Source organism: Amycolatopsis sp. WGS_07 (assembly GCF_045278895.1).
Taxonomy (GTDB): domain Bacteria; phylum Actinomycetota; class Actinomycetes; order Mycobacteriales; family Pseudonocardiaceae; genus Amycolatopsis.
In genome coordinates, this window is sequence record NZ_CP136053.1 from 6,477,345 (window position 1) to 6,534,394 (window position 57,050).

Consider the following 57,050-nt stretch of genomic DNA (forward strand, 5'->3'; position numbering starts at 1 on the left):
CATCCGGATATACGCATCAAGCGTTCCCAAATACGCACGCAACGGCGCGCGCAGGCTGGCTTCCGCTCGCCCGTGCCCCAGTTCCGGAGAGCAGGACCATGCCCAGTGTGGTGAACGACAGCGTTGGCACGACCCGGAAAGCCCCGCGCGGAGTCGGGGTGGCGGTGGTCGTCGGCTCCGCGCTCGAGTGGTTCGACTTCTACCTCTACGCCTCGATGGCCGCGCTGGTGTTCGGCCACGTCTTCTTCCCGCCGGGCAACGACGCGACCGCGACGATGGCCTCGGTCGCGACCTTCGCCGTCGGGTTCCTGGCCCGGCCGATCGGCGGCATCGTGTTCGGTGCTCTCGGCGACCGGATCGGCCGGAAGAAGGTGCTGTCCTGGACGTTCGTGCTGATGGGCGTTTCCTCGGCGGGGATCGGGCTGCTGCCCAGCTACGCGAGCGCCGGGCTGCTCGCGCCGGTGCTGCTCGTGGTGCTGCGGCTGCTGCAAGGACTTGGCGCGGGCGCGGAATTCGGCGGCGCGATCGCGGTCGCCTACGAGCACGCCGATCCGGGCAAACGCGGGCGGCAGGGTTCCTGGCCGGCGCTGGGCGTGAACGTGGGGCTGCTCGTCTCGTCGCTCGCCGTCGCCGGACTGACCACTTTGGACAAGGAATTCCTGCACGGTTTCGGCTGGCGGATCCCATTCCTCGCCAGTTTCCTGCTCGTCGGCGTCGGGCTGTGGGTGCGCCGCCGGGTGCCGGAGACGCCGGAGTTCGAGAAGATGGTGCAGCGCAAGGAAAACCGGCCGCGCGGCTGGGCGAACCGGCCGCTGGTGAAATTGTTCCGCAGCGATTGGCGCGCGCTGGCCGTGGTCATGGTGATCACCATCGGCTACAACGGCGTCAGCTATGTGTTCAAGACTTTCTCGCTCGCTTATCTGACGAATTTCCGCGGCGTTCCAGCGAATATCGGCGCGCTGGGGATCAGCATCGCGAGCGGCATGGCGATCGTGACGGTGCCGGTCGCCGGGTGGATCAGCGACCGCGTCGGGGCGAAAAAGGTCGTGGTCGCCGGAGCGGTGGCGACCGGTCTGCTGGCCTTCCCGTTCTTCTGGCTGCTCGACACCGGCACCAGCTGGTTCATCTGGCTCGGCCTGGTGATCGCGACCGGCATCGTGGTGCCGGCGATGCTGTCGGCGCAGGGCGCGTTCCTGGCCAAGCAGTTCCCGGCCGAGGTCCGTTCGACCGGCCTCGGCACCGGGCGCGAGGTCGGGGGAGCGGTGTCCGGCGGACTCGCGCCGCTGGCCGCGCTGGCGATCGTGGAAGCGTCCGCGACGCACGCGACCTGGGGCGTTTCCCTGCTGTTCGTCGCGGGTGCGCTGTGCATCGGGCTCGGCGCGCTCGCCGATCAGAGCCGCGGCGCACTCAACTGAGCCGGGGCCACCGACGCGTCTTCGGCGTGTCCGGACCGTAGACGGCCTCGGCGACCGAGCGTTTCAGGTTCGCGCAGTGATGCAGGACGTGCGCCGGAAACCCAGTGCCGGAAGGACGTTCCGGCGGTTTCTCGGCCCCGGCGGCCACGAGTGTCCACCCGGAACCGAGTTCGATGAGGCTTCGGTGTTTCGTGGTGTAGTACTCCGGCGACACGTCGAAAGCCACGCCGGTCGCGCCCGCCGCCGCGGCGACCAGGTGCAGGTGGAAGCGGCTGGAGAGCCACGTCTGCCCCGGCGCGAGCGGCAGGCCGCGGTGCCACACGTCGCGGAACGGGTGGAACTCCGCGCCCGGAAGTTCGTGTTCCAGCAACGCGAAAACCTCGCGGTCGACGCGCGGAATCCCTTCCACCACAGCGAGTTCTCCCGGTGGCAGCCGCCACGCGCGCACCAGGTCGAGCACCTGCGCGGCAAGCGTGGACGTCGGCTCGGCGCCGATGTCGGACTGTACACAAAGGACGAACTCCCGCGTCGTCGGCGTTGTCGGCGGGTGCGGGTCGAGGAAGACGTCGTCGCAGGTCCGTTCGACAGCCGCGACGCCGTGAAGGAGTTCTGCGGACGGATCGTCGCGGACGTCGACGACGTCGAACCGCTCGGCGAGCGCGCGCAGCAGCCCGGCCGCGCCCGGCGGGAACGGGACGAAACCCTGTCCGGTCATCGCCGAGCGCGCGCCGGAACGCTGTGCGGCCGCGGCGGCCCCGGCGACCAAGCCGAGGTGCCGCGGCCACAACGCGTTGACGTACCCGCCGCCGATCAGATGCACGACGTCGAGCTGGCCGAGCAGTTCGATCCCCGCGTCCCAGCGCGGTGCGCGACCGGGGTCGTGCACCGCGCCTTGCACCCAGGACGCGACTTCCCACGGATCGTCTGACGGCGCTTCGCCGCACAGCCGCCACAAGGTGTCGGTGCAGCGCAGCCGCGGGTGCAGATCGCCGAACAAATGCTGGGCCGGTCCCGGCGAATGCGTGTCGAGCCAGACCTCGGCATCCGGTTCGGTGCGGGCCAAGCGGCGGATCCAGGCCGCGGCGATCAGCTCGTCGCCGAAGTTCGGATAGCCGCTCGGCCCGACCAGATAGTGCCGGCGGGGAACAGGGGCACGGGTCACGAAGCGACGCTGAGCTGCGTGTCCAACGCCTGCTCGCCCTGCGCCTTTTCGCTTCCGCTCGGCTCGGCCTGCACGCGGTCCTTGGCTACGCCGTCGCCTTCGAGCGCGGTGGTGATCGCCTGCGCGCGCTCTTCGGAAAGCTTTTTCGCCTTTTCCGCGTCCGGGTACCCGGCGTGCGTTTCGACCTTCAGCTTCACATCGTTGCCCTGCATGGCTTTCGCGATCGCGGCGAGGCCTTCCTTGGCCTTGGCGGTGAGTTCGGCCTTCTCCGGCTCGAACTTGATCGGCGAGGCCTGCGCTGCCTGCTGGATCGCGGCGGTGACCTGCTGTGCGGCCGGGCTGTTCTGCCCGTTCGCTCCGTCCGCCCCGTTCTGGCCGGACGCACCGTTCTGGCCCGACGCGCCGTTCTGCCCGGCGTCCCCGGACTGGGCGGCTCCGGACTGCGCGGTGTTCTGCCCGGACGCGCCGGACCCGGACGAGTCCTTCGAGCCGTCCGAACCGCACGCGCTGACCAGCGCGATGACAGCTGCGGCCCCGACGACCGCTTTGACGAGTGCCCTCTGCATGAGAATTGCGCTCCTTCGGCTGGGTTCGCCGGGATCTGAACACGGGGTCAGTGCGGCGGCAACCGCGGCTCACCCGGCGGCGCGTCCCGGCGGTCCCGCGGTTTCGCGCCGTCAGCAGGGCGGGCGGCGGCTCGCGGTGCCGCCCGCCGGAACCGACATCCACCCGGGTGAGGGACCCGATCAGTCCACAATGGACAGTCGGTCGGCTGGTGTATAACGTCCTATTCAGCCCGGCTTGGGCGGTTCGCCGAGCGGTGAACCGGAGGCGCGCGTCCGGTCCGGTCGGAGGCAAACCCGCCGCGGATTCCAGGGGTGCATCTCAGGGTGTTCCCCGATGTCGACCGCTCACGGCCGCCAGCATGCTGAGCGATGTGACCCTCATGACGCGGAAGGCCATGGCGACCGCACCGATGCTCGCCGGCTTCGCTTTGGCCTTTTCGCTGGTGCCGATCCTCCTGTTGCACGTGGTGGCGGGCGAGATCGACCCGGTCCGCGACGTGATCAGCGATTACGTCTTCCCGCCGGGCGGGGCGGTGCTGCTCGCGGCCGCTTCGCTCGGGCTGGCGGCGGCGTCGCTGGCGGTGCGGCACGCCCTGCTCAAACAGGGGTTGCCGAAGGGCAGCCCGGAGTCGGTGCTGATCGCGTTGTGGGCGGCCGGATTGGTCGTCGCGACGTTCTTCCCCACCGATCCGACCGGGGTCGAGACGTCGTTTTCCGGTGCGGTGCACCGATACGCGGGTGCGGCGATGTTCGTGTGCCTGCCGCTGGCCGGCTGGTTGCTGGCGCGCCGGCGGCCGGAGGCGACGGCGGTGCGCTGGCTGTCCTTGGCGTCGGGTGCCGCTTCGCTCGCGTTTCTGCTGGCGCACCTGCCGTTGCTGGAGCAGTCCGTGCCCGAGTTCCTGGGGTTGTTCGAACGCGTGTTGTACGCCCTGCTCTACGCACAGCTTTTCGCCATCACCGCGACGGCGCGAACCGAGGTGCCCGCATGACGGTCTTCGCCATTCTGCTCGCCGCGCTCGGGGCGGTTTTCTTTTCCGTGGGCGCACTTCTGCAGCACCGGGTGGTCACCGGGCTGCCCGGCCGGCCGCGGATCGGGGAGCTGATCCGGGCGCCGCGCTGGCTCGGCGGGCTCGCCCTGCTCGGTTCGGGGGCGGGCGTGCACGCGATCGCGCTGGGCATGGCTCCGCTGACCGTCGTGCAGCCGGTCGGAGTCATCGCCGTCGCGATCACCGCGATTCTCGACCGGCGGCGGCGGGATCTGCCCGCGGTCGCGGTCACCATGCTCGGCGTCGGGACGTTCGTGACCGTCGCCGCGGGCAGCACCACGAGCACCGAGGTCAGTGCCGACGCCCAGGTGCGGGCGGCATTGCTGGTGCTGGGGGCCGTGGCGCTGCTGACCTTGATCGGCGCGATTTCCTCTCGCCCGCCGATCCGCGGGCTGTGTTTCGGCGCGGCCGGCGGCGCTGCCTACGGCTTCGTGTCGGTACTGATGCGCGCGGTCGCCCTCGAAGTGCGCGAGGGCACTCTCGGCTTCGGCACCGCGGTGTCGGTCGCCGCGATGGCGGCGGCGCTGCTGGCCGGCGGCTGGCTCGTGCAGCTGTCCTACCGGTGCGGTCCGCCGCATCTCGCCGTCGCCTGCCTGACGGTCGTGGATCCGCTGGTCGCGGTGGGTCTCGGGGCCGGCGTGCTCGGCGAAGCCACCCACCTCGACGCGACGGCGACCGCGGTCGCGCTGACCGCCGCGGTGCTGGCGGTCGGCGGCGTCGCGGTGCTGAGCCGCGGCACTTCTTCTGTCCACTCCACCAGATCGGAGCACCCTGTGAACGACGACCGGGCTTTGCGCATCGTGGTCGCCGCCGAAACCTATCCGCCGGACGTCAACGGCGCGGCGCAGTTCGCGTACCGGCTGTCCACCGGCCTCGCCGGCCGGGGGCACGAGGTGCACGTGATCACCGTCGACCCGGAGGGCCCGGCCCGCACCGAAAGAGACGGCGGCGTCACGGTGCACCGCGTGCGGTCGCATCGCACCCCGTTCCACCGGACCTTCCGGATCGGCCTGCCGTGGGAGGTGAGCAAGGACGTCGCCGCGCTGCTGGACGAGCTGCGCCCGGATCTCGTGCACGTCCAAGCGCATTTCGTGGTCGGCCGGTACGTCTTGAAGCACGCCGCCGCGACGGGCGTGCCGGGGGTGGCGACGAACCACTTCATGCCGGAGAACCTGTTCGGCCACGTGCGCGTGCCGACCTGGCTGCGCGGCGCGGCTTCGCGGTGGGCGTGGCGCGACCTCACGCGAGTGTTCTCGTCGGCCCGGGTGGTCACCGCGCCGACCCCGCGTGCGGTGGAACTGTTGCACGACAACGGTTTCCCGCATCGGGCGATCGCGGTCTCCTGTGGCATCGACATCGATCGCTACCGGTCGCGGGCGGTTTCGCGGTCGTCGGACGATCCGACGGTGTTGTTCGTCGGGCGGCTTGACGAGGAGAAGCGCGTCGACGAGCTGTTGCGCGCAGTCGCTCTCCTGCCTGGGCTGAGGGCGGAGATCGTCGGCGACGGTTCTTGCCGGGCGGAATGGGAAAAGCTGGCGGCCGATCTCGGTATCGCCGACCGGGTGCGGTTCCGCGGGTTTGTGTCCGAAGAGGACTTGCTGGACGCCTACGCGGCCACGGATCTCTTCTGCATGCCAGGCATCGCCGAACTGCAGAGCCTCGCGACGATGGAAGCGATGGCGGCCGGGAAGCCGGTGGTGGTCGCGGACGCGATGGCGTTGCCGCACTTGTGCCGTCCGGGATACAACGGCTGGCTCTTCGAGCCGGGCAACGTGGGGGAGCTGGCCGAGCGGCTGCGCGCGGTGCTCGCCGACCCTGCGACACTGGCGCGGATGGGGGCGGCGAGCGGCAAGATGATCGCCGGGCACGCGCTGGAGTCCACTTTGGATGCTTTCGAGGCTTGCTACGCCGAGGCGATGGGCCGGGTCGCGGCGGTGCCCGCGGGCCAGGCTGCCTGAGACTTTTTGAGGACTGGGGCTGGGGTTTTGGGGGAGCGGGGGCTGGGGGTGGCCGGGTTCGCCGGACGAGGGGAGGGATCCGGCGAACCCGGCCAGGCTTTACGCGAGAGTGATCGCGTAAAGCTGGACTCGCGGGTCGTTCGGCAGGCTGACCGACTGGACGGTCTTGCCGCTGTCCACTGTGGAATTCAGGCCGAACAGCCGCACCGGCGGTCCGTCGACACCGCTGCCTGCCTTGATGCGATGCGCCAGGTCGAGCACGACGGCCGTCCCGGACGGGGTCGATCCGGCCCAGTCGCCGAACGTCATCGGGAGATCCGCGCTGGATCCGTCACTGTAGTGCAAGGTCAACGCGGTAGCCACCGGGCCGTTGTGCGACGAGCCGATCACCTGGACCGACTGGTGCTTCCCGGCGGGCAGCAGCAGCGATTGCCCGCGTGCTTCCACGAAATTCGGCGCTGTCCCGTTAGGATCGGGCGCGGCGTAGGTAATTCCATTGTGGACGAAGGTTCCGGCTGGCGGCAGCAGCGCGGCGTCGTAGCTCCAGCCGCTGCCGTCGAAGTTGCCTTCCGTGGACGCGGCGACGGTGGCGGTGCCGTCGTGGTTGCGGTCGTGGGCGAGGTCGACGGCGCACTGCGTCCCGGACGTCGCCGCGCACACCGTCGGTTCGCGGACCTCGATGCTCGCGGTGCGGGTGACGGTGTTCGCTCCCGGACCAGATGCCTTGACCTGAACCGAATACGTGCCGACGGGAGTGTTTCCGGGAACGGTCACCGTGATCGGCGCGGTCTTCTGCGTCGGCAGCTGGAAGGACCACAACAGCTGCAGTGGTTCGGTCTGCACTCGCCAGCCGGACGGTGCCGACGAGGTCACGAAGACCGGCTGGGTGCCGGGATTCTGCCCAAGCACGTCGAGGTTCAAGTGGACAGTCTGCGCCGCGGATTGCTGTGGCAGCACTACGGAACTCGACCGGAGCGTCGCGTCCACATGCCGCCGGAGATCGCCCGCGGCCTTGTTCACCGACGGCGGTTCCGTGCCCGGCTGCGTACCCCAGCGTGACGGCTGCGCGCCGACTTGGTAAGCGAGCGTCCCGCCGTGCGCGACCGCGGACCAGTCGAGCCAGCTCTGCCGGACATCCCGGCCGTTGAGCGAAACGCTTTGCACGTAACGGTTCGTGTCGCTCGCGCCGGGCGCGGTGATCGTGAGCGTGCCGCCCTGCTTGCCCTCGTACTGTCCGATCCGGACAGTCGCCGACTCGAACTGCGGGCTCGACACGGCGAGGAAGTTCGCGCCGCTCATCGTCGGGTACAGGCCGAGCGACGAGAAGACGTACCAGGCGGACATCGTGCCGAGGTCGTCATTGCCGGTCATGCCGTCCGGGCCGGTGGTGAACAAGGTCATCGCCGCGCGGACGACGGTCGCGGTTTTCGCCGGCGCGCCGACCCAGTTGTACATGTAGGGGGAGAGGAGGTCGGGTTCGTTGTTGGGGTTGTAGGTGGCCTTGGCGTAATAGTCGTACGGGCTGGCGATCCAGTCCTTGCGCGCGGTTCCGGCCGGGTCCTTGAGCAGGTTGTCGTAGGCGAAGAAGGAATCGAGCCGTTTTTCGGTGGCTCGCTTGCCGCCCATCAGCTCGGTGAGCCCGGCCGGATCCTGCGGGACGAGCCACTGGTACTGGTACGCGCCGCCCTCGTGGAACTGGTGATCGGCGTCGACCGGGTCGTACGGCGTGAGCCAGGTGCCGTCCGTGGTGCGCGGCCGGAACTGCTTGTCGGCGGCGTTCCACACATTGCGGTACCACTGCCCGCGATCGGCGAACATCCGCGCGTCGGCCCGATGTCCCAGGCCCTCGGCCATCAACGCGAGCGCGGCGTCGGCGGCGGAGTACTCCATCGTCGCGGAGGTCGGATGCTCGCAGTCGTTGTCGCCGCCCTTGTCCGCGCAATTCTTGCCGAGAGTGAGCCCGCTCGGGATATAGCCACGGTCGTTGTAGTAGTTCACGCCCGAGCGTCCGTTGTACGGCGAGTCCGCGGGCGGCGTGCTGGTCGCGTTCTTCTTTAACAGCCCGTACGCCTCGTCCTCGTGACCGGTTAACAACCCCTTCGACCAGGCCTCGACGAGGAACGGCGTCACCGGGTCGCCAGTCATGATGTTCGTCTCGGAGCCCGCCAGCGCCCATCTCGGCAACCAGCCGCCGTCGCGGCCGATCGCGAGCACCGACAGCGCGACGTCCCTCGCCACCTGGGGTTCCAGCATCTCGAGCAGCTGGTTCTGCGGACGGTAAGTGTCCCAGAGCGAGAAGTTCTGATACGGCGTGTAACCGCTGGCCCGATGCACCTTGCCGTCGAACCCGGCGTAGTCGCCGCTGACGTCTCCGGCGAGGTTCGGATGCAGCTGCGCGTGATAGAGCGAGGTGTAAAACGCGGTCTGCCGTTCGGTAGTACCGCCGCTGATCTTGATCGCTCCGAGCCGATCCGCCCACTGCTTCCGCAACGCAGCGCGGGTGGCGTCGAAGTCGTAACTGTCGCCGGTTTCCGCTGTGAGATTTTCACGCGCGCCGGCGAGACCGGTGTAAGACAGTCCCACTTTGAGGACGACGTCATGATCAGCGGCAGCATCGAAGCTGACCCACGCACCATTGCCGCCGGCCCCCGAAGCGTCCCGGCTCCCGGCGGTGCGGGTGGTGCCGCGCCAGGTGCCGTAGGAGGCGAAGGGACGGTCGAAAGTGGCGGTGAAGTAGACGGTGTGCTCGTCGTGCCCGGCACAGAACCCACCGGCGCGCACGCGACCCTCGAGGGTCCGGTCGCCGACGACGTGGATTTCGGAATCCTTCACCGACTGGTTCGCCTGGCCGGTGTTGAACAGAACATTGGCCTGCCCGGCGGATGAAAATGAATAACGCTGCCATCCGGTGCGCGGGGTAGCGGTCACCTCAGCGTCGACGCCGTACTTCTTCAACCCGACGCGGTAGTAGCCGGGCTCGGCCTTCTCGTCGTCGTGGCGGTACTCGGATTTGTAGACGTTCTTGTCCACCGACTCGACCGCGCCGGTGGTCGGCATGACCGGCAGTTCGCCCATGACGCCGCAGCCGACGCCGGAGAGGTGGGTCTGGCTGAAGCCGTAGATGGAGTTCTGCTGGTAGTCGTAGCCGCCCTGGCCGCCGGTGTCCGGGCTGACCTGGACCATGCCGAAGGGCGCGCTGGCTCCGGGAAAGGTGTTGCCGAAGTTCTGCGTGCCGACGAACGGATTGACCAGCGAAACCGGATCAGGCGGGGACGCCGGGGCCGCGCTCGCGGCGGCAGCATTCGCGGCGGTGGCGTGAACGACCCCCGACACCAGCCCGGCCGCGACGAACACCGCGGCCATCCGTCTCTTCTGCGACCCCATGGACGCGTACCTCCAGGCTGACAACGTTGTCATCACGCGGACCGGCACGAAGATGTCCGGCTGGTGAGCAGCTTGTCATCCCGCCGGGGGTTTGAGAAGCCCGACAACGGGACAGGTTCGGGCCCGCTCGCCGGGGATCCGGACGGTGATCGGGGCCCCGGCGAACGGCTACGGCGGCGGTGCGTCTGATGTACCCGAATATCGCTGACGGACGCCGCGTTGAGGCTTCTCGGTAGTGCCAGGTGCGGCGGGTTCCCTGTCGCGACCCCAGAGCGCCGGTGCCGACCGAGGCTGGCGGAGGCGACTCTCCGCCCCCTCGGACGTCCGTGAAGGACTCCTTGAGGGAATCTGATTCCCTCAAGGAGTCCTTCACGGACCGTCGGCCCGCGTCCCGGCCGCAGCCAACCCTGCATCGCCAATCCTGTCCGGGCGGCGGCTATTTCCGCCCGCCCTCAGGCAGACGTCCGGTCCCAGCCCGCCTACGGGGCGCCAGTTCCTGACTAGCCCGCGAGGCCCGGCTTCCGGCGGTGCCCTGCGCCGGCCGCGGGACTGCAGCCCAGCCCCGTCACCCCAAGTCCGCCTCACCCGCGTCCGGCAACCGCACCACCGCCCGCGCCCCGCCTCCCTCCCGGTTCCCGAACTCCACCTCCGCCCCCAACACCCGCGCCTGCGCCACCGCGATCGTCAGCCCCAGTCCATGCCCGCCGCCCCGTGAATCCGCCCCGGTCCGGAACCGCGCCGGTCCCTCCCTCAGCAGCACCTCCGGATACCCCGGCCCCCGGTCGCTCACCACCACGCACCGGCCATCCACCTCCACCGTCACCGGCGGGGCCCCGTGTTTCGCCGCGTTCGACAGCAGGTTCGCCAGGATCCGTTCCAGCCGCCGGGGATCCGTCCGGACCCGTACCGACGTCGGGGCGACCGCGTCCGGCACCCGGCGGCGGACGAACTCGGCCAGGTCGATCTCCGTCAGATCCGCCCGTTCGGCGGCCGTGTCCAGCCGGGCCACCTCCAGGACGTCCTCCACCAGCGAGCGCAGCGCGGCCACCCGGTCGCGGACCAGTTCGGCCGGGCGGCCCGGCGGCAGCAAACCGGCGGCGGTCACCAAGCCGGTCACGGGCGTGCGCAGTTCGTGCGCGATGTCCGCGGTGACCCGTTGTTCCGCGGCCAAACGAGCCTGCAGCGCGTCCGCCATCGCGTCGACGGCTTGGGCGAGGTCGGCGGCTTCGTCCCGCGGACGGGGGCCGATCGCGTCGCGCACGCGGGCGGGAGCGCCGTTCGCGACGTCTCGGGCGGCGTCGGCGGCTCGCCGGAGTCGGCGTGCCATTCCGGCGCCGAGCACGACGCCCAGCAAAGCCCCGGCGACAGTGACGACAGCGGAACCCACCAGCAGTTCACGGTCCAAAGTGGCCAGTGCTTGCGTTTGCGCCGCGTAACTGGCCCGCACCGAGACGACGTGCCCTCCGGTTTCCGCGGCTGCCCAGAGGACTGGACCGTCCAAATAGGTCGCTCGATTGCCGCCTCGGACGGCGTCGCGCAGGGGAGCGGGGAGCGTCGGATCGTCGAGCTGGCCGTCGACGCCGGGGTTGCGCAGCAGCAACTGCACCCATTCGTCCTGTGCGTGGCGCGCTTGGTCGGCTTGGGTGCGTGCGAATTGCTGGTGCACCAGCAAACTCAACGTCACCGCGACGGCGGCGGACACGAGCGTCACCGCCGCGGTCAGCCGCCAGCGCAGGGTGGCCGGGAAGAGTTTCATGGCTCGGCGCGGAGCTTGTATCCGAAGCCCCGCACGGTTTGCAGCCGCTCTTGGCCGATTTTCACCCGCAGCCGTTGCACGTGGACGTCGACCACTCGCGTGTCGCCGCCCCACGCGTAGTCCCACACGCTGGCCAGCAGGGTGTCCCGGCTGAGCACGGTGCCGGGCGATTCGGCGAAGCGCAGCAGCAGGCGCAGTTCGGTCGGGGTCAGGTCGACGGGACGGCCGGCTCGGCGCACCTCCAAACCGCTGCGGTCGATCTCGACGTCGCCGAACCGGACGACCGCGTCTTCCTCGGGGCCGGACCAGCCGCTGCGCCGCAGCACCGCCTGGATCCGCGCGATCAGCACCGAGGTGTCGAACGGCTTGGTGACGTAATCGTCGGCGCCCGCTTCGAGCCCGAGCACGACGTCGACCGCGTCGTCGCGGGCGGAGACCATCAGCACCGGCATCCGGCTTTCCTCGCGGATCCGGCGGCACAGGCTGACGCCGTTGAGCCCGGGCAGCATCACGTCGAGCAGGGCCACGTCCGGCGGCTGCGCGCGGAACCGGTCGAGCCCGGCCAGCCCGTCCGCGGCGGTCGAGACCTCGAATCCGGCGCGTTCGAGCGCGAGCTGCGTCGCCTCCCGGATCACGTCGTCGTCCTCGACGAACAGCACCCGCGTCATGGTCCCTCCGGCGAGAAACCGGTGCCGGTCCAGCGATACCGGGCCACCCCGTTGTGCGGGCCGGTCGCCGACATCGTGGCCAGCTGCCCGTCGAGCACGGTCAGCAGGGCGCCGGAGTTCTCCAGTTTGAACAGCTGCTTGCCGCCGACGGTGTAGACGTAGCCGCCGAGATACGCGCTGACCGGCACGCCCGTCGCGCCGCTGCTGCCGGTTCCCGGGGCTCCGGCCGCGCCGCACGGGTACACGTTCACGACCACGTCGGTCTCGCCGGTCAGCTCGTGGTAGGCGGTGTTGACCGGATACTCCCCGGCGATCGCGCCGTCCGGACACGGTCGCAGCGCCGCTTTCGTCCGCGCGCTGACCGTCGGGTCCGCGCGCAGCAGGGCGACCGCGTCCACGGTCGGGCCGCGCGGGCTGGTCGCCGGCGGCGAGGTGGCGGCTGCCGGTTGAGCAGGTCCGGAAACGCGCACACCGTCCACAGTGGAGCAAGAGGCGAGCGACAGCAAGGCGGCCGCCGCCAGCACAGTCCTCCGCATGCTTTGCACAGTACGCATTTTGCCGTCCGCGCGCCGCTCGGGGAGCGCTGTTACACAACCGATGGGTTTCCTCCGGCCGGCCGCAACGCGGTCCGGGGCCTGCGGTGATCCGCCTTTCCTAGCTTGGCGGGGAACCGACGAGGGAGAGGAGTCCGATGAGGACGGAAACGGTGCCGGACCCGGTGGAAACGCGGGTGCCGAGGGGACGGCTGCTGGGCGTCGACGCGGTCCGCGCGCTGGCGATCATCGGGGTGTTCATCGAGCACTTCTTCGCGAGCGGCTGGCTGCACGGCGGCCCGCCCGACCAGGCTCCGGGCTTCCTGACCTGGCTGGACGTGCAGACCTCGTCCCGGGCGATGAGCCTGTTCGTGCTGCTGTTCGGGCTGTCCGCGGCGCTGATGACCGGCGGTACGAGCCCGGCCGCCGGGAACGAACGGTGGCGCGCCCGCGGCCGCCTCGCCGTCCGGGCGGTGGTGCTGTTCCTGCTCAGCCTGGCGATCGACGAGTACGGCGCGTCGGTGATCTCGTACTACGCGGTCATCCTGATCCTCCTGTTGCCGCTGGCCCGGCTGCGCGCGCGAATGTTATTCATTCTCGCGGGCATCGCCGTCCCGGTGATGACGCTTTACGCGTTCTGGGTGTTCAACGCCCATTCCGACTGGCTGCGGTCCGAAACCGCGAACGGGCTCGCGATCTTCGGGCATCCCGAGCAGTGGGGCGAGTTCCTCAAGGGGATGGTGCTGACCGGCGGCGGTTTCCAGGTCGCGTACGGCCTGCCGCTGGCCCTGGCCGGGATGGCGATCGGCCGCCTCGACCTTCGTGCGCATCAGGTCCGGATCCGCTTGCTGTACACCGGGTTCGTGCTCGCCAGCGCCGCGATCCTCGGGTCGTGGATCGCCACCTACCCGCTCGGCGGAGCCGACGCGATCGCGACGACCCCGCCGCCGGCCATGCCGTGGCAGGTGCTCCTGGCGATGCCCCCGGACGGGTCGCTGTACGCCACCAGCCCGCTCGGCATCGTGCTCATGATCGGCGTCGCGATGGTGCTGCTCGGCGGACTGCTGATCGTGCTGGACCGGCCGCTCGGCCGTCGCGCGCTGTGGCCGCTCGCCGCCGCCGGCGGGATGGCTTTCACCTGGTACGCGGCGCATTTCGCGGTGTTGAAGCTGGTGCCGAAGCCGTATTCCTTCGTGTTCCTGGTGACGGTCGTCGCGGTGATGCTGGCCGCGTCGGTGGCGTGGCGGCACTGGCGGCGGCGCGGGCCGCTGGAATGGCTGGTGCATCGGGCGACCCTGCTCGTGCCCTGACCTTCAGCGGGCGCGGGGTCCGGCGGTTTCCCGGATCCCGCGCAGCACCGTGACGAGCGTGATCACGGCGGCCAGCATGATGTAGAACGCGGGGGACAGCTTGTAGCCGGTGGCGGCGACGAGCCAGGTCGCGATGTACGGCGCGGTGCCGCCGAAGAGCGAAACCGCGATGTTGTACGGAATCGCGATCGCGCCGGAGCGGATGCGCGGCGGGAACAGTTCGGCCATCGCCGCGCCCGCGGCCCCGTCGTAAGCGGCGATCAGCAGGCCGAGCAGCACCATCCCGGCGACCGCGAGGACCGGATTGCCCAGTGACATCAGCAGCAGCGACGGCCAGGTCAGCACCACGAACCCGACGGTGCTCGCGATGAGCAGCGGTTTGCGTCCCACCCGGTCGGACAGCGCGCCGGCGACCGGGACGGCCGCGGCCACGACGGCGAGGCACACAGTGGCCGCGACGAACGATTCGGTTTTCGTGAAGTGCAGCGTTTTCTGCAGGTAGCTCGGCATGAACGTCTGCAGCGACCAGTGCGCCACCCCCTTCACCACGACCAGTCCGGCCAGCACCAGCATCGCCCGGCTGCCGGTGCGGAAGGAGTCCCGCAGCGGGCTTTCGGCGACCTGACCGGTGCGTTCGAGGTCGCGGAACTCGGGCGTGTCGGTGAGCCGCGTCCGCAGGTACAGCCCGGCCAGCCCGAGCGGAAGCGCCAGCAGGAACGGCAGCCGCCAGCCCCACGCGGACATCGTCGCGTCGCCGAGCGTCGCGGTGAGCAGCAGCGCAAGCCCGGAGCCGACGACGAAGGCGGCGAAGCCGAAAGTGTTGGAGAAGCTGGTGTAGTAGCCGCGACGGTTCGGCGGCGCGAACTCGTAGAGAACGGTGACCGCGCTGGACGTTTCGCCGCCCGCCGCGAAGCCTTGCACCAGGCGGGCGAGCACGAGCAGCAGCGGGGCGAGCGTGCCGACCGCCTGGTGCGTCGGCAGCACGCCGATGGCGAACGTCGACAGCGACGTGGCCAGCACGACGATCGCGAGCACCCGCTGCCTGCCGATGCGGTCGGCGAGCGGGCCGAAGAACAGCCCGCCCAGCGGCCGGATCACGAACCCGGCGGCGAATACCGCGAACGTCGACAGCAGTGCCGCGGTGGCGTCGCCTTCGGCGAAGAAGTTGTCCGCGATGGAGGCCGACAGCGTGCCGTAGAGGCCGACGTCGAACCACTCCACGAAGTGGCCGGCCCCGGCGGCGAACACCACCTTGCGCGGCGAAACCCTTGCCGGAGCGCCTGTTCCCAATGCAGTCATGGACGGACCTCGTTGTCTGTCGGCGAGGTCCGTGAGGGGAACCCTGAGGGAATCAGGGTTCCCCTCACGGACGGGCGGGGAGGGAGTGTGGGCGGGGCCGAGGTAGCCGAGCCCGATGCTGACCGTGTCGGCCGCCTCGACGACGAGCGCGCCGAGTTCGGCCTCGCGTTCGTCCAGCGCGATGGCGGAAAGCGCGCCGGACAGCGAAATCGCGGCGGCGATCTCGCCGGTGTGGTCGCGCACCGGGGCCGCGATGCAGGCCCGGCCCAGCGCGAGTTCTTCGATCTCGGTCGTGTAGCCGCGTCCGGCGGCCGCCGCCAGGTCGGCGCCGAGCGCGTCGAGGGTGGTGTGGGTGTGCGAGGTGAACCCGGGAAGCGGTTCGGCGCCCAGCAGTTCGGCGCGCTGCTCCGCGGTGGTGTCGAGCAGCAGGCTCTTGCCCATGCCGGTGGCGTGCAGCGGATTGAGCTGTCCCATCAGCGAAAACGACTTCTGGGCCAGCTGGCCCTCGACGTTCAGCAGGTAGAACAGCGACGCCCCGCGCCGCACCGCGACGTTCGCGCCCAGCCCGAGTTCCCACGCCAGCCGCTGGGCGACCGGCCGGGCCTGCCGGTAGATCGGATCGTTGTTGAGCGCGATGCCCGCCATGGTCAGCACCGCCGGGCCCAGCTCGTACAGCTGGCTCACCGGATCGCGCTGCACCAGTTCGGCCGCTTCGAGCGTCGCGAGCAGCCGCGAGGTGGTTGACACGCCCAGCCCGACCTCCGCCGCCACGTCGGACACGCGCAGCGCGGGACGGCCGGGCGTGAAGGCGCGAAGCACCGCCGAAGCCCGCTCGACGCTCTGATTGCCGCCAGTCTCGGAAACCATGGTCCTGAGTATGGGTAGCAGTTGCATATTTCGCAAGTGGCGTGCAAAAGTTGGAGCCGACTTCCTGAATTCTGGTGTTGGAGGGCTGCATGCGCATTGCCGACGTCACGACCTACGTGCTCAAACCCGCCGGCCGGCAGGCCTACCTCGGCGCGCTCGAGGACGGCAGCGAACTGGGCGCGGACCAGGGCTACGTCGTGCGCGAGCCGTGGCGCAGCCTGTACTCCGGCCGGTTCGAGACGATGCTGGTGAAGATCACCGCGGACGACGGCACCACCGGCTGGGGCGAGGCGCTCGCGCCGGTCGGCCCGGAGGTGGCGGCGACGATCGTCGACCGGCTGCTGGCCGGCTGGCTGCGCGGCCGCGAACTGACCGGGCCCCGTCCGCTCTGGCACGGGCTGCGCGACCTGATGCGGGAGCGCGGCCACCTCGTCGGGCACCAGGCCGACGCGCTCGCCGCGGTCGACATCGCGCTGTGGGACCTGTTCGGCAAGCTGACCGGGCAGTCGGTCGCGCGATTGCTCGGCGGCGCGCACCGCGACCACGTCGACATCTACATCTCCGGCCTCGCCCGTTCGACCGACGAGGAACGCGCCGCGCTCGCCGCGGACTGGGCCCGCCAGGGTGCGAGGCGGGTGAAACTGGCCGCGGGCAAGGGAATCGAAGCCGATCTGGCGACGTTCGACGCGGTCGCCGCGGCTGCACCGGAGATGAAGATCGCGCTCGACGCGCACTGGGCGTACCGGATCGGCGAGGCCGTCGAGCTGGGCCGAGAACTGGACCGCCGGGGCGCGTTGTTCTTCGAGGCGCCATTGGTTCCCGAGGACGTCGACGGGCACTGTGAATTATCCTCAAGGATCACCACGCCGGTCGCGGTCGGCGAGGCGATGCGCAACCGCTACGAGTTCGCCGACTGGCTCGGCCGTCGCGCGCTGCGGCTGGCGCAACCGGACGTCGCGCGCACCGGCATCACCGAGGCGATGTCCATTGTGGAACTCACCTCGGCGTATCACGTTCCGGTGGTCTGCCACCATTCCGTCGGCCTCGGCGTCTCGCTCGCGGCCGGGATCCACGTGACGGCGGCGAGCGCGGACTCGCCGTATTTCGAGTACCAGCCCGACACGATTCCGGTGGCGCAGAGCATTCTGCGCACTCCGCTGACCGCGGGCCCGACCGGCTTCGCGGTGCCGGACGGGCCAGGGCTGGGCATTGACGTCGATGCGGACTTGGTCGCCGCGCTCGCGAAGGAGAGCTGACACTGTGTCGAACCCGCCGATCGGGCTCATTCCCATCCTGGCCACCCCGTTTTCCCCGGACGGCGCGCTCGACCTGGCGTCGTTGCGCTCGCTGGTCGAGTTCGAGCTGTCTGCGGGCGCGGACGGGGTCGCCGTGTTCGGCATGGCGAGTGAAGGTTTCACACTGACCGCCGCAGAGCGTGAGATTATTTTGCGCGAGGTGCGCGCCGCCGCGGGTCCGGACGTGCCGGTGGTCGCCGGGGTCAACGCGACCGGCATCGCCCCGGCGCTCGAACAGGCGCGGCTCGCGGCGGACGGCGGCGCGGACCAGATCATGGTGCTGCCGCCGTTCCTGGTGAAGCCCGGGCCGGGTCAGGTCGTGGAGTTCTTCGCCGAAGTCGCCGCGAGGGCGGACGTGCCGGTGATGATCCAGGACGCCCCCGGCGTCACCGGGGTGCCGATCGATCCGGCGGCGGTCGCGGCGCTGGCCGGGGTCGAGGGCATCACGTCGATCAAGGTCGAATCGCCGCCGACCCCGGTCAAGGTCGCCGCCGTGCGCGATTTCGGGCTCGCGGTGCTGGGCGGGCAGAACGCGCAGGCGTTGATCGAGGAGTACGACAACGGCGCGGTCGGCACGATGCCTGCCTGCGAGTTCACAGATGTGCTGCGGGGCGTGTTAACCGATCTCACGGCGGGCCGCCGGGTTGAGGCGCGCGCCGGATTCGCGCGGCTGCTGCCGTTGATCCACCTCGGGGTGCGGCCGGGGCAGGCGTGGGCCGTGCACAAGGAGATCCTGGTGCGGCGGGGGATTATCGCGTCGGCGACCGTCCGGCTGCCCGCCCGGCCGCTCGACGCGGTCACGGGCAAGGCGTTGAACGAGATCCTCGAAGAGCTGGCGTGGTAGCGCGGTCGGTCGTCATTGTCGGTGGTGGGTCGGAGATCGGGATCGCCATTGCCGAGGCATTCCCTGGCGACCGGGTGATCGGCACCGGTTTGCAAGCGACGGATCACCTGGCGTACGCGGACTTCGTGGTCGCCGATGCGTCCACTTCGGACGGTGCGGACTCGATTATCCAGCAAGCCGGTTCGGTGGACGTGCTGGTTCTGGCCGCTGCTGCCCAGCCGGTCGCGGCGGCCGTCGACACCACGGACGCCCAGTGGCATTCGGCGATCGCAAACACTCTGGACGCGGCGTTCTACCCGGCACGCGCGGCGTTGCGGGTGCTGCCGCGCGGCGGGTCGATCGTCGCGGTGACGTCGGTGAACGGGTTCCTCGCCGCACCCGGGCTGCCCGGATACGCGGCGGCCAAGTCCGGAGTGGACGGTCTGGTGCGGCAGCTGGCGCTCGAGTACGGGCCGCGCGGGATCCGGGTCAACGCGGTCGCGCCGGGGATGATCGGCGCGACCGGGCTGGAGCGCGTGACGGAGGGATATCCGCTGGGGCGCACGGGAACTCCTCGGGAGGTGGCGGACGCGGTGGAGTTTCTGGCTTCGGAGCGGGCGTCGTTCGTGACCGGGGTGGTGCTGCCGGTCGACGGCGGGTTGTCGATCGCTTCTCCGGCGGCATTTCTGCGGCCGGATTTGCGGGCGAGGTTCCTGCCGGGTGGTGGGGCTGGGTGACCGGGTGTTTCGCTGTCTGCCGTTTGTGTGGCCAGGCAAGGCAGTACGAGGTTCCTGCCGGGCGGTGAGGCTGGGTGACGGGCGTTTCGCTGGCTGCCTTCTGCGCGGCCAGACAAGACAGCGCGAGGTTCCTGCCGGCTTAGCGAGCGGCCATTTCCCGTCGGCGCGTCGCCAGCAAGGTGCAGCCGACCGCCGCGGCGTAACCGAGGGCGACGATCGTCATCGGGACGGTCAGCGACATCGCCGAGCCGGCGGTGAGCAGCGTGCCGAGCACCGCCGTGCCGAGCGCGCCGCCGGTTTGCCGGGCGGTGTTCAGCACTCCGGCGGCCAGTCCGGTGTGCTCTTCGGGAGGCGTCGACATCGCGACCGACGTCATCGCGGGCATCGCGATCGAGCAGCAGCACAGCACCACGCCGCCCGCCACCACCAGCGGCGGGGAACCGGCCGCCGCGAGCAGGAGGGCGCCGAGCCCGGCGAGGCTGAAGCCGATCAGCATCGGGACCCGGGGGCCGAAGCGCGCGGTGAGCCGTCCGCTGGCGGTGGCTCCGATGCCGATCGCGACGGTGAGCGGGAGCGTCAGCATGCCGGTCGCGAACGCGGACTGGTGCAGCGGGCCCTGGAGGTACAGCGACAGGCAGAGCAGGGTGCCGTAGAGGCAGAAGTTGAAGATCAGCCCGGCGGTGCTCGCGGCCGAGAACGGCCGGGACGAGAAGATTTCCAGCGGCAGCATCGGATCGCGCCGTCGTCGCTCGACCAGGACGAACGCGAGTCCGGTCAGCAGGCCCGCGGCGATCAGCGGGAGGGCCCAGCCGGACTGGCCGACCTGGATCAGCCCGCCGGCGAGCGCCGACAGCGAGACGGTGCCTAGGACGAGTCCGGATGGGTCGAGGCGGCGGTTCCGCTGAGCAGGCGATTCGACGACGTAACGGCTGGTCAGCACCACGGCGAGAACGGCGAACGGCACGTTGACCCAGAAGATCGCGCGCCAGTCGACGAGCGCGATGAGCACGCCGCCCGCGACCGGACCGGTCGCCAGGCCGATCGCCGCGATACCGCCCCACAGGCCGAGCGCGTGCGCGCGTTCCCGGGGCTCGGGAAACTGCCGGACGATCAGCGCGAGGGAACACGGCAGCAGCGCCGCCGCGCCGATGCCCTGCACGGTCCGCGCGACGATCAGCACCGGGATGCTCGGGGCCAGCGAACACAGTGCTGATCCGACGCCGAATACGACCGTGCCCAGCACGCAAACCCGCCGCGAACCGTAACGGTCGCCGAGCGAGCCCGCGGTGAGCATCCCGGCGGCGAGGGCGATGGTGTAGCTCGCGATCACCCACTGCTCGCCGCCCAGCCCGCCGCCGAGATCGTGCCGGATGGCTTCGACGGCGACGTTCACGACGGTCGCGTCCAGTTGGACGATGAAAAAGGCCAGGCACAGCGCGATCAGGGCGAGCCGTTGCCTGCGTGCGGAGGTTGCTGTGGTCACCAGGCGATGGTGGCGCGGAAACGGTTCGGCATGGGCCGAAGTGTCAGAGGTAAGGCCGCTGCTTCCGCTTCTCGTCCGCGTAAGTTTCGTAAGCCGTGCGAGTCGAGTCCAAATCGGACACTTCGCTCACCGGCACGTCCCACCACGCCGACCCGGGCGGATTCGGCGCGAGCGGGTCGGTCTCCACGTGTACGACTGTGGTCACCGGATTTGCCTTGGCCTGCTTCAGTGCCGCCTTGAATTCCTCCACAGTGGACGCTCGCAGCATCGTCGCGCCGAGGCTGGCCGCGTTGGCGGCGAGATCGACCGGCAGCACGTCGCCGTCCAGCAGGCCACTGTCCGATCGATACCGATAGGACGTGCCGAACCGTTGCGAGCCAAGGGATTCCGACAGCGAGCCGATCGACGCGAACCCGTGGTTCTGCACCAGCACGATGATCACCTTGAGCCGTTCCGCGACCAGCGTGACGATTTCCTGCGCCATCATCAGGTACGAGCCGTCGCCGACGAGCACGACCACCTCGCGGTCCGGCGCGGCCAGCTTCGCCCCGACCCCGGCGGCGACCTCGTAGCCCATGCAGGAGTAGGCGTATTCCACGTGGTAGGACTTCGGATCCCTTGCCCGCCACAGCATTTGCAGGTCGCCGGGCATCGAACCGGCGGCGTTGATCACCACGTCGCGGTCGTCCAGCGAGCGGTTCAGCGCGCCGAGGATCTCGGTTTGCGCGGGCAGGGGGCCGTGGCCGAGGTCGAAGCAGGAGTCGGCGGTGCGGTTCCATTCGTCGGCGAGTTGCCGGGTCCGCGCGCGGTAGGCAGGGGAGACCTGCCAGCCGGACAACGCGGCCGACAACGCTTCCACGCCGCGCCGGGCGTCGGCGACCACCATTTCGGCGGAGTGTTTCGCGGCGTCGAACCGGGCGACGTTGAGGTTCACGAACCGCACGTCCGGGTTGCCGAACACGGTGTGCGACGCGGTGGTGAAGTCGCTGTAGCGGGTGCCGATGCCCAGCACGACGTCGGCTTCCGCAGCCAGTGCGTTCGCTGCGGAAGTGCCGGTGGAGCCGAGGCCGCCGACCGCGCACGGGTGGTCCCACGGCACCGCGCCCTTGCCCGCGTGGGTGTCCGCGACCGGGATTCCGGTCTCGGTGGCGAAAGCGCGCAGTTCCGCCCAAGCTTCCGAGTACACGACACCGCCACCGGCGACGATCAGCGGTTTCGCCGCGGACCGCAGGAGTTCGGCGGCGCGGGCCACGGCTTCCGGAGCCGGTGCCGGACGGTCGACATGCCAGACCCGGCGGCGGAAGAAGTCCTCCGGCCAGTCGTACGCTTCGGCCTGCACGTCCTGCGGCAGCGCGAGCGTGACGGCTCCGGTCTCGACCGGATCGGTCAGCACGCGCATCGCGGCGAGCGCGGCCGGGATCAGCTGTTCGGGCCGGGTGATCCGGTCGAAGTACTTCGACACCGGGCGGAACGCGTCGTTCACCGAGACGTCGCCGTGGCGCGGGTCTTCCAGCTGCTGCAGCACCGGATCCGGGCCGCGGCCGGCGAAGACGTCGCTGGGCAGCAGCAGGACCGGGAGCCGGTTCGTGGTCGCCAGCGCGGCACCGGTGATCATGTTCGTGGACCCGGGGCCGGTGGAGGCGGTGCAGGCGAAGGTCTGCAGCCGGTTGCGCATTTTCGCGAACGCGGTCGCGGCGTGGACCTGGCCCTGTTCATTGCGGGCGAGGTAGTAGGGGAGCGTGCCGGTGTGCGCGGTCTGCAGCAGCGCCTGACCGAGCCCGGCGACGTTGCCGTGGCCGAAAATCCCCCACACGCCGGGGATCAGCCGGTGTTCGACGCCATCGCGTTCCGAGTATTGGCTGGCGAGAAACCGCACCAGTGCTTGGGCGGTGGTGAGCCTCATCGCGGGCCTCCGAAGGGCAGCCGGGGATCGACGTCCTGGGTTTCCCAAGCCTGGCGCACCCAGGCGTGCGCGGGGTCGTCGCAGATCAGCCACGCCCGTTCCGGGCCGGGGCCGGCCATCACGTTCAGGTAGTACAGGTCGTAGCCGGGCGCGGCCATGGACGGCCCGTGCCAGCCGTGCGGGATCAGCACGACGTCGCCGTTGCGCACCTCCTCCAGCACGTCGATCGGCCGCTCCTCGGTGCCGTAGACCCGCTGGTAGCCCATCCCGCCGCCGGCGACCTCGAAGTAGTAGATCTCCTCCAGTTCGCTCTCGCCCTCGCGCGCCTCGTCGTGCTTGTGCGGCGGATAGGACGACCAGTTCCCGCCCGGTGTGAGAACTTCACAGACGAGCAGCTGGTCGGCGTGAAAGGTGTGCGGCAGGCAGTAGTTGTTGACCTGACGGCTGCAGTTCCCCGCGCCGCGCAGCTCGGTCGGCACGCCGGACGCGGGTCCGTAGCGCGCGGGCAGCCGCTTCGACGTCTTCGCCGACGGCAGCGCGAACCTTCCTCGGCCGGTCACCGTAGCTTCGGCATCCCTTGGCAGGTAAGCGAAATCGGTGACCGCGTCGAACACGCCGGCCCGGCCGGCCAGCTCGAACGTCACTCCGTCGACCGACACCGAGCAGCTGCCGGACAGCGGGAGTACGAGCGTTTCGGCGTCGCCTGTGGAGAACGTCTCGGTGCCGTCGAGTTCGAGAATGCGCAGGCCGGAGAACCCCCACCCGGCGGATTCGGGAGTGATGATCAGGCTGAACGGGCCTTCCTGAGAACGGTTCACAGCAGCCCCACCGCCGTGTCGACTGCTTTCGCGACGTCGCCGTCGTGCGGATAGAGCAGCGAGCGGCCGACCACCAGGCCTTGCACCGTCGGCAGTGCCAGCGCGTCCTGCCAGGACGCGAACGCCGCGTCCGGGTCTGTCACCTCGCCGCCGAGCAGCACGGCGGGCAGAGTCGAGGCGGCCAGCACCCGCTCCATGTCGGCGACCACCGGCAGCTTCAGCCAGGTGTACGCCGACGACCGGCCGAGTCCGGCGGCGATGGTGATCGAGCGGATCACCGCGTCGGGGGACAGGTCGTTCGTGATTTTCCCGTCGGTCCAGTCCGCGAGGAACGGTTCGACCATCGCGATCAGCTTCCGCTCGGCCAGTTCGTTGACTGCTTTCGCGGTGTTCTCCAGCACGCTCGGCGTCGCGGGATCGGACAGGCAGATCCGCGTGAGCATCTTTCCGCCGTCGAACCGCATGCGAGCGATGGTTTCCGCGTCGTAGCAGGCGAACCGGTCGTCGATTTCGAAACTCGACCCGGCCAGTCCGGTGCGGTTCATCGACCCGAGCACGGTCTTGCCGTCGAGCACGCCGAGCAGCAGCAGATCGTCGATCACGTCCGGGGTGGCCAGCACGCCGGTGACGCCGGGGCGTTCCAGCGCGAGGCACAGCCGCTCCAGCAGTTCGCCGCGATCGGCCATCGCCAGCGGATCGGCCCCGACGGCATTCGCGCCGCGCGCGGGGTGATCGGCCGCGATGATCATCGCCGCGCCCTTGTCGTTGAACGGCGATTTCGCCCGCACCCGCGCGGCGGCGGCCTCGGCGATCGCCTCCGGATCGCGCACCCGTTTGGCGACGATCCGCTCGACCGTATTCATTCCGTCCCTCCGAGCCTGCGCAGTACCTGGTCTTCCGTCGGCATCGCGTCCGAACAGGCGAGTTCTCCGGCGACGTGCGCGCCCGCGGCGTTCGCGAACCGCATGATCCGCTCGACGCCCCATCCGGACAGCAGCCCGTGCACCAGCGCGCCGCCGAACGCGTCGCCCGCGCCGAGGCCGTTGACCACCTCGACCGGCACCGGCGGCACCTCCACCTCGCTGGTGTCGTCCACCGCGAGCACGCCTTTCGGCCCCTGTTTCACCACCGCGAGCGAGATCCCCCGGTCCCGTAACGCTTTCGCGGCTTCCCGAGGTTCGCGAACGGCCACCGCGGTGTCGCATTCGTCGAGGTTGCCGACCGCGACCGTCGCGTGCTCCAGCGCCTTGCCGACCCATTCGCGCGCCTGCTCGCGGGAGTCCCAGAACATCGGCCGGTAGTCGAGGTCGAGCACGGTGATTCCGTTGCGGCCGCGGGCTTCCAGCGCGGCGAGCGTGGCCGAGCGGCTCGGTTCCTGCGACAGCCCGGTCACCGTCGCCCAGAAGACTCGCGCGGCGCGGATCGCGTCGAAATCCAGGTCGCCGGCCGCGAGGTCGAGGTCCGGCGCCTTCGGGAAACGGTAGAAGTAGAGCGGGAAATCGTCCGGTGGGAATACTTCACAGAACGTCACCGGTGTCGGCAGTCGCGGTGACGTGCCGACGAACCGGTCGTCCACGCCGAACCCGGCGAGCGCGCGGTGCAGGTACCGGCCGAACGGATCGTCGCCGGTTTTGGTGATCACCGCGCTGCGCCGGCCGTACCGGGCGGCGGCGACCGCGACGTTGGTCGCGCTGCCGCCGAGGTATTTGCCGAACGAGGTGACGTCTTCCAGTCCGACACCGGTCTGCAGCGGGTAGAGGTCCACCCCGATCCGGCCCATCGTGACGAGGTCGAACCCCGTGGTCATCGCGTCCTCCTCGCAGGCTGTGCCCCGACCGTGCCCCTCGGCCGAGGACTTTGTCAAGACATACGGACAAGGTAGGCTCCCGAGGATGAGCACCAGTCCGGCCTGGGATCCGGTCCGCGGGATCGCGGTGGACCCGGCGAGCCCCGAGCCGCTGTACTTCCAGGTCGCGCGCCAGCTGCACGCCGCGATCGACGACGGCCGTCTCCCCGCGGGCTCGCGGCTGGCGAACGAACTGGACCTAGCGGCGGGCCTGCGGCTGTCCCGGCCGACGGTGCGCCAGGCGATCCAGTCCCTGGTGAATCAGGGGCTGCTGGTGCGCAAACGCGGCGTCGGCACCCAGGTGGTCCGCACGAAGGTCGCCCGGCCGCTGCGGCTGAGCAGCCTGTTCGACGATCTCGCCGGGTTGGGCGAGAAGCCGTCGTCCGAGGTGCTGGTCAACCGGCTGGAACCGGCCGGCACCGAGACCTCGGCGCTGCTGGAAGCTCCCGAGCTGAAGCAGGTCCGGCGGCTGAAACGGATTCGCCGCACCGGCGGCGAACCGCTGGCGATCATGAACAACTGCCTCCCGGACGGCATCATCGACCCGGACGACGACGAACTGCGTTCGCAAGGGCTGTACGAACTGCTGCGACGGGCGGGAATCCGGCTGCATTCGGCGCAGCAGAGCATCGGCGCGCGGCTGGCGACCGAGGAAGACGCGGCGCTGCTGGACGAATCGCCCGGCGCGGCGCTGTTGACCATGCAGCGCACCACTTACGACGAAACCGGCCGCGTGGTCGAGTACGGCTGGCACGTTTACCGGGCGTCGCGGTACTCGTTCAATCTCCCGCTGACGCACGGTCCGCAGTAGGGATCTCCGCGGTTTCGGCGGCGCAGGACAGTTCTTCCAAATGCGTCAGCAATTCGACGGGCGACTTGAGCAGGTGCTGATTCTGCTCCAGCGCCCGGACCTGTGCGACGGAAAGCGTCTGCGTGTACGCGTGGACGCGGCCGGTTTCGTCGGTGTGCTTCACCAGCAAGAGCGAACCGACGAGGGCGACGAAATTGTCGCAGGCCCCGGCGGCGGAAAGCAGTTTGTTCGCCGCGTCCGCGTGCTGGGCGTTCACCTCGCTCATCGGTTTCTGCAGGGCCACGACTTCGACCGCGTGCTCGACCTTTCGGAGGCGGTCCTTGACCTCCGAACGGCTCAGCGCGCGTTTGGCCCGGAGCTTGAACCGCTGCGCCCAGGAGGAGATCACCGGCGGCCCGTCCGGGACGGCTTCGATGCCCTGCAGCGCGAACATTTCCGTGATGGCGTCGGCGAGCCGTTCGGCCGCCGCGTGGTCGTCTCCGGCGACGTACACGAAACAGAACTGGTCCAGCACGGTGCGAGGGTCTTGGCGGTCACCGCGACCGCCATACGGGAGGACAGCTCGGCGGGGGCGGGGTCGGCCTTGTCCAGCACGCCGTCCAGCCGGCCGCGCAACTCGTCGTCGTCGCGCCCGTCGTCCTCGGCGAGGAGTTCGCGCAGCATCTTGAGGCAGCGGCCCCGGGTTGGCCCGACGCTGCCCCGCGGCATGTGCATGGCCTCGGCGACCAGCTTGTAGTCGGAGCGACCGGCGAGCACGGTCAGCCGCAGCAGTTCCTGGCAGCGGTCGGGAAGCCGGCGGAAGGCTTGCCAGAGCTGGCGGTCCTGGTCCGCGCGGAGGGCTTCCTCCTCGGGGGTCGGCAGGTCGCTTTCCAGCGTTTCGGCGATCTCGTCGCTGAGCGGCACCGGACGGGAGAGCCGCCGCGCCGCCTCGCGCCGGGTGGTGGTGATCAGCCAGGCGGCCAGCGCACGGGGGTTCTTCAGCCGGTCGGAGTGCCGGAACAGGGCGAGCCACGTCGTCTGCACCACGTCCTCGGTGTCCTGCGGGTTCAGCCCCTGCGCCCGCGCGACGTGCCATGCGATCGGCGTCATGCCCTCGACCAGCGCTTGCGCCGCCGACTGGTCCCCGGCCTTCGCCTCGCGCAGGGTGGCCTCCAGCCGCTCCCCGTCCGCCGAACGGTCGACACTGTCCGCTTTCGATCCGGTCATGAGCCCCCACCGATCCGCCTGCCGTCGACTGCCGATCCTAGTGCAGCGGTGCTCCCGACCGTCCTTTTAGGACTCCCGGGTGAAGTCGGGCTTGCGGCGTTCGCGGTGCGAGGCGAGCCCTTCCCGGACCTCGGGGCCGGCGAAGCCGTAGAACTCCAGCGCCAGCGAGGTGTCGAAGATGGCGCCGGCGAGCTGGCGGTACCAGAGGTTGAGGCTCTGTTTGGTCCAGCGGATCGCGTTCGGCGCGCCGCCTGCCAGCTCGTGCGCGATCTCCCGCGCGGTGGGGAGCAGGCCGTCCTCCTCCTCGACGCACAGCGACACCAGCCCGATCCGCTCGGCCTCGGCTCCGGTCATCGGACGGCAGGTCATCAGGTAGTACTTGGCTTTGGCCATGCCGCACAGCAGCGGCCAGCAGATCGCCGCGTGGTCGCCCGCCGCGACGCCGAGCCGGGTGTGCCCGTCGATGATCTTGGCGTTGGCGGCGGCCACGGAGATGTCCGACAGCAGCCCGGCGACCAGGCCCGCGCCGACGGCCGGGCCGTGAATCGCGGACACGGTCGGCTTCGAGCAGTCGATGACGTTGTAGACCAGGTCCCGAGCCTCGCGCATGGTGCGGGAACGGGCCTCGAAGTCGTTCGCCAGCTGCTCTACCAGGTCGAACGAGCCGCCTGCGGAGAACCCCTTGCCCTCGCCGCGCAGCAGGACGGCCTTCACCTCGGGATCGCGGTCGAACTCGCGCCAGATGTCGGCGAGTTCGCCGTGCGCGGCTTCGCTGACCGCGTTGAGGTGCGGCGCGTCGAGGACCAGCTCGATGACGCCGTCCTCGTCCGGGCCGTCGACCCGCAGGTTCTCGAACTGTGCGTAGCGGCTCATCCAGCAGTCCTTTCGGTGTGATCGGTTCTCACTCGGCGAGTTCGACGGCGAGACTGGTGCTCGGACCGGACGGGCCGAGCAGTTCGAGCGCGACCGAGCGGGCACCCGGGCTGGTGCGCAGCTGTGCGGGCTGCCCGCAGAACAGCGGGGCCTGGTTGCGGTGGCTGATCCGGCGCACCCGCGCGGCGGGGGAGTCGAGGCGCAGCACCTCGGCCAGCGCCAGCGACATCAGCGGCCCGTGCACGACCAGACCGGGATAGCCCTCGACGCGCGTCGCGTACGGCCAGTCGTAGTGGATGCGGTGCGCGTTCGCGGTGGCCGCGGAAAACCGCATCAGCAGCGTCGGATCGGTGGCGAATTCCCAGGTCTGCCCGTCGGTCCGGCGGAACGGCGACCCCACCGGCTCCAGCGCGGCGGCGGCTTCCGGCACCGCGGCCGCGCGCGACGGCGAACCGGCCTCGCGGTACAGCAGGTCCTGGCGCTCCTCGACGTACGGCGTTCCGTCCATTCCGGACAGTTCGGTGCGCACCTGGACGAGCACGAGTTTTCCGGAGCGGCCGGACTTGTCGGTTACCGAGTCCACAATGGAGCGTCGGTGAACGGTCTCGCCGACCTTCGGCGCGCGGTGGAGCACGACCTCGCCGCCGGCGAACATCCGCCGCGGCAGCTCCACCGGGGGAAGGAAATCGCCGCGCACCGGATGGCCGTCGAGGTCGAGCCCGGACGACGCCGGCCAGTGCGGGAGCGCGACCCAATGCCACAGCGGCGGCAGGTCGTCGCCCTCGCGCGGGGCGGGGATCCCGTCGTCGAACAGCGCGGCCAGCGCGGCCACCGGCCCGGCCTCGACGACGTCTTCGCCCGCGACGGCGCGCGGTTCCCAGGCTTCCGGTCCGGACATGGGGGTTCCTCGGATCTGGTGTCGGGGCGGCGAGGGCGGTGCGGGGAGTTCGCCGGAGGTCGTCCTTCACTATGGACCACGAGGCGCGGTCGGCTGAATACTTTATCAGGAATGATCCGCTGGCCGGCACGGCCGAACGGCGGCCGCCCGCGGGGAACCGCGTGCGATACTTCCCCCGGACGAAGTCCGCCGGACCGGGGAGAGGCTGTGGCGATGCCCGAGACCACGGGCGCGGGACCGCGCCGCGGCGGTCCGGCGAACCTGAAAGCGCTGGCCGCGCACGAGATCCGCAAACGGGTCTTTTCCGGCCGGCTGCGCGCGGGGGCGAAGATCGACCAGGAGGCGCTGGCAGCCGAACTCGGCATCAGCAAGCTGCCGATCCGGGAAGCGCTGATCACGCTGGACCACGAGGGCGTGGTGGAACACATCGCGCGGCGCGGCGCGTTCGTGGCCCGGATGACGCGTGACGACATCCGGGACCATTACCGGGTGTTCGGCCTGGTGTCGGGGCTGGCGGCGGAACGGGCGGCGAAGAATCTCTCGCTGGAAAGCCTGCAGGCGCTGCACGATCTCGCGGACCGGATGGAGTCCGAAGTGGACCGGGCGGAACAGGAACGGCTCAACTTCGAGTTCCATCGCCGGATCAACTACGCCGCCGATTCCCGCCGGTTGACCTCGATTCTCGGCATCCTGGTGAAAACGGTGACGCACGGGTTCTACGAGGCGCACGAGGACTGGCCGGAGAAAGCGCACGGCGACCACCGGAAGATCCTGAACGCGCTCAGCGCCCGGTCGGCTTCGCGGGCACGAGCGGTCGTGGAGAAACACTTCTCCGACGGCGGCGAACGGGCGGTCGCTTTGCTGGAGCGGCAAGGGTTCTGGGACCACTGACGTCAGCGCCGCTTCAGCAACTGTGCCAAGTGGACACCGCGTACTCCGGCGAGGTGATCGGCCTGGGTGCGGCAGGAGAAACCGTCGGCGAGGAACACCGCGTCCGGGTTTTCCCGGAGCGCCGGAAGGAGCGCGTTCTCCGCTACCGCGACGGAAACGTCGTAGTGACCGCGTTCCATGCCGAAGTTTCCGGCCAGGCCGCAACATCCGGCGAGGGTCCGCAGTTCCGCACCGGATGCTTCGAGCAGCTTGCGGTCGGTCTCGAAGCCCATCACCGAGTGGTGGTGGCAATGCGGCTGCGCGACCACCGTGACGCCGGACAGATCGGGTGCTTGCCAGCCTTCTGTCTTGGCGAGGAGTTCGGCGAGTGTCGTGACCGCGCCGGAAACCGCCTTGGCGTCCGGGTCGTCGGGGAACAGGTCGAGCAGATCGGACCTCAGGACGGCGGTGCACGACGGTTCGACGCCGACGATCGGGAGCCCGGCCCGCGCGTAGGGCCGCAGTGTGTGCACGAGATCGCGGAGTTTCCGGCGGGCGGTGTCGAGCTGGCCGGTGGTGATCCAGGTGAGCCCGCAGCACGGCCGGTGCGGCGGGACGAGCACGCGGTACCCGGCGTCGGCGAGCACGGCCGCGACCGCCTCGGCGACCTCGGTGTCCATTCCGTCCGAAAAGGAATCCGCCCACAGCACCACTTCCGGTCCCTGGTCGCGGATCCTGCGCCGGGACCGGGTGAAGGGGCGGCGGGCGAACTTCGGCGCTCGGCGTCGGGTGTCCACTCCGGACAGTGCTAAAAGGAATTTCTCGATCGGCCGGATAGACATCAGTGCGTTGACGACGGCTGGGCCGAGCACTGGGATCCGGTGCAGCAGGCGGATCCAATCCGGCAACCGGCCGAGTGTGTAATGCGACACGGGACGGATCCGGTGCCGGTACTTTCGGTGCAGGGCTTCGGATTTGTACTGCGCCAGGTCCACTCCGGCTGGACAGTCGCTGCTGCATGCCTTGCAGGACAAGCAAAGATCAAGCGATTCGTGCACCGCGTCGTCGGCCCAACCGGACACTAGCGATCCGTTCGCGACCTCCTGGAGCACCCGGGCGCGGCCGCGTGTGCTGTCCTTCTCGTCGCGAGTGGCGAGATAGGACGGACACATGAAACCGCCGGCGGAACGGTTGTCCGCACGGCATTTCCCGACTCCGACGCAACGGTGCACGGCGCGGGTGAAATCGCCGCCGTCGTGGGCGAAGGAGAAACCGCCTGCGACGACCGGAAGCGGATGTGCTTGCGGGCGCCGGAGATCGGCGTCGAGCGGCTGCGGCCGGACGACGACGCCCGGGTTGAGCAGGTCGTCGGGATCGAAGAGATTCTTGACCGCGCCGAACAGTTCGATCGTTTCGGCCGAGTACATCTGCGGCAGCAGTTCGCCGCGCGCCCGGCCGTCGCCGTGCTCGCCGGAAAACGAGCCGCCGTAACCGACGACCAGCTTCGCCGCGGCGGTCATGAACGCGCGGAACACCGACGCGTCGCGTTCCAGCGGCAGGCCGAGCCGGACGTGCACGCAGCCGTCGCCGAAGTGGCCGTACGGGAGTCCTTCGAGGCCGAATTCGTCGAGGAGAGCGTCGAAATCCCGCAGATACGCGCCGAGCCGTTCGGGCGGGACCGCGGCATCCTCCCAGCCCGGCCACGCCTGCTCGCCGGACGGGGTGCGGCCGGCCAGCCCGGCGCCGTCCTCGCGGATCCGCCACATCGCGGTGGCCTCGGGGCCTTGCGATAACACGACGTGGTCGAGCGCGTGGGAATCTTTCACAAGGCGTTCGGCGTTGTGCCGTGCCTCGGCTTCCGTCTCGCCGCCGACCTCGATCATCAGCCAGCCGCCGCCGTCCGGGAGCGCGGGCACGGCGCCGCGATGGTTGCGGACCAGATCGACCAGCCGGGCGTCGAGCCCTTCGACCGCCAGCGGCCGGTGCGGCAGCAGCCCGGGCACCACGTCGCCGGCGGTCGCCATGTCCGGATAGCCGAGCACGACGAGCAGCCGCGCGGGAGAGATGTCGACCAGATCGACGGTCGCCTCCAGCGTGACGGCCAGCGTCCCCTCGGCACCGACCAGCGCGCGGGCGAGCGACCGGCCGTTCTCCGGCAGCAGATGTTCCAGCGAATAGCCGGACACCTGACGGCTGAACCGGCCGAATTCCGTGCGCAGCAGACTGAGCCGGGTCTCGATCAGCTCGGCGAGGCCGGGCACGGCGTCGGAGGGACCCGCGGTGAACCGGCGTCCGGTGCCGTCGACCGCGCGCAGTTCGCGGACGTTGTCGGCGGTCCGGCCGTAGGCGATCGCGTGCGGACCACAGGCGTTGTTGCCGATCATGCCGCCGAGCGTCGCGCGGGCGTGCGTGGACGGGTCGGGACCGAAGCGCAACCCGTGCGGCGCGGCGGCGCGCTGAAGATCGGCGAGGACGACGCCAGGCTGCACGACCGCGGTCCGGGCCTTCGGGTCCAGATCGACGATGCCGTTGAGATGCCGCGAAAAATCGAGGACCACGCCCGGCCCGATCGCGTTGCCCGCGACCGACGTGCCCCCGCCGCGACTGGTCAGCGGAACCCCGTGGCGGCGGGCGATCTCGAGCGTCGCGAGAACGTCCCCGGTCTCCCTCGGCAGCACGACGACCTGCGGCACGACACGGTAGTTGGACGCGTCGGTGGAGTACTCGGCGCGACGGCGGACGTCGGCGTGCACCTCGCCGCGGACGTTCGCGCGGAGGTCGGCGAGCAGATCGGTTTCGATGGGCATCCCGGTGCTGAATTTAGGTGTTTGAAACAGTGCCGTCAATCCGTACGCTGTGCCGATGACCTCGGGACGGAGGGGCCCGCAGCCGGAGCTGGCGCGGGTGCGCCGGGTGAGCGTGGTGGACTCGCTGGTCGAAGAAATGACCCGCAAGATCCTCGGCGGCGAATGGCCGGCCGGGACCGCGCTGCCGTCGCTGCGTCACTTCGCGGCCTCGGCGGGGGTGTCGATGCTGACCGTCCGCGAGGCAGTCCGGACCCTGCAGGCACGCGGCTGGGTCGAGACGCGCCAGGGCGTCGGGACGTTCGTGCTGGAGCCGGAGACGTCCCGGTTCGTGCCGTGGCAGCTGGGCGCTTCGGATGTCGAGGAGTATCGCGAACTGGTCGAGGCCAGGGAAGCGATCGAGTCGACCATCATCGCACTGGCCGCCCGCCGCCGGACCGCCGCGCAACTGACGGCCTTGACGGGCCTGGTCGACCGGATGGCCGCCGCTCGCACCGACCGGGACCGCTTCCTGGAGGCGGACGCGGAATTCCACGTGGCACTGGCGGAGGCCGCGCACAACCGGATCCTGCTGCGCAGCATGCTCGCGATCCGGCTCCCTTTGCGCCGCTTGATGGCCGATCGGCTGCTGGCGGAACTCGTCGAGCACGGGGACCTGACCCGGTCGTGGGAGGACCACCGGGCGATCGCGGAGGGGGTCCGGGCGGGAGATCCGGGGCCGGGGTGTGCGGCGCTGGGGAGGATTGCGGCACGGGGCCGGTCCTATGTGGACGAACTGGGTGCCTGAGCGGTCATTCAGTGGTGCCCCGGAGGGTCCGTTCGGCACTGTCGAGGAGTTCCTTGTAGGTGAGGACTTCGACGCGGCTGGTGTGTGCGTTGAGCGTGCGGAGGGTGTCGTTGACGGTTTCTTCGGGGAGATCGGGGTGTAAGCCCGGATGTCCGATCAGGACCAGTGCGCTTGCCCGGCGGGTTTCGATGCCGTACTGGGCGCGGATAGCGTGGCGTTCCTCGTCTAGCGCGACGAGGTAGTTGATCGCTTGCCCGACCGCCTTGTGCACTTCGTCGGCGGGGATCCAGGCATTGCGGTGGCGCCTGATGACGGTGCCAGCTTGGATGGACCGTTTCAGTTCGACGACGTGGAGAACCCCATCCGCTCTGAGCAGCGGGATGTCCAGTTCGGTGCCCGTGGCGAACCTTCGCCGGGCGGCGGCTCCCAGGTAGCGGCCGCCGAAGATCCAGGTGTTCGCCAGCAACGCCCGGTGCAGGTCTTCCTCGGAGGCGGACGGGTCCTCCGAGATGCGCCGTACTGTCGCCAGGCCGTGTTCCTGCCGTTTCAGCTCGGCGGCGCGGAGAATCAGTCGGCTGCTGTCTTCGTCGGCCAGGACGGCGAGCGCCTCCGGCGAGGTGGCGATGGCGCGAGCGGCCTCGGCTGGGTTCACGATGTCGACGCGGTTGCGGAGGATGCGTTCGAGCCAGAGGGCGGTTTCGGCCTGGCCGCGGACGATCCGGTATCTGCCGGGCCGGTCGTCGGGTGCCTCAGCGAATGCGCCGTCCGCAGTCACCGCGGAGATTTCGGCGAGCAGTTCGGCAGCGGTGGCTTCAGGGCGCTCTTCAAGAAATTCCTGCCCCCGGCCTTTGACGAACTGTTCCATGCTTGCGAGGGTGCGTCGCAAAAAGTGAAGGTTGGTCTTGTTCCGCGTCCCGTCTTGGAACAGCCGGAACCGCTCCTCGAACTCCGGCTTGGTCGTTCGCCCCTCGCAGTAGTCCAAGGCGTCCTGCAGGAGGCGGACGACGTGCCATTCGCCCTCGTCGGCAGCGCATTGGCGGGCCTCGGTCAGACGATCGGCGAGCGCCTGCCCTCCCCTGCGGTTGCGGCCCTTTCCGCTCCGCAGATGCCGCAGTACTGCCCCGATCGCGGTCCGCACGTTCTCCTGCTCAGCTCGGCGCTCGGTCTCTTCGAGTTGTAGCTCGAGCGCCCAGTCCGCCCGGAACTGCATGAATCCTGCCTCTCGAATCAGCCCCGGGCCCCGGCGCGTCGCTGGGACGGGCCGGGGCCCGGGGTTCTTCCCCTCGGCCGGTGGTTCGGGGGTCAGCCGCCTGCCATGGCTCCGATGATGAGGAACGGTTCGGCTCCGGAGAGGACCGGGGCGGGCAGGGCGGTGTCCGGGGCGGTGTTCGAGAGGTCTTCCTCGCAGGCGAAGAACCGGACGAACGCGCGGCGTTTGCCGGTGGTCGTGTCGCGGACCGTGCCGCGCAGTTGGGGGTAGGCGCGTTCCAGTGCGTCCAGCAGGGTGTCCCGGGTGGGCGGGTCGCCGACCGGCAGCTGGATTTCGCCCTCGACCTTCGCCAGGCGGCGCAGGTGGGTGGGCAGTTTGACGCGGACGACGGCGGTCATCGCAGGGTCTGCACCTCTACCGAGCACACCGCGGGCAGGTCGCGCACGATCGGGGTCCAGCTTTCGCCCGCGTCGTTCGACGCGTAGACCTGGCCGCCGGTGGTGCCGAAGTAGACGCCTGCCTCGTCGAGGGTGTCGACGGCCATCGCGTCGCGCAGGATGTTCACGTAGCAGTCCTGCTGCGGCAGGCCCGCGGTGAGCGGTTCCCATTCGTCGCCGCCGGTGCGGCTGCGGTACACGCGCAGCTTGCCTTCCGGCGGGTAGTGCTCGGAATCGCTGCGGATCGGGACCACGTACACCGTTTCCGGTTCGTGCGGGTGGACCGCGATCGGGAAACCGAAGTCGCTCGGCAGGTTGCCGCTGATCTCCCGCCAGTGGCCGCCCGCGTCGTCCGAGCGCATCACGTCCCAGTGTTTCTGCATGTACAGCACGTCGGGCCGCGACGGGTGCTGGGCGATCCGGTGCACGCAGTGGCCGACCTCGGCGTCCGGGTCGGGGATGCCGTCGGAGCGCAGGCCGCGGTTGATCGGCTGCCAGGTTTCGCCGCTGTCGTCGCTGCGGAACGCGCCCGCGGCGGAGATCGCGGCGAACATCCGTTTCGAATTGCCCGGGTCGAGGATGATCGTGTGCAGGCACAGCCCGCCCGCGCCCGGCTGCCAGCCCGGCCCGGACGTGTGCTTGCGCAGCCCGGTCAGCTCGTTCCAGCTCTTCCCGCCGTCGGTGCTGCGGTACAGCGCCGCGTCCTGCGCCCCGGCGTACACCGTGTCCGGGTCGGTGAGCGACGGTTCCAGATGCCAGATCCGGGTGAACTCCCACGGTTTCAGCGTGCCGTCGTACCAGAGGTGCTCGCCCGCCCCGCCCTCGTAGGCGAAGTCGTGGTCGACCTGGTTCCAGGTCTTCCCGCCGTCGTCGGAGCGCTGGATCAGCTGGCCGAACCACGACGTGGACTGCGAGGCGTACAGCCGGTCCGGGTCCGCGGGCGACCCGGCCAGGTGGTAGACCTCCCAGCCGCCGAAGTGCGGGCCGTCCACCTCCCAGCGGGTGCGGCCCTCGTCCGAGGTGAGGATGAACGCGCCCTTGCGCGTGCCGACCAAAACGCGAACTCCAGGCATGCCTTCTCCCTGACTGCCAGCCCCTGACCAGGCTCAACCTAATCGCGCGAGACGGGAGCCGCCTCTCCATTCTTGCGCTCCCGCCGACGCCAGCGGCGGCAGCGCGACGAGCACCGGGGGCGACCACGCGGGCGCGACGTCGAGCCGGACGTCCTGGCGCAGCGGCTCCGGCCCGGCCCGGACCCGCACCGGGCGGGCCGCCCCGCCGACCGCCCGCACGCTCGGCGCGAGCTGCCCGCGCGGGCCCGCGGCCGACGGCAGCGCGCAGGCCAGCAGCCGGTACGTGCCCGGCGGCACGCCCACGAGCGCGAACTCCAGATCCGGCCCGAGCAGCGAGCCGCTGACCGGGATGCCGCGCGCCGACGATCCGGCGAACAGCCCGACGTAGACCGCGGGCGCGCCGTCGAGCGCGGCGACCGCGGCCGGGCTCAGCAGCGCGCGGCCGGTGACGGCGCCGCCCGCGCGGTCCGGCCCCGCGACCCGCACCGGTTCCGGCGGATGCTCGGCGAGCAGGCCGGGCAGCTGCCGGAACTGGTGCGGGCTCACCCCGACCGCCGCGGTGAACCGCGTGGTGAACGTGCCCGGCGCGGAGAAGCCGACCTCGTGGCAGATGTCGACCACCTTCTCGCCGGTGTCCAGCAGCAGCTCCTTGGCGAGCTGGAACCGTTGCGCGGCAAGGAATTTGCCCGGCGGCAGGCCGATCTCCCGCTCGAACGCGCGCGCCAGGTGGAACGGGCTGTACCGGACGTGGTCGGCCACGTCCTCGAGCGTGAGCGGCCGGGTCCGCCCGGCGGCGAGGAACCTCGCCGCCTCGAGCACGGCGTCCCGCATGTGCACACCTCCTCGGATGTGCCGCCATGGTAAATCCGCCCACCGACAATTCCGGGAATCAGCCGTCTTCCAGGTCGAGCACGACCGCCGAGCGCGGGCAGCCGACGCAGGCGAGCACGTAGCCGCCGGCGAGCTGCCGCTCGGTGAGGCAATTCGGCTGCTTCATCGACACCTCGCCCGAGCGCAGCCGGACCAGGCATTCGCCGCAGTTTCCGACGGTGCACGAGTACGGCATCGGCAACCCGGCGGCGAGGCCGGCGTCGAGCAGCGTGTCGCCGGGTTCCACGACCGCGGAGCCGACGTTCTCGACGATCATTTCCTGCGGTTCGGCGCTCATTTCCGCCGGGTCGAAAGCGCCGCTGGTGTAGCGCTCTTCGTGGAATCGCTCGTCCGGCACGCCCAGTTCGGCGGCCACGGTCCTGGCCGCCGCCATCACCGGTTCGGGACCGCAGGCGCAGTACTCCGCCGACGGGGAAGCGTCGCCGAGCCACCGGCGCAGCAGGTCCGCGTCGATCCGGCCGCGTTCGCCGGTCCACCCTTCGTCCGGGCGGGACTGCACGTGCGTGACCCGCAGCCGGCGAGGGTGGCGGCGCTGCAGCCGGGCCAGCTGAGCAGCGAAAATCGTTTCCTCCGAGGACCGGCTCGCGTACAGCAGCGAGATCCGGCTGCGGCCTGGCCGGGAAAGCCGCGTGCGCAGGACGCTCATCATCGGCGTGATCCCGCTGCCCGCGGCGATCAGCACCAGATCGGCGCGCGGGTCCGGGTGGAACGAGCCGGACGGCCCGCGCACCGAGAGGCGATCGCCGACCCGCAATCGTTCGTGGACATAGGACGAGAAACGGCCGCCTTCGACGCGCTTCACGGTCACTTCGAGCCGCTTTGTTCCGGGGACCGACGAAGCGGAATAGGCCCGGCGCACCGACCGGCCGCCGAGGTCGGCGATCAAGGTGAAGAACTGGCCGGGGCGGAAATCGAAGGCAGCCCCGTCTTCCAGCGCGACGGTCACCGTTCGCGGCGTTTCCCGGCGGATCTCCGCGACGCGCACGGTGCGCAGCGGGCGTTCGAGTTCCGGCGCGGAATCGACGTAGCCTTCGTTGTGCAGCTGGCTGCGGTATCCCTGATTGATGGCGAATCTGATCAGTTTCGGGAACCTCGCGGCCAGCTTGATCAGGAATCCCGACGGAGCGCCGGCGACGCTGCTGCGCGCCGCCTGTTTTACCGCCAGCGCCATCAGATCCGGCACCTCGGCGCGGTCGACGTGCGCCTCCGGATGCCACAGACGCGACCGCTCGATCGCTGCGCTGGGGACCAGTTCGGCGTGCGCCACGTCGATCAGCAGGGCCGCCTGAGGGAGATTTCCGCGCAGCGACAGGGTTTCCAGCAGAGCTGGCTCGGTAGTGAGCGAGGCAGTGCCGTGCAGTTGCAGGACGTCGGTGCGGCCGGGAACGAGCGCGGCGAGCGCGAGATTCGGGTCTTGCAACAGGTTCCGGTCGGTATCGGCGCGTTTGTTGCCGTTGCGGTCCGGGATCAGGATCGTACGGCCGTCGACGACCTGCGCGAAGCCAGGCTGGTCACCGCGCGGGCTCGTGTCGCTTCCGCCGGTCGCGTCGCCGGTCGTGAGGACCAGGAACGGGGCGCGGGCGAGGAAATCGGCGACGCCGGGCCGGCTCAGCGGACCGTCGACGACGGGGGCCGGTTGCGTGGCGGACACTGGTCGCGGTTGCCAGAGCTTGGAGCGGAAGACGCACCGTCCGCAGTGGACGTACGCCTCCAGGAGATCCACCACGGTCTCGGGCCCGTCCGCGGCGACGACGGTTCCGTTGATCCGCAGGGTCTCGCCGACGCCGGGCAGCAGGATCACGAAGGAGATGCCATGGTCAAGCGCGGGTTCCGGGGCGGTGGCGGGCAACGCGAACGAGAGCCGCGTGGGGGACCGGACGCGCAGGAAGCCGGGTGCGCCGCCGACGAAGGTGCTGTGCCGGGTGCCGCTGGCGGTCCGGTAGCCGCATCCGGCGAACGGGGAGTGCGCGAGGATCGTTTCGCAGCCTTCGTCGAGCCGGTCGATTTGCTTCAGCATGATCGCCGAGCTGGGGCGGCCGATGGCGGCTTCCAGCTCGTCGACGGTGGTCAGCCGGCGAGGTTCGGTCGCCAGGTTTTCGCTGGTCATGACTCTATTGTGAGCATTAGCTCGGGTATTCGGCTACTCGCTTTTCGCCGCCGCGCGAACCCGGTGTTCACCGCTGCCGCAGCGGGGTCCGGCCGCGCCGGGTGCTCGCATTCCGGGCCCGCACGGGGGTGACAAACGGCAGGGGTCCGGCCGGTTCCCGGCTGATGTGGTGAAGGGGCAACCAGATCCGATGAGGAGACCCTGATGCTGAAAATCGCGCTTGTCGCCACGGCGCTGGCGGGGCTGGTGTCGGCCGCGCCAGTGTCGGCCGCGCCGTTGCGGTGGAGTGCCTGTCCCGGCACGCCCCGACTGCAGTGTTCGACGGTGCCTGTTCCGCTGGACTACCGGCATCCGGACGGGCGGAAGATCGACGTCGCCGTTTCCCGGTTGCCCGCCGCGAAGCCGGAGAAGCGGCGCGGGGTGCTGCTGATGAACCCCGGCGGACCCGGTGTCGCTGGGCTGCGCGCCCCGGTCGCCCAGCCGTTTCCGCAGGCGGTGCGCGACAGCTACGACATCGTCGGCTTCGATCCGCGAGGGATCGGTGCGAGCGCGGGGCTGACCTGCAATCTCACCGATGAGCAGAGGGCAGTCGCGGCCAACCCGCCGTACCCGCACAATCCGGCGGACGTGGCGAAGTCCGCCGAGCTGGCGAAGCAGATCGCCAAGCAGTGCATCACTTCGGACACTGCTGACCTGCTGCCGTTCATCACCACCGCGAACACCGCACGCGACATGGACCGCATCCGCGAAGCGCTGGGGGTGCCGAAGGTTTCTTACTACGGCGAGTCCTATGGCACCTACCTCGGTGCGGTGTACACGACGCTGTTCCCGGAGCGAAGCGACCGCGTCGTGCTCGACAGCAGCTTGCCGCCGGAGGGTTACGACGTCGAAGCGCTGCGGGCGCAAGGACTCGGCTTCCAGCTGCGGTTCCCGGACTTCGCGAAGTACGCCGCGGAGAAGGACCAGCAGTATCACCTCGGGTCCACTCCGGCGGCCGTCACCGCGAAGTACTACGAGCTGGCCGACCGGCTGGAACGGAAGCCGGAATCCGGCTTCGACGGCACGGCTTTCCGCGGCTTCACGTCCGGGGAGCTTCGCAACGACGCCAGTTTCAAGGAGCTTGCCACGTACTGGCATCTGCTCGACACGCACCAGCCGCTTCCCGGCGCCGCCGCGGCGAAGGATGCCAGCGACCGCGGCACCTTCCCGGTCGGCTACCTCGGCGTGATCTGCGGCGATTCGCGGTGGCCGACGTCGGTGCGGACCTATCAGCGCAACGTCGAGACCGACGGGGTCCGGTACCCGATGTACGGTGCCTTCGCGGCCAACATCCGGGCGTGCGCGTACTGGCCCGCGCCGGCGGAGCCGAAGGTGCGGATCACCGGCGGCGGACCGGCCGACGTGCTCATGGTGCAGAACCTCCGCGACCCGGCGACGCCGTTGCCCGGAGCGTTGCGCACGCGGTGGGCGTTCGGCGGCCGGGCCCGGATGGTCACCGCCGACCAGGGCGGCCACGTCGCGTACGGCGCGGGCGCGAACGCCTGCCTGAACGACGCGGCGACGGCCTACCTGGTCGACGGGAAGTTCCCGGCGCGGGACAGGTTCTGCCCGGCCGAGCGTTCCTGACCAATGTCCGTGAGGGGAACCCTGAGGGTGTTGTGGAACCTGGGTAGTTAGTCGTTGGTGTCTTCTGTCAGGCGGCGGGCGGCCATCAACCGGATCATCGCCTCGGCGTGGGCGGTTTTTCGTTCGTCGCCGCGGGTCAAGCGTCTCCCGCCTCGTGAGCCAGCCGAAGGTTCGTTCCACCACCCACACCAGGCCGAGCAGCGGAAACCGTGCCCGGATCCCGGCCAGCAGCAGCCCGGGCGCCCGCCCAGTCCTGGATGGGTTCTCGGCAGCAACGGCTCGACCACTGCCCACTGCGCATCCGTCAACGACGAGCCATACACCGGCTTACACGAACACACGCACACCCGACCCGATACCACCACCGACACACCGCACCAAAACCAGGTTCCACAACACCCTCTGAGGAATCAGAGTCCCCTCACGGACCGAAGATCGGCGCGAAGAAGGCGGCCAGTTCGGCGGTGGCGGTGAGCGGAAGGACGTTCGCGACGTACTGGTCCGGGCGGACCACGACCACCGCTCCGCCGGGCGAGATGCCTCGGGCGGCGAAGATGTCGTCCGCCGGGTCGGCCGCGTAGACCTTCTCGTAGTCGATCAGCCCGAACGGTCCGGTCCGGGGCAGGAAGACCTCCGGGACCTCGCCGAGATCGACCTCCTCGTACGGCTGCGGATAGATCACCTTGACGTCGAACCAGGCGTCGATGTCGAGGTTCTCCGGCGTGTGCGCGACGACCGGCGACTCGGGGGAGTTGCCCAGCCAGTCCGCGAATTCCGCGACCGGAGCAGGCGCGGCGAAAACGTAGATGCGCCAACGGCCGTCGGCCTGGGCGTGGTGGCCGAGCTGGACCGGGTTCGCGTCGCACACCCGCATGACGGGGGCCGATTTGAAGCGTTTGCCGATCGGGAAGCCGGTCGCGAGGTCCTGGTGCTCCGGCGTCGCGATGAGCACCGAGGGCTGGTAGCACGTCATGAACCCGGACGGGAACTCGAAGGTCTTCACGTAGAACTCTTCCAGCTCCGCCGGATCGGCCAGGTCCTCGGGGCGGGTCGCCATGAGGGTCGACCATTCCTTGTCGAAGTCGATGAGGTTCTTCGCGATCAGCTGGCGTTCGGAGGAGTACGTCGACAGCAGCGACGCGGGACCTCGGCCGTCCAGCACGTGGCCGAGTTTCCAGCCGAGGTTGAACCCGTCCTGCATCGAAACGTTCATGCCCTGCCCGGCTTTCGCGCTGTGCGTGTGGCAGGCGTCGCCGGTGATGAACACGCGGGGCAGCCGGGAGTCGCCGACGGGGACGTCGTCGAACTTGTCGGTGAGGCGGTGGCCGACCTCGTACACGCTGTGCCACGCCACGTTCTTAACGTCCACAGTGTACGGATGCATGATCGCGTTGGCGCGCGCGATGATCTGGTCGATGGTCGTCTTCCGCACCTCGCCGTGGTCGTCCGCGGAGACCTCGCCGAGGTCCACGTACATCCGGAACAGCGCGCCGCCCTCGCGCGGGATCAGCAGGATGTTGCCGCCGTCGTGGGACTGGATGGCGCATTTCGTGCGGATGTCCGGGAAATCGGTGACGGCGAGGACGTCCATCACGCCCCACGCGTGCAGCGCCTGGTCGCCGACGAGTTCCCGGCCGATCGACTCGCGCACCGCGCTGCGGGCGCCGTCGCAGCCGACCACGTATTTCGCCCGCACGACGCGATCCTCGCCGGTGCGCGGGCCGGTGGTGTGCCGCAGCGTGACGGTGACGGGGTATTCGTCGCCCTCGGTGACGGTCAGGGACTGGAATTCCAGGCCGAAATCGGGCGTCATCCGGCTGGGCGAGTTGGCCATGTACTCGGCGAAATAGTCCTGCACGCGGGCCTGGTTCACGATGAGGTGCGGGAATTCGCTGATCCCGGTGGGGTCGTCGGGCACGCGCGACGAGCGGACGATGCGCTTCGGGTCGGCGGGATCGGGCTTCCAGAACGACATCGTGGTGATCCGGTACGCCTCCTCGACGATCCGGTTCGCGAAACCGAAGGCCTGGAACGTTTCGACGCTGCGGGCCTGGATGCCGTCGGCCTGGCCGACCTCGAGCCGCCCGCCGCGGCGTTCGACGATGCGCGTGGTGACGTGCGGGAACCGCGAAAGCTGCGCGGCGGTGATCATGCCCGCCGGGCCGGTGCCCACGATCAGCACGTCGACCTCGTCCGGCAGTTCCGCGGGCCGGTCGATCCCGGTTCCGGCGGCGGGCAGGACGCGCGGTTCGCCGGAAACGTAGCCGTGGTGGTGGAACTGCATGGATTTCCTCACCTCACTGTGAAGCGCCCAGGGGGACCGTGTTCGATAATCGAACTGCCTGTTCAATTATTGAGTACATCGATGCTAAGGTGGGCCGCTCCGGTGCACAAGACCCCGCGGGGAAGGACCGAGTCGTGACGGAAGCCAAGCAAGCGGCCGGGTCGCAGACGTTGTCGCGCGGGCTCACCGCGCTGGAAGTCCTCGCCGAAGCCGACGCGCCGCTGTCGATCGGCGAACTGGCGGCGCGGCTCGGGCTGCACCGGTCGATCACCTACCGCATCGTGCGCACGCTCGAAGACCACGGCCTGGTGGTGCGCGGCGCGAACGGAGAGCTGGAACTGGGCGCGCGGCTGGCGGCGCTGGCGCGCAACGTTTCCCGCGATCTGCAGTCGATCGCGCTGCCGGAGCTGACCGTGCTCGCGAACGAACTGGGCATGACGGCGTTCCTCGCGACGCTCGACGGCGAGGATTCCGTGGTCACGCTGGCCAGCGTCGAACCGAGGCAGGCGACGGCGGCGGTGGCGCAACGGCCGGGCAGCCGGCATCCGATTACCGACGGTGCTCCAGGGCGGGCGATTCTGCAGCAGCTGCGCGGGGAAAAGGCACCGTACGAAACGAGCCACGACGAGGTGATCCCCGGGCTGTCGTCGATCGCGGTGCCGCTCGCGGTGCCCGGACAGCATCCGGCGGCGCTGGCGGTGGTGTATTTGACCGGACCGGCCGATGTCCCGGCGATCGGGGCACGGCTCGAGCAGGCGGCGCAGGTGATCCGGGCCGAGCTGAATCCTTAATGGACGGCCGCGTTCGGGAAAACCGCTCGACGCCTGGCTGGCTGCCTGAAAGAGTGGCCGACTATGACTGATCTGCTGACCGCCGCGGACGTCCAGCTCATGCAGGGCCTCGCGCAGCGGATCACCGCCGTGCGCCAGGACCTCGTCAACAGCGACGCGGCCTACGGTGAGCTGTCCTGGAACTGGGGCAAGGGGCACGCCGCGCAAGGGCAGAGCTGGGTCCGCCGGCTGTGGTTCGACGGCGACGACCTCGTCGCGTGGGGCTGGGCGTCGTTGCCCCGGAGCGTCCGGCGCAGCGACGGGTCGGTCAAGGACATTACCGGCGCCTACCTGGCCTTTCAGGTCCATCCCGACCACGCCGCGCTGGTCGACGAGGTGATCGACTGGTTCGACGCCACCGCGGACGGCCTCGAACGCACCGTCTTGCCCGGCGAGGCCGACAAGTTCGGCTTGGAACGCTGGGCGGCGCACGGCTACCGGCCCGATCCAGACGGGCTCGGCGACACCGGATCCTGGACGCAGCTGAACGAACGCGACCTCGCCGACCTGGAAAAGCCGGTGCTGCCGGAGGGATTCCGCTTCCGCACCGCGGCCGAGGCCGGACCGGAGGCGGCCGTCCAGGCTCACCTCGACGCCTGGGGCGCGGTCGCGTACTCGCTGGAAAGCTACGAGGGCGTCCGCGCGACCCCGGCGTACCGCGGCGATCTGCACATCCTGGTCGAAGCGCCGGACGGGACCATGGCGGCGTCCACGATCCTGTGGCTCGACGAGGCGAACCAGACCGCCGAGTTCGAGCCGGTCGGCACCCATCCGGGGTACCGGCGGCTCGGGCTGGGCCGGGCGATGCTGCTGCACGGCATGGACCGCGCGCGGGCGGCCGGGGCCACGCACGCGACCGTCGCTTGCCTTGGCGCGCCTGGACATCCGTCGGCGCGCGGGCTGTACTACAGCGTCGGGTTCCGCGAGGTTTGCCGCGACGTGCCGCTGCTCAAACCCGCGTGAGCGGGGGCTGGCCCATCCGCAGCGCGCCGAACTTCGCGGACCTCCGGACCGCGTCGAACCCGTAGCCGATCATCGCCGTCTCGTATTCCCGCAGCGCCGGAATGAGGTCGGCTCCGGCGGCGACCTCGGCGAGCTTCGCGGCGAGCAGGTCCGCGTCGCGCAGCGCGATGTTCGCTCCGACGCCGACCGCCGGGCTCATCGCGTGGATCGCGTCGCCGAGCAGCGTCACCGAGGTGGTCGGCCACGGGTCGATCGGCACGCTGGTTCGCATGAAGATCGGGAACAGCGTCGCGGGATCGGCGAGCGCCAGCAGCTCGCTCGCCTTCGGATTCCATTGGCGGGCCAGGGAAACCGTCAGATCCCGGAGCTGTTCGCCGGTCGCGGCGCGGAGTTCGCCGTCGGGGCAGGGGAGCAGTTCCGTGCGGGCGGCGAACAGGCACATCACGTAGTCGCCGGGGTCGGTGAGATCCGGCAGCGGAGCGGGCCGCCGGGAGTGGACCGGGGCGATGCCGATGTGCTGGTTGTCCGGGCCGACGAGCCCGGTGTAGATGCCGAACCACTCGTCGGGGATGAGTTCGGCCGTCTCGCGGGTGAGCGGGAAACGGCCGTACAGGATGCGCACACCGGTGTCCACGACGGGTGCGTGCGGCAGGTATTGCTTTCGTACCACGGAATTCACGCCGTCGGCGGCGATCAGGACGTCGGCGGACGCGGTGGAGCCGTCGGCGAAGGTCGCGGTGACGGCGTCGTCCCGGTGGTATCCGGTGCACTCGCGGCCGAACTCGACGACGTCCTCCAGGCCGTGCAGGAGGATCTCGCGGAGGGTGAGCCGGTTGATCGAGACGTTCCGTTCGACGGGCTCGGCCGGCGGCGTTCCGTTGAGGTAGCCGCTGCGGGAAGGTGAGGAACTGGCCTCCCACACCGCCTGGCTGAGTTTTTCCGGCAGCAACCGGTCGAGCGCGTCGAGGCCGTTCGGGTCGATCCGCAGGCGGTATCCCTGCAGCCGGCCGGCAGCTGAGCTGTCGCGTTCGCAGACAGTGACGGCGATCCCGGCGCGCCGCAGCCCCTGCGCGAGCGCGAGCCCGCCGACGCCGGCACCGATGATCAGGACGCGAGGTTTTCCAGGCACAGCGAATTCCCCTTCTGGACACGGGATACCGGGGACGTGCTGGACGCACCGGAGCGGTGCGGGTACGAGCGCTCAGCGCCGCCCGGACTACCTACCGGGCCGTGGCTTTCGACGTCCTGGGCCAGCCTAGCTTTTTCCGGAACCGGATTGTCAAGGGCCGATTTCCGCCGCGGGTCTGGTCTGCATTACAAACGTAATGTAGCCTGAGCGGAGGAGGTGCGGAACCATGGACGACCCCACCGGGATGAAGCTCGCCCTGCGCCGGGCGGCGATCGGCGTGGTCGCCTCCGAAGGGCTGCGCGGCCTCACCTACCGCGCGGTCGCCCGTGCGGCGGGCTGCACCACCGGTGCGGTCCAGCATCACTTCGACTCGATCGACGACCTCCTCCAGTCCTCTTTGGACCTCGTGCTGGAGGAGAGCGCGGAGAACGGGCTGATCGGAGCCCGCACCGGCGTCTACGCGGACGGTCCCGAGGTGCGCCAGCGGTTCCGGGACAGCGCGGACCTGCAAGTGTTCCAGTATCAGCTGGTCGTGGAAGCGGCGCGGCGGCCGGAATTGCGGCCGGTCGTCCGCCGCCTCTACGACGGTTATCTCGCCGCGGTCGGCAAGGAACTGTCGGCGGGCGGCGGGCTGGCCCAGATCGTGTTCTACGCCCTCGACGGAATGTTCCTGCACCAGGCGGCGGACCCGGACGTCGATCCGGGCCCGGCGCTCGAAGCCCTGCGCGGCCTGCTCGCGGCCGCGCGGTAAACCGAACCCTCCCGCACCCCGGCCGCGCCCGACGCCGCCGGGGCGGAAGTGCTGCCGGATACCGTTGCGCGCCAAGAACTTCCCACTGTCCTTTGCGGAATTTCGCCGCCGCTCAGGTGTTGACTTAATCAACACCTTGGGGTCAGACTCGGCGCATCCCCGGACCCGCCGACCCGAAAGGCACCTCCGATGCCCGACACCGCCGCCGCGACCTTGCTGATCGACGGCCGCTGGCAGTCCGCCCCGGCGACGTTCGACGTCGTCGACCCCGCGAGCCTCGCCGTCCTCGGCCAGGCCGCCGACGCGGGACCAGACCAGGCGCGGGACGCACTCGCCGCGGCCGCGCGCACCGCCCGCGGCTGGGCGGACACCGACCCGGAAACCCGCGGCGGCCACCTCCGCGCCGCGGCCGCCGGAATCCGCGCCCGGCAAGGCGAACTCGCCGCGCTGCTGAGCCGCGAGAACGGAAAGCCGCTGGCCGAGGCGAACGGCGAACTGGCCGGGGCCGCCCGGATGCTCGAGTGGGCGGCCGAGGAGGGCCGCCGCGCGTACGGGCGGGTCACCCCGGCGAACGCGGCCGGCCCCGGGCTCGTGCTGCGCGCGCCGGTCGGCCCGGTGCTGGCGATCACGCCGTGGAACTTCCCGGCCAGCATGCTGATCCGCAAGGTCGGGCTCGCGCTCGCGGCGGGCTGCCCGGTCATCGCGAAACCGGCCGAGCAGACCCCGCTGATCGCCACCGCGCTGCTGGAAATCGTGCAGGACACCGGACTGCCCGCCGGGGTCCTGCAGTCGCTGACCACGACCCGGCCCGCCGAACTCGTCGGCGCGCTGCTGGCCGACCGGCGGCTGCGCAAGGTCAGCTTCACCGGGTCCACCGAGGTCGGGCTGGGCCTGCTGCGCCAGACCGGCGACATCCTGCGCCGCACGTCGCTGGAAATGGGCGGGCATTCGCCGGCGATCGTGTTCGAGGACGCCGATCTCGAAGCGGCCGCGGCGGGCGTCGTCATCGGGAAGTTCTTCAACGCCGGGCAGAGCTGCACGGCGGTGAACCGGCTGTTCGTCCACGAAAGCGTCCGCGACGACCTGCTTTCCTTGATCGAGAAGAAAACCGCCGCGCTGAAGGTCGGCCGGGGCGACGCCGAGGGCACCAACGTCGGCCCGCTGATCGACGCGGCCGGGCTGGCGAAGGTGGAGAACCAGGTCGCCGACGCGGTCGGCAAGGGCGCGCGCGTGCTCGTCGGCGGCAACCGGTGGACGGATTCCGCGCTGCCGGGCCATTTCTTCGAACCCACCGTCCTGGTCGACGTCACGCCCGACATGCTCATCAGCCACGAGGAAACGTTCGGCCCGGTCCTCGCCGTAGCGACCTTCCGCACCGACGAAGAAGCCGTCGAACTGGCCAACGCCACCGATTACGGCCTCGCCGCCTACGTGTTCGGCACCGATCTGCGCCGCATCTGGCGCACGCTCGACCGGCTCGACTTCGGCGTGTTCGGTGTCAACGACCCGGCTCCGGTGCGGCCGGAACTGCCGTTCGGCGGCCAGAAGAACTCCGGCCAGGAACGCGAAGGCGGGGCCGAAGGCATCGACGCCTACACCGAGACCAAAGCCGTCGCCCTGCGGTTCTGAACCGCTCCCCGAAAGGAATCCGCATTGACTGACCTCGCCTCCGTCGACCAGCGCACCCTCATCCATCCGCACACCGTGATCGGCGCCCCGGCCGAACCGCTCGTCCTCGACCGCGGCGAGGGCGCGCTGCTGTGGGACACCGACGGCAACCAGTACCTCGACGGCACCTGCGGCCTGTGGCAGTGCCCGGTCGGCCACGGCCGCGCCGAACTCGCCGACGTCGCCGCCGAGCAGATCCGCAAGCTGGAGTTCTACTCGTCCTTCGGCGACTACTCCAACGCCCCGTCGATCCGCCTCGCCGAACGCCTGCTGTCGCTCGCCCCGGCCGGAATGGAACGCGTTTTCCTCACCAACGGCGGGTCGGAGGGCAACGAAACCGCGATCAAACTCGCCCGGCTCGCCTTCCACCACGCCGGTTCGCCGGAGCGCACGGTCGTGCTGGCGCGCCACGGCGGTTACCACGGCATGGGCGGCGCTTCGCTGGCCGCGACCGGGATCGAGGGCCTGCGCGCCGGGTACGGACCGCTGCTGCCGGACGTCGAATGGCTCGGCAAACCGCACGGTCTCGAGCACGGTCCACAAGCGACTGATCTTCTGGTGGCGGAGCTGGAAAAGCGCATCGAGGAGATCGGTCCACATCGGATCGCCGCGTTCATCGGAGAACCGGTGCTCGGCGTCGGCGGGATGGTGCCGCCGCCGGAGGGCTACTGGCCGCGCGTGCAGGAAGTGCTGCGCCGGCACGGGATTCTCTTGATCATGGACGAGATCGTGACCGCGTTCGGCCGCACCGGGCACTGGTTCGGCAGCGCGCACTTCGGCGTCGAACCGGACATGATCGTCACCGCGAAGGGGCTCACCAGCGGGTACATTCCGATGGGTGCGGTCCTCATTGGACGCAGCGTGCTCGAACTCGCCGAGGGCGCGACGTTCCTGCACGGTTTCACCTACAACGGCCATCCGGTCGGCTCCGCGGTCGCGCTGGCCAACCTGGACATCATCGAAAAGGAGAACCTGCTCGAACGCGCCACGGTCCTCGGCGCCCGGCTGCGCGCGCGGCTCGACCCGCTCGCCGAACTGCCGCACGTGCGCGAGGTCCGCGGCGTCGGCCTGATGCTCGGCATCGAGTTCGCCGACCGGCCGACCGCGCCGGTGCAGGCGGGCTGCCGCGCGGACGGCGTGGTGGTCCGCGCGTCCGGGACCAGCATCGTGCTCTCGCCGCCGCTGGTGATCACCGAGGGACAGATCGACACGCTGGCCGACGTGCTGTGCAAGCACGTCGCGGCCGCGGCGAGCTGAACGGAGAAGCCATGAGACGCCGGATACCGACGCTGTTGTCCGCCGCGCTTCTGCTCACCACCACCGGCTGCGCGATTTCCGAGGGCGGCCCGAATTCGCTCGTGTTCGCCTCCTACGGCCAAGGCGCGTACCAGGCGGGCCAGCGCGCCGCGTGGCTCGACCCGTACGAGAAGCAAACCGGGACTACGGTCACCATCGACGGCCCGTCGAGCAACGCCAAACTCAAGGCGATGGTCGAGGCCGGGAAGGTGACCTGGGACGTCGTCGACACCGACGCGTCCGCGGCCGCCGCGGTGTGCGGGAGCCTGCTCGAACGCGTCGACATGGGCCCGCAGGCCGCCGGGTTCCCGGAGGGCTCGCTCACCGATTGCGGGGTGCCGGACGCCTTCTTCGGCATGATGCTGATGTACAACTCGAAGGTCTACGGCCAGCATCCGCCGACGAAACTCGCCGACTTCTTCGACCCGAAGCAGTTCCCCGGCCGCCGCATCATCTACGGCGGCGACCCGAGCGTCGGCACCATCGAGGCCGCGTTGCTGGCCGACGGCGTGCCGCGGGACAAGCTGTACCCGCTCGACATGCGCCGCGCGCTCCGGATGTACGACCGGATCCGGCCGCAGCTGTCCATCAGCAGCACGTACGGCGACCAGCAGCAACGCATGGCCGGCGGGCAGGCGGACATGGCGCTGATCGTCAGCGCGCGGGCGTTTTCGCTGCTCAAGGCAGGGGCGACGCACTGGAAGGTGGTGCCGGACATCCCGGTGCCGGTGACCTGGGACGTACTCGTGGTGCCGAAGGGGACGGCACGCGCCGAGGAGGCGAAGAAGCTCATCCGCTTCGCCTCGCAACCGGCGCAAGCGGCGGACTTCGCCGCGCGGGCGGGCGTGGGACCGGCCAACACGGCCGCCCCCGCCGCCCGTTCGGAGATCGGCCGCCAGCTCGACATCTGGGGCGAGGGCAAGGAGGACTTGCGAGTGCTCAGCAACGTGCGTTATTGGGCGGCGAACCGGCCCGAGCTGGTGAAGGCGTGGTCGGATTGGACGACCGGATGACCGCCGTGGCGGCCCGCCCCGCCGCCGCGGCGCGGGCCGGGTCCGAAAGACGGCGGACCTCGTGGCTGCTGCTTCCCGCGGCGGCGGTAGTGCTGGTGTTCTTCTTCTACCCGCTGGCCGTGATTCTGTGGCGCAGTTTCACCGAGCCTTCGTTCGGCGTGAGCAATTATCTCGCGGTGCTCGGCGACGAGGTGCAAATCCGCGTGGTGCTGCGGACGCTGCGGACCGCGTTGATCATCACCGCGGCGACGCTCGTCATCGCGTATCCCTACGCCTACGCGATGACGCTCGTCGGCCGCCGCGCCCGGTCGGTGCTGACGCTGCTGGTCCTGATGCCGTTCTGGACCAGCCTGATGGCGCGCAACTTCGCCTGGTACGTGCTCGAACAGCGCGGCGGCGTCATCGAAAGGGCGCTGGCGGGGATCGGCATCGACGGGGTCGTGCTGCTGGGTTCGGTGGCCGGCGTGACGGTCGCGATGGTGCAGGTGATGCTGCCGTTCATGGTGCTGCCGCTGCAAAGTTCGATGCTGAGCATCGATCGCAGCCTGCTGCACGCGGCGGGCAGCCTCGGCGCGCGGCGTCCGGTGGCGTTCCTGCGGGTGTATGTGCCGTTGTCGATGCCGGGCGTGCTGGCCGGCGTTTCGGTGGTGTTCATCATGTCGCTGGGCTTCTACATCACCCCGGCGCTGCTCGGCACGCCGCAGCAGGCGCTGGTCGCGCAGGTGATCGGCACCCAGGTCAACGACCTGCTCGACTTCGCGGGCGCCGGTGCGCTCGGGACGATCCTGCTGGTCGTCACGCTCGTGGTGCTCGCCGTGCTCAGCCGCGTGGCCGCGCCGCTGGGCACCAGTGCGGCAGGAGGTGCTGGCCGTGGCTGACAATCCGTCCATCAGCAGGGCCGCGGCGGTGCGGCAGCGGAGCCTCGGCTGGGGCCTGCGCGTGTGGGTCGTCCTCGTCGCGTTCGTGCTTGTGGCACCGACGCTCGTGGTGATCCCGATGAGCTTCGGCGCGGGCTCGACGTTCGAGTTCCCGCCGAAGGACTGGTCGTGGCACTGGTACGCGGAGTTCTTCACCAGCAAGCAATGGCTGGCCGCACTGGCGAATTCGCTGCAGGTCGGCCTGCTCGCGGCCGCGCTGGCCACCGTGCTCGGCGTGGCGGCCGCGCTGGCGCTGGACCGGATGCGCCGGGGCGCGGGAGTCGTCCGGCAGCTCCTGATGGCTCCGATGATCCTGCCCGGCATCGTCGTCGCGGTGGCGATCTACGGGGTGTTCCTGCGCTGGCAGCTCAACGGCACGATGCTCGGTTTCGTGCTGGCACACGCGGTTTTGGGCCTGCCGTTCGTGCTCACGTCGGTGCAGACGAGTCTCGCCGGCTACGACCCGACCATGGAGAAAGCCGCGGCCAGCCTCGGCGCGCCGCGATTCACGACGCTGCGCAAGGTCGTGCTCCCGATCATCGCGCCCGGCGTGCTGTCCGGTTTCGTGTTCGCCTTCGCCACTTCGTTCGACGAGGTCGTGGTCGCGCTGTTCCTGCAAACGCCCGCGATCAAGACGCTGCCGGTGAAAATGTACGAATCGATCGTGCTGGAAATCGACCCGACGATCGCCGCCGCGTCGAGCCTGATCGTCGTGTTCACCACCGTTCTGCTGTTCGTCCCCGCCCTTTCGCGCCGAAAAGAGCAATCATGAATGACGGAATCGCGACCGCCCGCGTGACGAAGGCGTACCCCGGCGTCGACCGGCCCGCCGTGGACGACGTTTCGCTGCACATCGCCGACGGCGAGTTCATGACCTTCCTCGGCCCGTCCGGTTCGGGCAAGACGACGATGCTGTCGATGATCGCCGGGTTCACGCCGCTGACGTCCGGATCGATCACTGTGGACGGTCAGGAGATCTCGCGGCTCAAACCGCACCGGCGGAATCTCGGCGTGGTTTTCCAGCAGTACGCGCTGTTCCCGCACATGTCGGTGGCGCGGAATGTCGCGTTTGGACTGACCCAGCGCAAGGTGCCGAAGCCGGAGATCGCGCGGCGGGTCGACGAGGTGCTGGAGCTGGTCGGGCTGTCGGCGGTGCGGGATCGGCTGCCGCGTCAGCTTTCCGGCGGTCAGCAGCAGCGGGTCGCGCTGGCCCGGGCGGTGGTGTACGAACCGCGCGCGCTGCTGATGGACGAGCCTTTGGGCGCGTTGGACAAGAAGCTGCGTGATCAGCTGCAACGCGAAATCGCGCGGATGCACCGGGAATTGGGGATGACGTTTCTCTTCGTGACGCATGATCAGCAGGAAGCGCTCACGCTGTCGGACCGGATCGCGGTATTCAACGACGGCCGGATCGAACAGGTCGGCACGCCGGAGGAACTGTACGAGCGGCCGGAGACGTTGTTCGTCGCGCAGTTCATCGGCGAGTCGAATGCGCTGTCGCTCACGCCGGGGGAGGTGACGATCGTGCGGCCGGAACGATTGACGCTGCACGCTCCTTCGGAGTCAGTCCCCAGTGGACACCAGCGGATGAGCGCGCAGGTGACCGACATCGTGTACGTGGGCGATCACACGCGGATCTGGCTGCGCTACTCCGACGGCGCGCGCGGTTGTGCGGTGTTGTCAGCCGGTGCCGTGCACGAGCATCGGCCAGGAGACGAGGTGACAGTGGCTTGGCATCCGGAGCATCAGGCCGTGGTGCCGAGCGGCGATGTCCCGGAATTGGCGGCGGTATGACTGAGGATCTGCTGCTGCGCGGCGGCGTGGTCCGGACTTTCGACCCGGCGGTCGGCACTGCCTCCGCGGTGCTGGTGTCGGACGGCCGGATCGCCGCGGTCGGCGACGACCAGACGGTTTCCGCCGCGGCAGCCCCGGATGCGCGCGTGATCGAGCTGGCCGGGCGGACTGTCCTGCCTGGACTGAACGACGCGCATCTGCACCTGGCGTTCTACGCCGCCGCCGGTCCGGAGTTCTGTGTGGACCTGTCCGCTGCCTCGACGTTGGACGCGGTAGCCCGCGCGCTGGCCGACGCGCCGCCGGGGGAGTGGATCGTCGGCCGGGGCTGGCGGGAAACGACGATCGCCGAGTTCGCGGACGGCTGTGAAGTTCCCACACGTGCCTGGCTGGACGGTGTGACTGGTTCACAGCCGACGGTGCTGCATCATGCGTCGTCCCACGAGGTGTGGGCGAACAGCGCGGCGCTGAAGTGTGCGGGAATCACAGCGTCGACGCCGGATCCTGAGGCCGGGGAGATCGTGCGGGACGCGGCCGGCGAGCCGACCGGCGTGCTCGTGGAGAGCGCGCAGGAGCTGGTCGCGTCGCTGGTGCCGCAGCCGAGCCGGGAAGTGCGGCTGGACTCGATCGTGCGCACCATGGAGCGGTTGAACGCGCTCGGGATGACGAGCGTGACCGACCCGATCGTCCCGCCCGGCCTGTGGCAGGACTACCGGGACCTGCACGCCGCCGGCCGCCTGCGGATGCGGATCACCGCGCTGCTGCACTGGAACTGGCCGTCGCCGACCACGTCCGCCTCGTCGCTGGCACGGTTGCTGGACGAAACGGACTTCTCCGTCGGCGACGACCTGCTCCGGATCGGCGGCATCAAACTGTTCGCCGACGGCGTGCCGACGCATTGCACCGCGTGGATGCATTCGCCGTACCCGTCGGGCGACCACGGCAGCCTCGTGACCTTCGGACCCGACGACGACGCGCGCGTGCGAGAACTGCACGAACTGATCCTGGCCGCCCACGTGCGGCGGGTGCGCGTGCAGGTCCACGTGACCGGCGACCGCGCGGCGGACGCGGTGGTCGACGCGATCGAGGCGGCGCAGGCGGCCGACCCGTGGCCGGACGCCCGGCACGCGCTGATCCACGGCACCTTCCTGTCCGCCGCGGTGCTGTCCCGGCTGGCACGGTCCGGAATCGGGGTGATCACCAGCTCGCTGATGCGGACCTACAGCGGCCCGTCGATGGTCCGCGTGCTGGGCGAGCCCCGGTGGGCCGACGCGTTCCCCGCCCGGGCTTTGCTGGACCACGGCGTGGTCGTCGCCGACAGCTCGGACGCCCCGGTGACCGTCCCGGACTGGCGACGCGGCGTCGCGACCTTCACCGGCTCACCCGGCCCGAACGAGTTCTCGAGGATGGACAGTCCGCTGACCAGGGAGGAAGCGCTGCGCTTGTGGACGACCGGCCCGGCCTGGCTCGAACACGCGGAGGACGTCAAGGGCACGCTCGGTGTCGGCGCCCTCGCCGACCTAGCGGTTTTCGCCCACGATCCGGTCACCGCTGCCGGCCCGGAACTGCTGAGCGTACGGTCGGAATTGACCGTGCTCGGGGGACGTGTAGTGACAGAGTGAGGGTTTGTGTACAGCAGCAATACCGACGCTGACCGCGGCGCTTTCGTGTGGATGGTGAAGAACGCGGTCGTCCCGAGGCCGATCGCGTGGGTGAGCACGGTGGACGGCGCGGGCGTGCGGAACCTCGCGCCGTTCAGCTACTTCGCCCCGCTGACGATGGACCCGCCGACGGTGCTCTTCTCGATCTCCGACGCGCCGAAGGACACGCTGGACAACATCACCGCGCGCGGCGAGTTCGCGATCACGATGGCACTGAGCGGTCAGGAGGAGCTAGTCGCGCGCACCGCGTCCACAGTGGACTCTTCGGTGGACGAGGCGGAACACGTCGGCCTGTCGTGGTCGCCCGGGGTGCGGATCGCGGTCCCGCATCCGGCCGGCGCCGGCCCGAGCCTGGAGTGCACGCTGGTGAAGATCGACGAGTTCAAGGGCGCGCACCTGGTGTTCGGCGAGGTGGTCGGCGTAGCGGTGGACGACCGCCTGCTCCGCCCGGACGGCCGCCTGGACCAGGACAGGTACCACCCGGTCGGCCGCATGGGCGGCGCGACGTTCACCCGCGTGGACAACTGGGTGCGGGTCCCGATCCCGGCGCCGGAGGAGTTCCTGGCCGGGGGTCAGCAGTCGGGTTCGGCCAGGTAGCCCTGCTGACATAGGTAGTCGTGCTGGATTTCGCCGGACGTTTTCGGACGGCCGGGCCCGCCGGGGTCGAGATAGCCCTGGTATTCCTTGCAGCGCGGGTTGAACTTGCCCGCGGTGACCGCCCGCTGGCCGCACCCCGGGCTGGTCGCCGGGTCGCTTCGCTTGGCGGTGGTTTTCGGCGCGGCCCGTGGCTTCGGCGGGCTCGTCGCGGTGGACGTCGCAGGCGGTGGCGGGGTCGCCGTCGTGGACGGAGCGGGTTCCGGGCTCGGCTGGCTCGTCGCCGATGGCACCGCGGCGGGGCGCGGGGCAGGCGGATCCACGGCGCACCCGGCCAGCGCCAAGGCCAGCGTGATGGCGGCGAGTGCGAGGCAGGTCCGGGTCATGTCCGGAAGACGCGCCCCGCCTCGCCCGCGTTACCGTCGACAACGCGCCCGGCAGATCCCGTATCCTCGGCCCTGCCCACACCTGACCAGGGAGGTTCCCGGTGGCCGACGCGACCCTCGCCAGCGTCCGAGCCCGGCTCGCGGACCTCGACGACCCCAAGATCCGGGCCGTCAACGAGAAGCACGGCGACGACCACAGCGTCAACCTCGGCAAGCTCCGCGCCCTCGCCAAGGACCTCAAAGCCCAGCCCGACCTCGCCCTCGAGCTGTGGCGCACCGGCGACACCAACGCCCGCCTGCTCGCCCTCCTCCTCGCGCGGCCCAAGCAGTTCGGCCGCGACGACCTCGACCGGATGCTGCGCGAGGCGGGCACTCCCAAGGTCCACGATTGGCTCCTCGTCAACCTCGTCAAGAAGTCCCGCCACGCCGAGGACCTCCGCGTGGCCTGGCTCGACGACCCGGACCCGGTGGTGGCGAGCGCGGGCTGGACGCTGACCGTCGGCCGCGTCGCGAAGAAGCCGGACGGGCTCGACCTTTCCGGGCTGCTCGACGTCATCGAAGCCGAGATGAAAGCCGCCCCGGACCGGTTGCAGTGGGCGATGAACCACTGTCTCGCGCAGATCGGCATCGAGAACCCGGGCCTCCGCGCCCGCGCGATCGGCATCGGCGAGCGGCTGGGCGTCCTCAAGGACTACCCGACTCCGCCGAACTGCACCTCGCCGTACGCGCCGGTCTGGATCGCCGAGATGGTCAAGCGGCAGGCTTGACGAACACCCCGACGAACACCATGCTCGCGGCCAGAAACGGCCCCGCGGCCAGCGCCGCCAGCCACCGGTCTCCCTCCGCCCGGTCCAGCTGACCCGCCCGCACCGCGCGTTCGGTGTTCCGGCTCAGGCCGAGAATTTTGTCCGCTGTCTCGAAATCGCGGAACACCGGCGTCGCCACCGAGACGTCGCGCACTTCCAGCCCGGCGGCCAGCGCCAGCCGCGGCAAGGAGCGGCCGACCGTCGCGTTCCGGACCATCGTCGAGCACACGAAACGGTTGAACGCGCGGTTCGTCGCACGCTCCCCGGGATCGACCACCAGGCTGTCCCAGTCCGGTTCGGCCACGCACGCCAGCCCGCCCGGCCGCAGCACCCGGTGCAGTTCGGCGAAAACCGCGGCGGGATCGGCGACGTGCTGCACCATCCGGTCCGCGCGAGCCCGGTCGACGCTCGCGTCCGCCAGCGGCAGCGCGTGCGCGTCGCCCAGCCGGACCGATGCCCGCGACACGGAAGCCGCCGCCTCGACCATGCGCGGTTCCGC

Annotated in this window: 48 protein-coding genes and 2 pseudogenes (1 of these 50 only partly in view); 23 read left to right on the top strand and 27 right to left on the bottom strand. The window is 70.1% G+C overall.

All coding sequences use genetic code 11. The annotated features are described in order from the left end of the window. Window positions 1–98: 98 nt before the first annotated feature. Window positions 99–1,415: an MFS transporter gene (locus RPX00_RS30625; RefSeq protein WP_406630593.1), complete on the top strand. Its 1,317-nt coding sequence runs from the start codon at window positions 99–101 to the stop codon at window positions 1,413–1,415. On the opposite strand, the gene RPX00_RS30630 is transcribed toward RPX00_RS30625, so the two are convergent. After that, window positions 1,408–2,577 carry a polysaccharide pyruvyl transferase family protein gene (locus RPX00_RS30630; protein WP_406630594.1) on the bottom strand — a complete coding sequence of 390 codons (1,170 nt, stop codon included), beginning with the start codon at window positions 2,575–2,577 and terminating at the stop codon, window positions 1,408–1,410. The genes RPX00_RS30625 and RPX00_RS30630 overlap by 8 nt on opposite strands. Next, complete coding sequence (locus RPX00_RS30635) at window positions 2,574–3,143, bottom strand: OmpA family protein (protein WP_406630595.1); 570 nt, start codon at window positions 3,141–3,143, stop codon at window positions 2,574–2,576. Before RPX00_RS30635 ends, RPX00_RS30630 begins: the two co-directional genes overlap by 4 nt. Window positions 3,144–3,523: 380 nt before the next feature. Between RPX00_RS30635 and RPX00_RS30640 the strand changes: the two genes are divergently transcribed. Both RPX00_RS30640 and RPX00_RS30645 read left to right on the top strand, forming a co-directional pair. Then, window positions 3,524–4,132, top strand: a complete 609-nt coding sequence (locus RPX00_RS30640; protein ID WP_406630596.1) for a DUF998 domain-containing protein — start codon at window positions 3,524–3,526, stop codon at window positions 4,130–4,132. Further along, window positions 4,129–6,147, top strand: coding sequence for a glycosyltransferase (locus RPX00_RS30645; RefSeq protein ID WP_406630597.1), 2,019 nt, complete (start codon window positions 4,129–4,131; stop codon window positions 6,145–6,147). Before RPX00_RS30640 ends, RPX00_RS30645 begins: the two co-directional genes overlap by 4 nt. A gap of 99 nt (window positions 6,148–6,246) precedes the next feature. On the opposite strand, the gene RPX00_RS30650 is transcribed toward RPX00_RS30645, so the two are convergent. The 4 genes from RPX00_RS30650 to RPX00_RS30665 all read right to left on the bottom strand — a co-directional run bounded on the left by RPX00_RS30650 (window position 6,247) and on the right by RPX00_RS30665 (window position 12,491). Beyond that, window positions 6,247–9,531: a GH92 family glycosyl hydrolase gene (locus RPX00_RS30650; protein WP_406630598.1), complete on the bottom strand. Its 3,285-nt coding sequence runs from the start codon at window positions 9,529–9,531 to the stop codon at window positions 6,247–6,249. A gap of 565 nt (window positions 9,532–10,096) precedes the next feature. After that, the gene (locus RPX00_RS30655) at window positions 10,097–11,287 is read right to left on the bottom strand and encodes a sensor histidine kinase (protein WP_406630599.1); all 1,191 of its coding nucleotides are present in this window, start codon (window positions 11,285–11,287) and stop codon (window positions 10,097–10,099) included. Continuing rightward, window positions 11,284–11,955, bottom strand: coding sequence for a two-component system response regulator CseB (gene cseB, locus RPX00_RS30660; RefSeq protein WP_406630600.1), 672 nt, complete (start codon window positions 11,953–11,955; stop codon window positions 11,284–11,286). The genes RPX00_RS30655 and cseB overlap by 4 nt, the downstream gene beginning before the upstream one ends. Continuing rightward, window positions 11,952–12,491 (bottom strand): hypothetical protein, encoded by a 540-nt coding sequence (locus tag RPX00_RS30665; RefSeq protein ID WP_406630601.1) that lies wholly within the window; start codon window positions 12,489–12,491, stop codon window positions 11,952–11,954. Before RPX00_RS30665 ends, cseB begins: the two co-directional genes overlap by 4 nt. 155 nt (window positions 12,492–12,646) lie before the next feature. Between RPX00_RS30665 and RPX00_RS30670 the strand changes: the two genes are divergently transcribed. Then, a complete protein-coding gene (locus RPX00_RS30670; RefSeq protein WP_406630602.1) occupies window positions 12,647–13,798 on the top strand; it encodes a DUF418 domain-containing protein in 1,152 nt (383 codons plus the stop codon). Window positions 13,799–13,801: 3 nt separating this feature from the next. Here RPX00_RS30670 and RPX00_RS30675 read toward each other — a convergent pair whose 3' ends face one another. Further along, the gene (locus tag RPX00_RS30675; protein WP_406630603.1) at window positions 13,802–15,964 is read right to left on the bottom strand and encodes an MFS transporter; all 2,163 of its coding nucleotides are present in this window, start codon (window positions 15,962–15,964) and stop codon (window positions 13,802–13,804) included. Window positions 15,965–16,053: 89 nt separating this feature from the next. Here RPX00_RS30675 and RPX00_RS30680 point away from each other — a divergent pair, with 89 nt between their 5' ends. Genes RPX00_RS30680 through RPX00_RS30690 form a run of 3 tightly spaced genes read left to right on the top strand, consistent with a single transcriptional unit; the run spans window position 16,054 to window position 18,819 of the window. Then, a complete protein-coding gene (locus RPX00_RS30680; RefSeq protein ID WP_406630604.1) occupies window positions 16,054–17,220 on the top strand; it encodes a mandelate racemase/muconate lactonizing enzyme family protein in 1,167 nt (388 codons plus the stop codon). A gap of 4 nt (window positions 17,221–17,224) precedes the next feature. Then, window positions 17,225–18,103, top strand: coding sequence for a dihydrodipicolinate synthase family protein (locus tag RPX00_RS30685; protein ID WP_406630605.1), 879 nt, complete (start codon window positions 17,225–17,227; stop codon window positions 18,101–18,103). Continuing rightward, window positions 18,097–18,819 (top strand): SDR family NAD(P)-dependent oxidoreductase, encoded by a 723-nt coding sequence (locus tag RPX00_RS30690; protein WP_406630606.1) that lies wholly within the window; start codon window positions 18,097–18,099, stop codon window positions 18,817–18,819. The genes RPX00_RS30685 and RPX00_RS30690 overlap by 7 nt, the downstream gene beginning before the upstream one ends. A gap of 139 nt (window positions 18,820–18,958) precedes the next feature. On the opposite strand, the gene RPX00_RS30695 is transcribed toward RPX00_RS30690, so the two are convergent. The 5 genes from RPX00_RS30695 to iolC are packed head-to-tail and all read right to left on the bottom strand — an operon-like array spanning window position 18,959 to window position 24,830. Next, window positions 18,959–20,302 carry an MFS transporter gene (locus RPX00_RS30695; protein WP_406630607.1) on the bottom strand — a complete coding sequence of 448 codons (1,344 nt, stop codon included), beginning with the start codon at window positions 20,300–20,302 and terminating at the stop codon, window positions 18,959–18,961. A gap of 43 nt (window positions 20,303–20,345) precedes the next feature. Next, complete coding sequence (gene iolD / locus RPX00_RS30700; protein ID WP_406630608.1) at window positions 20,346–22,205, bottom strand: 3D-(3,5/4)-trihydroxycyclohexane-1,2-dione acylhydrolase (decyclizing); 1,860 nt, start codon at window positions 22,203–22,205, stop codon at window positions 20,346–20,348. Continuing rightward, entirely contained in the window at window positions 22,202–23,023 is an 822-nt protein-coding gene (gene iolB / locus RPX00_RS30705) for a 5-deoxy-glucuronate isomerase (protein WP_406630609.1), read from the bottom strand. Before iolB ends, iolD begins: the two co-directional genes overlap by 4 nt. Then, complete coding sequence (locus tag RPX00_RS30710) at window positions 23,020–23,886, bottom strand: aldolase (protein WP_406630610.1); 867 nt, start codon at window positions 23,884–23,886, stop codon at window positions 23,020–23,022. Before RPX00_RS30710 ends, iolB begins: the two co-directional genes overlap by 4 nt. Beyond that, window positions 23,883–24,830, bottom strand: coding sequence for a 5-dehydro-2-deoxygluconokinase (iolC, locus tag RPX00_RS30715; protein WP_406630611.1), 948 nt, complete (start codon window positions 24,828–24,830; stop codon window positions 23,883–23,885). Before iolC ends, RPX00_RS30710 begins: the two co-directional genes overlap by 4 nt. 85 nt (window positions 24,831–24,915) lie before the next feature. On the opposite strand from iolC, the gene RPX00_RS30720 reads away from it, so the two are divergent. Beyond that, window positions 24,916–25,680 carry a GntR family transcriptional regulator gene (locus RPX00_RS30720; RefSeq protein WP_406630612.1) on the top strand — a complete coding sequence of 255 codons (765 nt, stop codon included), beginning with the start codon at window positions 24,916–24,918 and terminating at the stop codon, window positions 25,678–25,680. On the opposite strand, the gene RPX00_RS30725 is transcribed toward RPX00_RS30720, so the two are convergent. The 4 genes and pseudogenes from RPX00_RS30725 to RPX00_RS30740 form a co-directional block, all read right to left on the bottom strand. Next, window positions 25,649–26,113 (bottom strand): hypothetical protein, encoded by a 465-nt coding sequence (locus tag RPX00_RS30725; protein WP_406630613.1) that lies wholly within the window; start codon window positions 26,111–26,113, stop codon window positions 25,649–25,651. The genes RPX00_RS30720 and RPX00_RS30725 overlap by 32 nt on opposite strands. Window positions 26,114–26,310: 197 nt before the next feature. Continuing rightward, window positions 26,311–26,886 (bottom strand): annotated as a pseudogene (locus RPX00_RS30730) (RNA polymerase sigma factor); the annotation flags it as partial. 66 nt (window positions 26,887–26,952) lie between these two features. Next, window positions 26,953–27,759 (bottom strand): enoyl-CoA hydratase/isomerase family protein, encoded by an 807-nt coding sequence (locus RPX00_RS30735; RefSeq protein ID WP_406630614.1) that lies wholly within the window; start codon window positions 27,757–27,759, stop codon window positions 26,953–26,955. A 28-nt stretch (window positions 27,760–27,787) separates the two neighbouring features. After that, complete coding sequence (locus tag RPX00_RS30740; RefSeq protein WP_406630615.1) at window positions 27,788–28,657, bottom strand: MaoC family dehydratase N-terminal domain-containing protein; 870 nt, start codon at window positions 28,655–28,657, stop codon at window positions 27,788–27,790. 213 nt (window positions 28,658–28,870) lie between these two features. Between RPX00_RS30740 and RPX00_RS30745 the strand changes: the two genes are divergently transcribed. Beyond that, the gene (locus tag RPX00_RS30745; protein ID WP_406630616.1) at window positions 28,871–29,548 is read left to right on the top strand and encodes a GntR family transcriptional regulator; all 678 of its coding nucleotides are present in this window, start codon (window positions 28,871–28,873) and stop codon (window positions 29,546–29,548) included. 2 nt (window positions 29,549–29,550) lie between these two features. On the opposite strand, the gene RPX00_RS30750 is transcribed toward RPX00_RS30745, so the two are convergent. After that, entirely contained in the window at window positions 29,551–32,334 is a 2,784-nt protein-coding gene (locus RPX00_RS30750) for an FAD-binding and (Fe-S)-binding domain-containing protein (protein WP_406630617.1), read from the bottom strand. Between the two features lie 55 nt (window positions 32,335–32,389). Here RPX00_RS30750 and RPX00_RS30755 point away from each other — a divergent pair, with 55 nt between their 5' ends. After that, a complete protein-coding gene (locus RPX00_RS30755; RefSeq protein WP_406630618.1) occupies window positions 32,390–33,118 on the top strand; it encodes a FadR/GntR family transcriptional regulator in 729 nt (242 codons plus the stop codon). Window positions 33,119–33,122: 4 nt separating this feature from the next. On the opposite strand, the gene RPX00_RS30760 is transcribed toward RPX00_RS30755, so the two are convergent. From RPX00_RS30760 to RPX00_RS30780, 5 genes are all read right to left on the bottom strand, one after another. After that, complete coding sequence (locus RPX00_RS30760) at window positions 33,123–34,328, bottom strand: Shedu anti-phage system protein SduA domain-containing protein (RefSeq protein ID WP_406630619.1); 1,206 nt, start codon at window positions 34,326–34,328, stop codon at window positions 33,123–33,125. A 92-nt stretch (window positions 34,329–34,420) separates the two neighbouring features. Further along, entirely contained in the window at window positions 34,421–34,726 is a 306-nt protein-coding gene (locus RPX00_RS30765; protein ID WP_406630620.1) for a MoaD/ThiS family protein, read from the bottom strand. Further along, window positions 34,723–35,838: a WD40/YVTN/BNR-like repeat-containing protein gene (locus RPX00_RS30770; RefSeq protein ID WP_406630621.1), complete on the bottom strand. Its 1,116-nt coding sequence runs from the start codon at window positions 35,836–35,838 to the stop codon at window positions 34,723–34,725. The genes RPX00_RS30765 and RPX00_RS30770 overlap by 4 nt, the downstream gene beginning before the upstream one ends. 33 nt (window positions 35,839–35,871) lie before the next feature. After that, a complete protein-coding gene (locus RPX00_RS30775; RefSeq protein WP_406630622.1) occupies window positions 35,872–36,669 on the bottom strand; it encodes a helix-turn-helix transcriptional regulator in 798 nt (265 codons plus the stop codon). Window positions 36,670–36,727: 58 nt separating this feature from the next. Continuing rightward, entirely contained in the window at window positions 36,728–38,836 is a 2,109-nt protein-coding gene (locus RPX00_RS30780) for a 2Fe-2S iron-sulfur cluster-binding protein (protein ID WP_406630623.1), read from the bottom strand. A gap of 204 nt (window positions 38,837–39,040) precedes the next feature. Here RPX00_RS30780 and RPX00_RS30785 point away from each other — a divergent pair, with 204 nt between their 5' ends. Then, window positions 39,041–40,462 carry an alpha/beta hydrolase gene (locus tag RPX00_RS30785; RefSeq protein ID WP_406630624.1) on the top strand — a complete coding sequence of 474 codons (1,422 nt, stop codon included), beginning with the start codon at window positions 39,041–39,043 and terminating at the stop codon, window positions 40,460–40,462. Window positions 40,463–40,698: 236 nt separating this feature from the next. Here RPX00_RS30785 and RPX00_RS30790 read toward each other — a convergent pair. Continuing rightward, window positions 40,699–40,809, bottom strand: a pseudogene (locus RPX00_RS30790) (IS5/IS1182 family transposase); the annotation flags it as partial. 74 nt (window positions 40,810–40,883) lie between these two features. Next, the gene (locus tag RPX00_RS30795; RefSeq protein ID WP_406630625.1) at window positions 40,884–42,746 is read right to left on the bottom strand and encodes an FAD-binding monooxygenase; all 1,863 of its coding nucleotides are present in this window, start codon (window positions 42,744–42,746) and stop codon (window positions 40,884–40,886) included. Between the two features lie 134 nt (window positions 42,747–42,880). Here RPX00_RS30795 and RPX00_RS30800 point away from each other — a divergent pair, with 134 nt between their 5' ends. After that, window positions 42,881–43,537: an IclR family transcriptional regulator gene (locus RPX00_RS30800; protein ID WP_406630626.1), complete on the top strand. Its 657-nt coding sequence runs from the start codon at window positions 42,881–42,883 to the stop codon at window positions 43,535–43,537. Window positions 43,538–43,600: 63 nt separating this feature from the next. Continuing rightward, entirely contained in the window at window positions 43,601–44,539 is a 939-nt protein-coding gene (locus tag RPX00_RS30805) for a GNAT family N-acetyltransferase (protein WP_406630627.1), read from the top strand. On the opposite strand, the gene RPX00_RS30810 is transcribed toward RPX00_RS30805, so the two are convergent. After that, window positions 44,526–45,668, bottom strand: coding sequence for an FAD-dependent oxidoreductase (locus RPX00_RS30810; RefSeq protein WP_406630628.1), 1,143 nt, complete (start codon window positions 45,666–45,668; stop codon window positions 44,526–44,528). The two genes, RPX00_RS30805 and RPX00_RS30810, sit on opposite strands and share 14 nt — an antisense overlap. 226 nt (window positions 45,669–45,894) lie before the next feature. On the opposite strand from RPX00_RS30810, the gene RPX00_RS30815 reads away from it, so the two are divergent. From RPX00_RS30815 to RPX00_RS30855, 9 genes are all read left to right on the top strand, one after another. Continuing rightward, window positions 45,895–46,419, top strand: coding sequence for a TetR/AcrR family transcriptional regulator (locus RPX00_RS30815; RefSeq protein ID WP_406630629.1), 525 nt, complete (start codon window positions 45,895–45,897; stop codon window positions 46,417–46,419). A 189-nt stretch (window positions 46,420–46,608) separates the two neighbouring features. Beyond that, entirely contained in the window at window positions 46,609–48,048 is a 1,440-nt protein-coding gene (locus RPX00_RS30820; RefSeq protein ID WP_406630630.1) for an aldehyde dehydrogenase family protein, read from the top strand. A gap of 24 nt (window positions 48,049–48,072) precedes the next feature. Continuing rightward, window positions 48,073–49,344, top strand: coding sequence for an aspartate aminotransferase family protein (locus RPX00_RS30825; RefSeq protein WP_406630631.1), 1,272 nt, complete (start codon window positions 48,073–48,075; stop codon window positions 49,342–49,344). A gap of 11 nt (window positions 49,345–49,355) precedes the next feature. Further along, window positions 49,356–50,396 carry an extracellular solute-binding protein gene (locus tag RPX00_RS30830; protein WP_406630632.1) on the top strand — a complete coding sequence of 347 codons (1,041 nt, stop codon included), beginning with the start codon at window positions 49,356–49,358 and terminating at the stop codon, window positions 50,394–50,396. After that, entirely contained in the window at window positions 50,393–51,274 is an 882-nt protein-coding gene (locus RPX00_RS30835) for an ABC transporter permease (protein ID WP_406643144.1), read from the top strand. The genes RPX00_RS30830 and RPX00_RS30835 overlap by 4 nt, the downstream gene beginning before the upstream one ends. Further along, window positions 51,267–52,085: an ABC transporter permease gene (locus RPX00_RS30840; protein WP_406630633.1), complete on the top strand. Its 819-nt coding sequence runs from the start codon at window positions 51,267–51,269 to the stop codon at window positions 52,083–52,085. The genes RPX00_RS30835 and RPX00_RS30840 overlap by 8 nt, the downstream gene beginning before the upstream one ends. Next, window positions 52,082–53,107: an ABC transporter ATP-binding protein gene (locus tag RPX00_RS30845; protein WP_406630634.1), complete on the top strand. Its 1,026-nt coding sequence runs from the start codon at window positions 52,082–52,084 to the stop codon at window positions 53,105–53,107. Before RPX00_RS30840 ends, RPX00_RS30845 begins: the two co-directional genes overlap by 4 nt. Beyond that, entirely contained in the window at window positions 53,104–54,726 is a 1,623-nt protein-coding gene (locus RPX00_RS30850) for an amidohydrolase (protein ID WP_406630635.1), read from the top strand. The genes RPX00_RS30845 and RPX00_RS30850 overlap by 4 nt, the downstream gene beginning before the upstream one ends. 6 nt (window positions 54,727–54,732) lie before the next feature. Further along, window positions 54,733–55,362: a flavin reductase family protein gene (locus tag RPX00_RS30855; protein WP_406630636.1), complete on the top strand. Its 630-nt coding sequence runs from the start codon at window positions 54,733–54,735 to the stop codon at window positions 55,360–55,362. Here RPX00_RS30855 and RPX00_RS30860 read toward each other — a convergent pair. Beyond that, window positions 55,338–55,745: a hypothetical protein gene (locus RPX00_RS30860; protein WP_406630637.1), complete on the bottom strand. Its 408-nt coding sequence runs from the start codon at window positions 55,743–55,745 to the stop codon at window positions 55,338–55,340. The two genes, RPX00_RS30855 and RPX00_RS30860, sit on opposite strands and share 25 nt — an antisense overlap. Before the next feature lie 101 nt (window positions 55,746–55,846). Here RPX00_RS30860 and RPX00_RS30865 point away from each other — a divergent pair, with 101 nt between their 5' ends. After that, window positions 55,847–56,512, top strand: a complete 666-nt coding sequence (locus RPX00_RS30865; protein WP_406630638.1) for a DNA alkylation repair protein — start codon at window positions 55,847–55,849, stop codon at window positions 56,510–56,512. Here the strand turns inward: RPX00_RS30865 and RPX00_RS30870 are convergent. After that, window positions 56,496–57,050, bottom strand: the 3' portion of a protein-coding gene (locus RPX00_RS30870) for a methyltransferase domain-containing protein (RefSeq protein ID WP_406630639.1). Its footprint extends 210 nt past the window's final position; 555 of the gene's 765 nt are visible here — the last part of the coding sequence; its start codon lies beyond the right edge, outside the window; the stop codon is at window positions 56,496–56,498. The genes RPX00_RS30865 and RPX00_RS30870 overlap by 17 nt on opposite strands.

Bases quoted from the DNA above. Each gene is read 5' to 3' on its own strand.
- RPX00_RS30625 (WP_406630593.1), top strand. From the start codon at position 99: ATGCCCAGTGTGGTGAACGACAGCGTTGGCACGACCCGGAAAGCCCCG.
- RPX00_RS30670 (WP_406630602.1), top strand. From the start codon at position 12,647: ATGAGGACGGAAACGGTGCCGGACCCGGTGGAAACGCGGGTGCCGAGG.
- RPX00_RS30830 (WP_406630632.1), top strand. From the start codon at position 49,356: ATGAGACGCCGGATACCGACGCTGTTGTCCGCCGCGCTTCTGCTCACC.
- RPX00_RS30635 (WP_406630595.1), bottom strand. From the start codon at position 3,143: ATGCAGAGGGCACTCGTCAAAGCGGTCGTCGGGGCCGCAGCTGTCATC.
- RPX00_RS30795 (WP_406630625.1), bottom strand. From the start codon at position 42,746: ATGCAGTTCCACCACCACGGCTACGTTTCCGGCGAACCGCGCGTCCTG.
- RPX00_RS30740 (WP_406630615.1), bottom strand. From the start codon at position 28,657: ATGTCCGGACCGGAAGCCTGGGAACCGCGCGCCGTCGCGGGCGAAGAC.
- RPX00_RS30805 (WP_406630627.1), top strand. From the start codon at position 43,601: ATGACTGATCTGCTGACCGCCGCGGACGTCCAGCTCATGCAGGGCCTC.
- RPX00_RS30655 (WP_406630599.1), bottom strand. From the start codon at position 11,287: ATGAAACTCTTCCCGGCCACCCTGCGCTGGCGGCTGACCGCGGCGGTG.
- RPX00_RS30710 (WP_406630610.1), bottom strand. From the start codon at position 23,886: ATGAATACGGTCGAGCGGATCGTCGCCAAACGGGTGCGCGATCCGGAG.
- RPX00_RS30645 (WP_406630597.1), top strand. From the start codon at position 4,129: ATGACGGTCTTCGCCATTCTGCTCGCCGCGCTCGGGGCGGTTTTCTTT.
- RPX00_RS30675 (WP_406630603.1), bottom strand. From the start codon at position 15,964: ATGGTTTCCGAGACTGGCGGCAATCAGAGCGTCGAGCGGGCTTCGGCG.
- RPX00_RS30755 (WP_406630618.1), top strand. From the start codon at position 32,390: ATGACCTCGGGACGGAGGGGCCCGCAGCCGGAGCTGGCGCGGGTGCGC.
- RPX00_RS30820 (WP_406630630.1), top strand. From the start codon at position 46,609: ATGCCCGACACCGCCGCCGCGACCTTGCTGATCGACGGCCGCTGGCAG.
- RPX00_RS30815 (WP_406630629.1), top strand. From the start codon at position 45,895: ATGGACGACCCCACCGGGATGAAGCTCGCCCTGCGCCGGGCGGCGATC.
- RPX00_RS30835 (WP_406643144.1), top strand. From the start codon at position 50,393: ATGACCGCCGTGGCGGCCCGCCCCGCCGCCGCGGCGCGGGCCGGGTCC.
- RPX00_RS30770 (WP_406630621.1), bottom strand. From the start codon at position 35,838: ATGCCTGGAGTTCGCGTTTTGGTCGGCACGCGCAAGGGCGCGTTCATC.
- RPX00_RS30725 (WP_406630613.1), bottom strand. From the start codon at position 26,113: ATGTTCGCGCTGCAGGGCATCGAAGCCGTCCCGGACGGGCCGCCGGTG.
- RPX00_RS30785 (WP_406630624.1), top strand. From the start codon at position 39,041: ATGCTGAAAATCGCGCTTGTCGCCACGGCGCTGGCGGGGCTGGTGTCG.
- cseB (WP_406630600.1), bottom strand. From the start codon at position 11,955: ATGACGCGGGTGCTGTTCGTCGAGGACGACGACGTGATCCGGGAGGCG.
- RPX00_RS30860 (WP_406630637.1), bottom strand. From the start codon at position 55,745: ATGACCCGGACCTGCCTCGCACTCGCCGCCATCACGCTGGCCTTGGCG.
- RPX00_RS30735 (WP_406630614.1), bottom strand. From the start codon at position 27,759: ATGAGCCGCTACGCACAGTTCGAGAACCTGCGGGTCGACGGCCCGGAC.
- iolC (WP_406630611.1), bottom strand. From the start codon at position 24,830: ATGACCACGGGGTTCGACCTCGTCACGATGGGCCGGATCGGGGTGGAC.
- RPX00_RS30765 (WP_406630620.1), bottom strand. From the start codon at position 34,726: ATGACCGCCGTCGTCCGCGTCAAACTGCCCACCCACCTGCGCCGCCTG.
- RPX00_RS30760 (WP_406630619.1), bottom strand. From the start codon at position 34,328: ATGCAGTTCCGGGCGGACTGGGCGCTCGAGCTACAACTCGAAGAGACC.
- RPX00_RS30775 (WP_406630622.1), bottom strand. From the start codon at position 36,669: ATGCGGGACGCCGTGCTCGAGGCGGCGAGGTTCCTCGCCGCCGGGCGG.
- RPX00_RS30720 (WP_406630612.1), top strand. From the start codon at position 24,916: ATGAGCACCAGTCCGGCCTGGGATCCGGTCCGCGGGATCGCGGTGGAC.
- RPX00_RS30850 (WP_406630635.1), top strand. From the start codon at position 53,104: ATGACTGAGGATCTGCTGCTGCGCGGCGGCGTGGTCCGGACTTTCGAC.
- RPX00_RS30640 (WP_406630596.1), top strand. From the start codon at position 3,524: ATGACGCGGAAGGCCATGGCGACCGCACCGATGCTCGCCGGCTTCGCT.
- RPX00_RS30750 (WP_406630617.1), bottom strand. From the start codon at position 32,334: ATGCCCATCGAAACCGATCTGCTCGCCGACCTCCGCGCGAACGTCCGC.
- RPX00_RS30780 (WP_406630623.1), bottom strand. From the start codon at position 38,836: ATGACCAGCGAAAACCTGGCGACCGAACCTCGCCGGCTGACCACCGTC.
- RPX00_RS30680 (WP_406630604.1), top strand. From the start codon at position 16,054: ATGCGCATTGCCGACGTCACGACCTACGTGCTCAAACCCGCCGGCCGG.
- RPX00_RS30745 (WP_406630616.1), top strand. From the start codon at position 28,871: ATGCCCGAGACCACGGGCGCGGGACCGCGCCGCGGCGGTCCGGCGAAC.
- RPX00_RS30650 (WP_406630598.1), bottom strand. From the start codon at position 9,531: ATGGGGTCGCAGAAGAGACGGATGGCCGCGGTGTTCGTCGCGGCCGGG.
- RPX00_RS30665 (WP_406630601.1), bottom strand. From the start codon at position 12,491: ATGCGGAGGACTGTGCTGGCGGCGGCCGCCTTGCTGTCGCTCGCCTCT.
- iolD (WP_406630608.1), bottom strand. From the start codon at position 22,205: ATGAGGCTCACCACCGCCCAAGCACTGGTGCGGTTTCTCGCCAGCCAA.
- RPX00_RS30845 (WP_406630634.1), top strand. From the start codon at position 52,082: ATGAATGACGGAATCGCGACCGCCCGCGTGACGAAGGCGTACCCCGGC.